This is a genomic window from Halomonas sp. BC1 (assembly GCF_002078135.1).
GTDB classification, from domain to species: domain Bacteria; phylum Pseudomonadota; class Gammaproteobacteria; order Pseudomonadales; family Halomonadaceae; genus Vreelandella; species Vreelandella stevensii.
Map to the genome: position 1 here is coordinate 93,226 of NZ_LFGS01000019.1, position 43,078 is coordinate 136,303.

The following is a 43,078-nucleotide window of genomic DNA, read 5'->3' on the forward strand; positions in this document are numbered from 1 at the left end:
GGCCAATCAGCAGCGAGAGCAACACCGCCACCACGGCCAGGCTCAAGGAGTGGCCCAACTGGTGGGAAAGCTCTTCCAGCACGGGCCGCCCGCTCACCAGCGAGCGGCCCAGATCGAACTGGACGAGATCCCAGAGCCAGCCCAGGTAGGCGCCCAGGCCCGACTGGTCCAGCGCCAGCTCGGCCCGCACGGCCTCGGCGGCGGCGCCATCCACCATGTCATGCCCATAGCGACCGGCGGCAATGCGGTAGGCCATATCGCCTGGCAGAGTGCGGGTAATGATGAACGTCAGCGTGCCCACCAGCCAGGCCACCAGCCCTGCCTGCAACAGCCGCGACCACAGTAGTCGGCCCAATCCATGGTTCCAGCGTGATATCACTCTGCCCACCCCATTTGGTCGATGCGGTAACTGCGCTCCAGCGGATCGATGGAGAACCCTTCCAGGGCGCTGTTGACCGCTGCGGTTTGTTGATACCAGGCCACGGGAATCAGCGGCATCTGCTGGTGAAGGCGCTCTGCGACCAGCGGTGCCAGGTCATCGAGGGTCTGCTCGTCGGTGGCTTGACGCAGCGCGTCCAGCCACTGAGCCACCTCTTCGTCACGCCAGTTCATGGTGCCCCAGTCGCCGCCCATCGAGTTGGCGTCACTGCCGATATCGTCCATCAGCGAGCCCAGCGGGTTGGGCACCAGACCGTAGTTGCGGCCTACCAGGCCGACTTCCAGGCTGTTGTCGTGGTGGCCGGAAGGGATCTCGCTGGCGTTACCCATGGCGACTTCCAGCGCGACACCAATATCGCGCCACTGATCCTGCAGGGCAGTGGCCACGACCGGAAGCTCGGGGCGATCCGCATAGGTGCGCAGGGTCAAGGCAAACGGCTGGCCATCGCGCTCCAGCATGCCATCACGCCCTGCTTCCCAGCCCAGTTCGTCCAGCAGCGCTTTGGCGGCCTCGATATCCTGGGCATCCGCAGGGTCAAGCCCCAGGTGCCAGGGGCCAAGGCTATCCGGGAAGAGCTCGGCGGCCGCGGCTTCCGGGGTGCGCAGCAGGCCCGCCGCAATGCCCTGCCGGTCGATGGCCATGCTCAGCGCCTGACGAGCGCGCGTATCTTCCAGCAGCGCATGGCCTGCATTCAGTTTCAACATGATGGTGCGTGGCAGCGGCTCGGCGTGCAGCGCCAGCCGTGCGTTACGCGCCAGGCGTGCCTGGCTGGCAGGGTCCAGGGTGTACACGATATCGGCGTCACCGCTTTCGGCCATCAGGGCGCGGGTTTCGCCTCGGCTAACGGCCAGGTAGCTGGCGCTGGCAATGTTGGCGGGCTCCCCCCAGTAATCCTCGAACCGCGTGACGGTCATGCGCTGCGGGGGCGAGAGCGCCTCCACCTGATAAGGGCCGCTACCGATCATCGCCACGACGTCGCCATTATCGGCAAACGCCGCATCGGCAAGAATCAGCGCGGTGGAGTGTGCCAACAGGGCCGGCAGGGGCGAGAAGGGGCTTTCCAGCTCGATGACCACGGCACCCTGGTCGGCCCGCATCTGCTGAATCGGGGCGCTGTCGAGTATGCCCGGTTTGGCACGGGCGACTTCCAGGCTGTGGAGCGCTGCCTCGGCGGTCACGGCGCTGCCGTCATGAAAGGTGGCCCCCTCCCGCAGCGTGAAACGCCATGTCAGACCGTCTTCGGAGACCTCCCAGGCGCTGGCGAGTCCTGGGGCAAGCTGCCCGTTCGAGTCGGTGTCCACCAGGGTCTCGGCCACGCGCATGCGGCCAAATACATAGCCCGAGATGGCCGGGTCTGGCCCCTTGATTTCCCACGGGGCGACGATATCCAGGCGCTGTTCGTTCGCCCATGCAGCAGGCGTTACGGGTAAAGCCAGTAGGAGGGTGACTCCCGCAGCAAAGGCGTGCTTCATAAGAAACTCCTGATGGAATAAAAGGGTTATTTTATAACATATCAGGTTAGGTATGAAAGTCATTCTCGTCTGTGCAACGGATGACATTCACCTCTGTAGCCGCGACAATAGCCCGCCGGGCATATCGCCACCCGGGTCGTCGTTTCATGCCGTTAGTAGGGAATTCCATGCCGCCACTCAACATCCTCTATCAGGATGAGCATCTCGTTGCCGTGCATAAGCCTTCCGGGCTGCTGGTGCACCGCTCCGCCCTGGCGCGGGGAGAAACCGAATTTCTGCTCCAGCGCCTGCGCGACCAGTTGGGCAAGCGGGTATATCCCGTGCATCGGCTGGACCGCCCCACCTCCGGGGTCATGGTGCTGGGGCTCTCGTCGGAAGCGGCGGCGCTGCTGGCCGAAGCGTTCAGCGAACGCCAGGTGGAGAAGCGTTACCTGGCCGTGGTGCGCGGCAAGGCACCTGAGCAGGAGCGGCTGGACTACCCGCTCAGGGAGGAGGACGGCACCCGACCCAAGGCGGAAATGCCCGCCATGCCCGCGATGACCGACATTCGCCGCCTGGACAGCGTCGAGCTACCCGTACAGGTAGACCGCTACCCGGTGGCGCGTTACTCGCTGGTGGAGGCACGCCCCCTGACCGGGCGACGCCACCAGATACGCCGCCATTTGTCCCGTCGCGGCTACCCGATCATCGGCGACGCCAAGCACGGCAAGAGTGTCCACAACCGCTTTTTTGCCGAACAGCTGGCAGCGCCACGCCTGCTGCTGGCAGCGACTTACCTGGCCTTCGATCACCCGCTGCTGGATAAGCGCATTCAGCTTGGCTGTGCCGTGGACGACACCATGAAGCACCTGTTCGAGCAGTTTGGCTGGCAGGGGCATTTACCCCTGGATAGCGTGCGAACCCCGCCCATTGCCAAGCCTTCTGTCCTGCAAGCCCTGTGAGTCAGCCCATGTCATTGAATGAATCCACGCCCTCTTCCAGCGATTATGACTTCCGCTTTGGCGGTATTCGGCGCCTTTACGGCCAGCGTGCGGCGCAGGCATTTCGCCGTGCCCACGTGGTGGTCGTCGGGGTTGGTGGTGTGGGCAGCTGGACGGTCGAGGCGCTAGCCCGCTCAGGCATCGGCAAGCTCACGCTGATCGATCTGGACGACGTATGTGTCTCCAACGTCAACCGCCAGCTTCACGCGCTGGATGGCACGATTGGCCAGCCCAAAGTAGACGTTTTGGCCCAGCGCTGCCGCCTGATTGCCCCCGAGATCGAAATCATCGCGGATACCGCCTTCGTCACGCCCACCAATCTGGCCGAACGCATTCCCGACGACGCCGACCACGTGGTGGATGCCATCGACAGCGTCATCGCCAAGGCCGCGCTGATTGCCTGGTGCAAGCGGCGCAAAATCCCGATTACCGTCACCGGTGCGGCAGGCGGGCAAACCGACCCCACGCGCATTCAAGTGGCGGATTTGACCCGCACCGAGCACGACCCGCTGCTTTCCAAAGTGCGCTCCCGGCTGCGCCGCGACTACGGCTTCTCCCGCAACCCCAAGCGGCGTTTTTCGGTGGAGTGCGTCTACTCCGACGAGCAGCTGATCTACCCCGGCGCCGACGGCGAAGTGTGCCTGCAAAAGCCCGGCAGCGGCGATGCCACACGCCTGGACTGCGCTTCCGGCTTTGGCGCGGCGACCTTTCTCACCGGCACCTTTGGCTTCGTGGCCGCTTCAAAGGTGCTTGAGCGCCTCGCCAAAAAAGCCAATCAGCCTACCGTCACTCAAGCCATCCAAGAGGAAAGCGAATGACCACCCCGACCCCTGGCATTTACCGCCACTACAAAGGCAACCTTTACGAAGTGATGGGCACCGCCCAGCACAGCGAAAGCGAAGAACCGCTGGTGGTCTACCGCGCCCTCTACGGCGACTACGGCCTCTGGGTGCGCCCGCTGGCGATGTTCATGGAGAGCGTGACGAAAGAGGGCAGCACCCAGCCGCGCTTTGCATTGGAGAAGGCGTTTTAGGCGCTGACTCAGATAACACACCATCGCACAATGAGTGAGTGATGGTGTATCTGATCGTTTACAAGCCTGCTAAAGATGCCAAAACACCAAAAATAGCGCAGCTAGCCAGCACTGTGAGCATGCCTACGTTGAAACGAAAAATTGCGATCATGGCGCTTGCCGACAGCAATAGTGCCAGCAGGTCCAGAGTGGCTACGTCAGGTATCAGCAAACGAGCGCCCATGATGTGCCATTCGCCTACGTCAGCGAAGATGACGTGAAGCCCGAACCAGATGGCCAGGTTGAGAATTACCCCGACGACTGCAGCGGTAATGGCGGACAGCGCAGCGCTCAGGGCGCGATTGTCGCGTAGGCGCTCTACATAGGGAGCGCCCAGAAATATCCAGAGAAAACAGGGAACGAACGTTACCCAAGTGGTCAGCAATGCCGCCAGCGTTGCCGCTACCATGGGGTCAAGGCCTGTGGCCTCACGAAAAGCGCCCATAAATCCGACAAACTGCACGACTTGAATCAGTGGGCCTGGGGTGGTTTCCGCCATGCCCAGGCCATCCAGCATTTCACCCGGCGCTAACCACCCGTAATGTTGCACCGCTTCTTGAGTGACGTAGCCCAGTACCGCGTAAGCGCCGCCAAACGTCACTACCGCCATTTGACTGAAGAAGAGCGCAATCTGGCTGAATACATTGTCGCTACCGAATAGAGCCAAGAGCAGTACTACGGGGGTCAGCCATAACAGGAGCAACGTACCTGACATGCGCAGAGACCACTGGCGACTGGGGCGTGCATGGGCAGGCAGCCCTTCGCCAAGTAGAGAATCCCGGTCGCTCAGTACCGAGGCGTCGGCATTGCCATGGCCGCCTCCTGCTTGAAAGGCCGCGATGCCATGTTTTCCTCCCCAATAACCGAGTAGAGCGGCGCTCAGAATGATCAGTGGGAATGCCACTTCGAAAAAGAAGATGGCAATAAACGCGGCCGCAGCAAGGCTGAGCATGACCCGGTTTTTCAAGGCTCGCTTACCGATGCGAACGACGGCATTGAGTACGACGGCCAGCACGGCGGCCTTGAGCCCAAAGAAGAGCCCTTCAACGGCACCCACGTTGCCCAAGGTGGCATAGAGGTAGCTCAAGGCAAGAATAGCGATGAAGCCAGGCAACACAAAAAGACTGCCCGCGACCAAGCCGCCTTTGGTGCGATGCATCAGCCACCCGATATAAATAGCCAGCTGTTGCGCTTCTGGTCCCGGAAGCATCATGCAATAGTTCAGTGCGTGAAGAAAACGGCGCTCTCCAATCCATTTTTTTTCTTCAACAAGAATGCGATGCATCACCGCTATTTGCCCTGCGGGGCCACCAAAGCTCAATAGCGCTATTCTCAACCATACTTTGACGGCCTCGCGAAATGGGACGTGATGGGGCGACTCATTGATGGGATGCATGGAACACTCTTTGGTGAAGTGAGAGGTTTTTTGTAAAATGTATAACAAGTTAGTCATACGTACAACGAAGGAGCCGGTATGGCTGATCATGCACAGCATTGGTTAATACTGATCATGCGTCTTGCGGGACGGGCGGGTACCCCACGGATGAGGATTTGGCGGGCACTGCGTGGTTTGGGTGCTGCGGTGCTCAGAGATGGCGTGTATCTGCTGCCTGCCAGCCACTCGCGTAGGAAAGCGCTGGAGGAGCAAATGGTCGCTGTTCGGGAATTGAAAGGAAACGCACTGCTGATCGAAGTAGCCGAATCCGCCATCGATAGTGCTGATGTGCTGGCTTCACTTTTTGATCGCACATCAGATTTTCAAGCGTTGCAGGCGGATGTACTCGTCTGGCAGCAAGCATGTTCTCAATTGGAGGCGCGAGAAGCACAGCGCCAACTGACCCAGTTGCAACGTCGTTTACATAGTATTGTGGAGATCGACTTTTTTCCTGGACCAGAAGGCGAACAAACTGTCCAGGAATTGGCAAACGCTGAGACCCTCTTCAATCGCTGTTTTGTACCAGACGAGCCACGGTCAATTCAGGCTGACATCCCTCGGCTTGAGCGTGCCAAATTTTGCGCCAAAGTGTGGGCAACGCGTCGTCGCCCTTGGGTGGATAGGCTCGCTTCTGCCTGGCTGATACGGCGTTTCATCGATCCAGAGGCCCACTTTGTCTGGCTTGCACATCCAAGCCAATGCCCAGTCGGTGCGCTTGGGTTTGACTTTGATGGCGCAGATTTCACTCATGTTGGTGAAAAGGTGACCTTTGAAGTACTGATCGCAAGCTTTGGCCTTGAGCAAGATATGGGTTTGCAAAGGATGGCAGCGCTTGTTCACTACTTGGATGTAGGTGGCACACCTGTCGCAGAGGCTGTGGGATTAAAGCTTATGCTAGCCGGGGCCAGGGAGCGCTGTGACAACGATGATGTCTTGCTGCAGCACACAGATAGCTTGTTTGACGACCTCTATCAGGGGTATTTGGCGGGGAGTACAGGTTAAATTAACGTTGGCTGCCCAATGGCAATGGGTGTGCCTTTTGCTGGATATTGCGAGTGGATTAAGCACACCACCTGACCATTGGGTGGTGTGCTACCAATCCATGAATATCAAGGAAGCGCGGCGGAGCTGAGCTTCAAGTGCAGCAGCTCGGCGGCACTTTTGCCTGCTACCGCGCCCAGCACCACGGCGCTCAACAGCCCGTTGCCGGAAAGATAGCCGCTGTCGTTGGAGCCCGACACCCCGCGCGCCGCGCCGCCTGCGGCAAACAGGTTGGGCAGTGCCTGGCCCTGGGTATCGAGCACGCGGGCCTTGCGGTTCACTTCCAGGCCGCCCTGGGTATGGAACAGCGCCCCGGTGACGCGAATGGCGTAGTAGGGGGCTTTCAGCAGGTTGGCGGGTTCGAAGCGGCGGCCAAATGCATCCGTGGTTTGCTGCAAGGCGTGCTGCTGCATCTGAGTGAAGGTGGCTTGCAGTGCGCCCAGGGGGAGCTTCAGGCCCGTGGCCATCTCTTCCAGGTTTGAGAAACTGCGTACCGCGCCGCTCTCCTCGGCATTACGATAATCTTCGAACGCCTGCGCAGACTCATGAATGCGCGCATCATACAGGTTCCAGGCCACTTGCTCCGGCTGCGCCAGCACCTTGGCGGCCTGTTCGGAGTAGCCGCCATGCTCATTGGAAAAGCGCTCGCCCTTGATATTGACCTGAATACCCCCTTGCATCATCAGCGCCCAACTGATCAGCGTTTGGTGCGGCGTGGCGAGGGAGCCATGGCCCTGGCAGGCGCCCAGATCCTTGGTGCTCGCGCCCATTGCCTGGCCCCACAGCAAGGCATCGCCCTGGTTGCCTTCGTGGCCGTAATAGAGTGCGTGTTTCAGCGTGGGCAGGTAGCGCTCGACCAGCTCAGGGTTACCGCCATAGCCGTTGCAGGCTAGAATCAGCGCGTCGCAACCAATGCTTTCGCGGCTGCCGTCTGGGCGCTCCAGGGTGACGCCACGCACGCGCTGGGAGCTGTCCACGTGCAGATCCACTACCCGGGCCTGGGTCAGGATGTCGATGCCTGCGGCTTCGGCGGCGTTGAGCAGCGCGCCCATCAACTCTTCCCCAGTGCGCCGAGGCGTGGCGTGCATGCGCAGGTGGCGGTGGCCAGGGTAGAGAAAGCCTTCCACCAGTTCGAAAGGCACACCGTGCCGGTCTGCCAGCCACTCGATGGTGGGGCCGGATTGGTTGGCCAGCAGGTCGACGATGGCCGGGTCCGCCTCGAAGCCGTTCTTCTTTTGAATATCCTCTGCCATGGCCTCGGCAGAGTCCGTGACGCCTAGCTCATGCTGAAAGCGCGTATTGGCGGCAGGAATAAACCCCGACGACATCGCTGTGCTGCCACGGGGCAGAGCATCGCGCTCCAGCACCGCAAGCTCGATACCCGCTTCCTGTGCTGCCAGGGCGGCCACCAGCCCGCAGGCACCCGCACCGATGATCAGCAGCGGCAGGTGGGCATCGAAACCACCGGGTGAATAAGGAAGTATCGCCATTATGCTTGCTCCGCCGCTTGGTGGAAGGCGTCCAGAATCTCGCCCGCCGGGGCTTGCCATACGTCGGCATGCCCGCTGATGTGTGCCAGCACCTCTTCCAGGCAGGCAATACGGTGAGGCTGGCCCACCAGCCATGGGTGTAGGTTCAGCGCAAACAGCCGCCCACCCTGTTCCCGGGACTCTTCCAGCAGAAAATCGAACGCGTCTTTTACCTGCGTCACCCATGAGTCTTCCGAATGCAGGTTTTGGCTCATCACGAACTGATCTTCGATCTCGGTGGCCAGCGGCATCATGATTAATTTGCCCGTGTTGGTGTTACACGCGTAAGGCAAATCGTCGTTGACCCAGTCGGCGCAGTACTCGATGCCGTTGTCTGCTAGCAGGTCCAGGGTGTTGAAGCTCTGGTGCTTGGCGGGGCTGAGCCAGCCGCGTACCGGTTGGCCGGTCACTTGCCGCAGGGTATTCACGGAGCGCTGGACCAGCTCGGCCTCTTCTTCGAGGGGCTGGCCGCCGTAGTGCAGGTGGTCCATGTTCCAGCCGTGGGCAATGAACTCGCCGCCGTGCTCTTTCAAGCGCTGCACCAGATAGGGGGTCTGCTCGGCAAGCTGGGCGTTGATCGCAAACGTAGGCGTGATGTTGTGCGCGGCCAGCGCTTTCAGCACGCGATAGATACCCACGCGGTTGCCGTAATCCCGCAGCGAGAAGTGGCGCAGGTCCGGGTAGGGCATGGTCATGCCGTTGGGTACCTTGAACGGTACGCCGCGCTGGTCGAGCGGGTAGAACTGCAGCGATATGTTGATCCACACCGCCAATGTCTTGCCGCCGGGCCAGGTAATGGGGGCGCGCTCGCCCAGCATCGACCATGCATAGCGGTCGTGGTCGTAGCCGTGGCGACGCAAGGGGTAATCGAGATAGTCGTCGTTGAGCGCCATGTCGTTGGATGCCATAGGATTAGCCCTCCCTGCGTGCGGTGGCGGCCTGGGCCTGGATGCTGTCGAGGGCGGCATCGTAATGGTGGGCCAGGTAGTAATCGGCAATCTCGCGGCCCGTGGCGACCCACACATCCGGGTGGCCGGTGATGTACTCCAGCGCTTCTTCGAATGCCTTGATGCGGTGGGGGCAGCTCACCTGATAGTTGTGGGTGGGAATGCACATCACCGTGCCGGACTCTGCGCCCTCCAGGTACAGGCGGTCAAAGTGGCGCTTGAGCATGGTGGCGTACTGGCGCGGCTCGACCTTGTTCACCGCGTAGACGATGGTGTCGTTCATCTCCAGCGAGTAGGGCATCGAGATGAACCGCTTGCCGGAACGCACGCTGACCGGCGTGGGTTGGTCATCGTGGAACAGGTCGCAGGTGTAAACACCGCCTTGCTCGCCGAATAGCTCCTCGCCCACTTCGGCAAACAGGTCCAGGGTGCGCTCCGAATGGGAGAGCGCAGGCGCCAGATACCCGGCGCAGGCCTGGCCGGTGTGGCGATGGATGGTCTCCATGCTGTCGCGGATCATCGCCCGCTCCTGGGCTTCGCTCAGCCCATAGGTGTAGCGGGTGTTGTAGATGCCGTGGCTGAAGAACTCCCAGTCGCGCTCTTTGCACATCTGGATGATTTCTGGGTGGTGCTCGCAGAGCGCCACGGAAAGCGATACCGAACCACGAACTCCGTACTTATCCAGCAGGGCCATTTGGCGTTGGTGGCCCACCCGGTTGCCGTAGTCGCGAATGCTGTAGCCGGGCACCGACGGGTGGGGGTGCGGCCACGGCTTGCGGCTCGGGTTCTGCGGCGGGTCGATCTCGTAATACTCGATATTGGGGGCCACCCAGAAGGCTACCTTCGCGCCGCCGGGCCAGGTGATTTTCGGGCGCTGGTCGTAGGCCCAGTAGTCGTAAACGCCAAGTGACTCTTTCATCGTGGGCTCCTCGCCTTATGCATCGCCCTCGAGCCACGCCAGCACGTCAGCCACGGGCATGACATCGGCGTACTTGAGGTGCAGGTCGGTCAGGTTGGCGTAGTGGTAGCTCTCGTGCTTGTCGGCCACGCACTCCATGGGCACGATGGTGCGGTAGCCGCGGGACAGGCTCTCCACGGCAGTGGCGCGGATGCAGCCCGACGTGGAGCCACCGGTGATGATCACCGTGTCGACCTGGTGCCATACCAGCAGTGACTGCAGCGGCGTTTCAAAAAATGCCGAGGGCATGCGCTTGGTGTAGATTACGTCGCGGCTGCGGTCGATCTCGCAGCGCTCGTCGAACTCGGCACGCTCGGAGCCGTACTTGATGTTTTGCAGCGAGTCGGGGGTGTCGGTACGGGTGCCCCACACGCCTGCATCTTCGGCGGAGTCCAGGAAGGCGACATGGGTCCAGACCACCGGCCAGCCCTTCTCCCGAAAGCCACGCGCCAACTGGTTCGTATACTCCAGCTGTTTGGGGTCGGTTTCGTAGGCGGTCTTGAAGAGGTCGGTGCGGGTGTAGGCCTTTTGCGGGTCCACATTGACTAGCACCGCTTTCTTGCCAAAGCCGAAGGGCACTCGCTGCGGGTTGGCCATCACCTCGTGAAAGATCTCTTTTGCCGTTTTGTCGGTGGTCTGCATCATCGTCTCCTGAATCGTTATTGGTTGGCGGCACGGGTCACTAATCGCAACGTACCGATGAACGAGCGCTAGCGATTGTCGTACTGTTCGCCCAGCTCCAGCATCGCCTGGGTGCCCAGGTAGTCGTTGAGCTGTTTGAAATCGAGCATCTGCCCGCGAAACGCATCGGTGGTGCCATCCTCTTTCAGCGTGGCAAAAAAGCGGCTGGCCATGTGGGTGATGGCCCGGACCAGCGCACCTGGGAAAATCACCATCGAAAAGCCCAGCGCTTCCAGGGCTTTGGCATTTTTCAGCGGGGTGTCGCCGCCTTCCACCATGTTGGCCATGATGGGCACCTTGCCTTTGAACTGTGCCATGATCTTGCCGATATCTTCGTCGCTGCGAATGCCTTCGATGAACAGCATATCGACGCCCGCTTCATAGTAGGCCTGGGCGCGCTCGATGGCGCTGTCGGTGCCTTCGACACCCAGTGCGTCGGTACGGCCGATGATCAGCGTACTGTCGCTTTCCCGAGCGTCCAATGCGGCATGCAATTTGCCGACCATTTCACCTTTGGAGACCAGCGTTTTGCCACGCAGGTGGCCGCAGCGTTTAGGATAGGTCTGGTCTTCCAGCTGAATGGCATTGGCGCCCGCGCGCTCCAGCAAACGTACGCTGCGCATGACGTTCATGGCGTTGCCGAAGCCGGTATCGCAGTCCACCACCACCGAAAGCTGCGTGCGCTCGCGAATGTGCGACATGGCGGTGCAAATTTCGGTAATACTGAGCAGGCCAATGTCTGGGCGGCCCAACTGGGTGTAGGCCAGGCTGGCACCTGACAGGTAGACGGTGTCGAAGCCTGCTTGCTCGGCAAGCGATGCGCCGAGGGCATCGAAGACGCCGGGGGCCACGACGATCCTGCTGTCGTTCAAGTGCTGCTTCAGTTGGGCTGGCTGGTGCGCCAGGGGAGAGGAAGCCTGGTGGGAAGCCTGATGGGAAACATTGTGTTGGCGTGTCATAGCGGTCTCGTCATGTGGGGGGCGGGTTGCGCCAGCGCCAGGTCGTTCCAGACATCCTGGCGGGTAATCAGTCCATCGGTTAATTCGAAGCGGTCAATGAAGCGCACGCTGGCGCTGGTGCTGCCGTCCAACCACTCGACGGCCAGCTCGCCGTGGCACACGACGATGCTCTGGCGAGGTGTCAAACAGTGGTTCACGGCATGAAAGGTTTTACTGACGCGGCGATAACGGTGTCGGGCCCACGCCACCACGTCGTCGAGATGATGCATGGCGGGCGCCCCCGGAAACTGCATGACGACATGCTCGGCCAGACAGCGCTGGGCAAGCGGTAGATCGCGTGCTTCCATGGCGTCCAGAAACGTCAGCACCTGCTGCACGTCATGGGGGTGAACATCGAGGCATTGCGTATTCTTCACGGCGCATTACTCTTGTTGATATGGCAAATGCGGTATGCTGATACGGTGTTTTATATGTATTATATTTAATACATTTTTATGTCTATTGTTGTTCTCGCGTCAAGCCCGATGTGAATATTTTTTGAAGCATACCCTGGAGGGGCGTGAATGAGTGATGCACAGTCCTCGGCGGTGGGTGGGACTAAATCGCACCGGATATACCTGCTGCTGAAAGATGCCATTCTCAGCGGCAGGCTGCCCGCCGACAGCAAGCTGCCGGGCGAAAACAAGCTGGCCGAGCAGCACGGCGTTTCCCGCGTGACCGTTCGGCGCGCCATGGAGGCGCTGCAGTCTGCCGGGCTGGTCGATCGCAGGGCGGGGGTGGGCACCGTGGTGCTGGAGCAGCCGCTGGATGCCACGGTGATGACGGCCAGCGTCTCCAACCTGATGCCCAACATGGTCAAGATGAGCCAGGCGTCCCAGGTGCGCCTGCTGGAGTTTGCCTACATTCCGCCCCCGGAGATGATTCGCGAGCGGCTGGGCATGGCCAAGGGCGGCAAGGTGCAGCGTTCGGTGCGGGTGCGGATGGTCGATGGCAAGCCGTTTTCGCATCTGATTACCCACGTGCCGGAAGCCATCGCGCTGCACTACAACGAGATGGATCTGGCCAATACGCCGCTGTTCGTGCTGCTGGAGCGCAGCGGCGTGAAGGTGGACCACGCGTCGCAATCCATTTCGGCCACCCTGGCGAGCCATGACGTGGCCCAGGCGCTGGATGTCACCGTGGGCTCGCCGCTGATCTCCCTGACCCGCGTGGTGTTCGATGAGCAGGGGCGAGGAGTGGAGCATCTGGAGGCGCTGTATCGGCCTGATCGCTATCGTTTTCAGATCGATCTGGAGCGCAACGGCAATGGCGATGCGCGGTACTGGGAGCCCCGTGTGGGCGGTGGGCCCACCCAAGGCGAGGGGTAAGTAGGCATTTTTGCTCTGCTTTTAATGTATTAAATTTAATACAGATTTAAAATTTTAAAAAATACATTTGACCTGTGCTGGATAACTGCGCTAGTTGTATTGGGGTAACAATGACAAGCCTGGCAAGGCGCACTGAGGCCGCGAGTGACGACAATGAGTTCCCCCAAGACGCTATTCGACAAGGTATGGCAAACCCACGAAGTGCATCGCAGCGAAAGCGGCCAAAGCCTGCTGTGGGTAGATCGTCACTTTGTCCATGAAGGGTCGTTCCACGCCTTCAACAAGTTGAGCGAAAGGCAGCTGCCCGTCGCCCGACCAGACCTGACCTTTGGTATTGCCGACCACTATGTGCCCACCCAGGCACGCGACCTTGCCGACGTGGCAGACGCCAAGGTGCGCTCGATGATCGAGCAGCTCAGCCATAACACGCAACAGCACGGGGTGACGCTGTTTGGTCTGGAAGACCCTCGCCAGGGGATCGTGCATGTTTTGGGCCCCGAGCAGGGGCTTACTCAACCCGGTATGGTGATGGTGTGCGGCGACAGCCATACCGCCACCCACGGGGCGTTCGGCAGTATTGCTTTCGGGATTGGCGCGTCAGAAGTGGCCCATGTGTTGGCCACCCAAACCTTGTGGCAGAGCAAGCCCAAAGTGATGCGTATTACGGTGGATGGCCAACTGGCGGAAGGTATCACCGCCAAGGATATCGCCCTGACCTGGATTGCCAAGCTGGGGGCCGACGGCGCTCGCGGCTATGCCATCGAGTATGCGGGCGAGGCGATTCGGGCGCTCTCCATGGAAGCGCGGCTGACGCTATGCAACCTCTCCATCGAAGGGGGCGGGCGCTGCGGCATGATCGCCCCGGATCAAACGACGTTCGACTACCTGCGTGGACGCCCCTGGTGCCCGAAGGGTGAGGCGTTCGAGCAGGCCTGTGCGCACTGGGCGACGCTATGCAGCGACCCTGATGCGGAGTTCGATCTGGAAGTGGTGCTGAATGCCGACGAAATCGCCCCCACGGTGACCTGGGGCGTCTCGCCTGAAGAAGCGCTGCCCATTGATCAGCACGTGCCCGATCCTGCGCAATTGGATGACCCTGCCAAAGCGCGCCAGGCCCGGGAGAGCCTGGCCTACATGGGATTGACGGCAGGGCAAAAGCTTACCGATATCACCATCGACCGCGTCTTCATCGGTTCCTGCACCAATGCCCGGATCGAAGACTTGCGTGCCGCCGCCGCCGTGCTGGCAGGCCATGAAAGCCGCGTGCCGGGCATGGTGTCTCCGGGCTCGACCCTGGTAAAAGCCCAGGCCGAAGCCGAGGGGCTTGACCGTGTTTTCAAGGCCGCAGGACTGGAGTGGCGCCACTCCGGCTGTTCCATGTGTGTGGGCATGAACGGGGACCTGGTGGCCAGCGGCGAGCGCTGTGCGTCCACCACCAACCGTAACTTCAAAGGGCGCCAAGGCCCGGGAGCGCGTACCCATTTGATGTCGCCCGCCATGGTGGCCGCTGCGGCCATCAACGGGCGGCTGACCGACGTGCGCCAGCTCGCTTCCTCCTCACCCCGCGCCTCGGGAGAGCCGTCATGAAACCCATCACCATCCTGGACACTCTGGGGGTGGCGTTACCCGCCGCGAACGTCGATACCGACCAGCTGATTCCTGCCCGCTTCATGAAGGAGCCACGCAGCGTGGGGTACGGGCAGTTTCTGCTGCATGACGTGCGCCATGACGAACAGGGCCAGCGGGTGCCGAACGTCATGCTCAATCATCCCATGGCGAGCCAGGCGGAAGTCATGGTCAGTAGACGCAACTTTGGCGCTGGCTCTTCCCGCGAGGCGGCTGTCTATGCGCTGGTGGACGATGGCTTCCGCTGCGTCGTGGCGCCGAGCTTTGGCGATATCTTCGCCTCCAACGCCGTCAACAATGGCTTGCTGCCCGCCGTGGTGACGGAGGAGGCCGCAGAACAGCTGCTGCAGGCGCTGTCCGAGGCCCCTGCGCCTATCGTGGTGGACCTGGAAGCGCAGCATATTCGCGTCGGCGAGCTGTGCGTATCCTTTAGCGTCTCGGCCGTGTGGCGCACCAAGCTGCTGAACGGTTGGGACGATATCGATATGACCCGGCAGCATCTTGAAGAGATCGATACTTTCGCCGCGCACTACGAACAGCAGTTTCCATGGGTGGTGCCCGTGCCGCCCAGTGCCGCGATCATCAGCAAAGGATAAAGCGGCCCGGGCCAGGCGGCCGTCAGAGCAGCCACCCCGCGCCGTACATGACGGACCGATAACAACACGATGCACGCTTGCAACAATGGTTTTAGGCAGTAGATCAACACAATAACCGCTACAAAAGATCACCTTGTGCAGGAGACACACATGAAAAAAGTAACCCTTACGTTGGGCATGCTCACGGCGCTGGCGTCTACTCATGCCTTGGCGGTGGATCAAATCACCGCCGTCCATGCTTTTCCTCCTTCGCTGATCTACACCCAGAGCTTTCTGGAGTTCGTCGACAAGGTCAACGAGCGCGGTGAGGGCGTGGTGCAGATCAACGTGCGCGGCGGCCCTGAGGTCATCGGTCTTTCCGAGCAACCCGACGCGGTGCGCAACGGCGTGGTGGACATGGCCTACACCGCCGCCAGCTTCTATGCAGGCACGGTGCCTGAGCGTGATGCCATGGTGGCGTCCAATACCAACGCTATCTTTGCCCGTGAAAATGGCGGTATCGATCTGCTCAACGAGATCCATCAAGCGAAGATGGGCACCTATTATCTGGGCTGGTTCGATAGTGGCGTGAGCTACAACCTCTACACCATCAACGAGCCTACCATCGATGCAGAGGGCAACCTCAGTGTCTCGGGGCTGCGCCTGCGCAGCAACCCTGTCTATGATGCGTTCTTCCAGGACTATCTGGGCGCCCAGCCCATCAGCTTGCCGACCACCGATGTTTACGCGGCCCTCGAGCGTAGCGTGGTCAATGCCACCGGCTGGACGCAAATCGGCCTGAAAGACCTCAACTGGGATCGCTTCCTCAACTACCGGGTAGATCCCGCGTTCTTTTCCACGGACATGGGCGTGATCGTCAACCTCGACAAGTGGAATCAGCTCAGCCCCGAGGCCCAGGAAATCCTTCAGGAAGTGGCCATCGAGCACGAGCGTGACAGCGCCGAGAAGCTGGCAGCCCTTTCCGAAGAGCAGCAGGCCGCTCTGGAGGCCGATGGCATGCAGGTGATCACCCTGGAGGGTGAGGCCGGCGAGCGTTATGCCGAAGCTGCCCGTGAAGCCACTTGGGAACGTATGCGTCGCCAAATGGAGCGCCATCCCATGGGGCTGGAGCACTACGACACGCTGCTTGAGAAGTTCAACGACTTATAAGTAAGCGACCCTGGTGGGCGCTGCCCTGCTTGGGCAGCGCCCGCCGGTTTCCAAGCGACTTCCAGGACTTCCTATGCGTTACGCACAACGTGGCTATTTGCTGCTGCTCAACGGCATGGCGCTACTGGCAGCCATCATGCTGGTATGGCTGATGGTGGCCGTGGTGCTCTCGGTCGTGATTCGTAATTTGGGGCTGCAACCTTCGGCGTGGTTCTTTCTCTCCACCGAGTACGCCATGTTCTATCTCACCCTGCTGGGCGCGCCCTGGCTGGTGCGTCAGAAAGGGCATGTGCACATCGAGCTGTTGACCTCCATCCTGCCGCTGCCCGCGCTGAATATTCTCAGCCGGGGTGTCTCGCTGCTGTGTGTGGTGGTGTGTGCCGTGCTGGCGTGGAAAGGGCTGGATCTGGTGATGCTGAATATCGAACGCAGCGACTATGACGTACGCGCGTTCTTCGTTCCCAAATGGCTATTGACCATCGTATTTCCCATCAGCTTTACGCTGATGGCCATCGAGTTTGCTCGCTTTGTGGTGGGCCATGAACTCCTTCACAGCGGCGAAGCGGGGATTAAAGAATAATGGAATGGTACTTTGCGCTCGCTTTTCTACTGTCGCTGATCCTCATCTTCATGGCGATCGGTACGCCGATTGCACTGGCCTTCCTGGCAGCCAACGTGATTGGGGCCTGGCACTTCATGGGCGGGCAGGCAGGCATCATGCAGATGCTGAACAATGGCTTTGGCGCGCTCTCAAGCTTCAACCTGGTGCCCATCCCGCTGTTTCTGCTGATGGGTGAACTCTTCTTCCGCACCGGGCTGGGCATGAAAATGTTCAACGCGGTCGATCAGCTGCTGGGCAAGGTGCCGGGGCGCTTGTCCTACGTCACCGTGGTAGGTGGCACGGCTTTCTCCACGTTAAGCGGCTCCTCCATGGGCTCTACGGCATTGATGGGGTCGTTGCTGGTGCCCGAGATGGAGCGCCGAGGCTACAAGAAGAAGATGGCCATTGGCCCCATTCTGGGAACCGGTGGTCTGGCGATCATCATTCCTCCGTCAGCGCTGGCGGTGCTGCTGGCGACGCTGGCAAAAGTGGATATTGGCGCACTGCTGATTGCCGGTATTCTGCCTGGCCTGACGTTGGCGGGTTTTTATATCGTGACCATCTTCATCCAGACCCGGCTGGATCCGCAGGCGGCGCCCGCCTATGAACTGGAGCCCGTGCCGCTGAGGGCCAAACTCAAGCTGATCGTGACCGATATTCTGCCCATGCTGAGCGTCATGATTATCATCGTGGGCATGATGTTGATGGGCTTTGCCACGCCCTCCGAGGCGGCTGCCTTCGGGGCCCTGGGCGTCATCATTCTGGCGTTCATTTTCCGCTGCATGACCTGGGAGTCTTTTAAACTCTCGGTCACGGGGGCGCTGAAAGTGACGCTGATGGCTTACCTGATCGTGTTCGGCTCTGCCACGTTCAGCCAGCTGCTGGGCTTTTCCGGAGCGTCAGGCGGCTTGATTGGCTGGGCCACCAGCTTTGAGCTATCACCGATCTTCATGCTGCTGGCCATGTTTGCCGTACTGCTGGTGCTGGGTACCTTCATGGAGCAGATTTCCATCATGATGCTGACCGTGCCGATTTTCTTCCCGTTGGCGCAGGCGCTGGGATTCGACCTGATATGGTTTGGTATCGTGGTGCTGCTGGCGCTGGAGATCAGCTTCTCGACACCGCCGCTTGGGCTGTTGCTGTTCGTGATGAAAGGCGTGGCGCCAGCGGGGACGACCATGCGTGAAATCTACTCGGCGGCAATCCCTTATATTCTCTGTTCGATGCTGCTGGTTGCCGTGCTGATCGTGTTTCCGGGGCTGGCGACCTGGCTACCCAGCATGTTGCAGTGAACGATATTAGGGGCGCGTAAGAACATCGCAAAAGAGAGGCAGCTGCCTCTCTTTTGCTTGGGATGACGTTGGGTGGGCGGCGTGTGCTTATTCCCAGGCAGGGAAGGGGTCCGGGAGTTGCTTCCACGCTTCCATGCCTTCCAGCAACTCTGCTTCGCTCAGCAGGCACTCATCCAGCGCAGCACGCATGCGGGATTGATCCATGTTCTGGCCAATGAACACCAGCTCCTGGCGCATGTCGCCAAACGGCTCTTGCCATTTCTCCAGGATGAACTGGCGGTATTCCGGGTCTTCCGGCCAGTTGGCTTCCGGGATAGTCTTCCAGAACACCCCGGCGGGGCCATGATGGGCTATGCCGCCTGCCTGGCTCCACTGGCCCGCGTAGCGGGGGCGAGTGGCCAGCCAGAAAAAGCCTTTGGAGCGCAGCAGGCCCTTGCCGAACCACTCGGCATGCAGCAGGTCGTGAATTTTTTGCGGGTGGAAGGGGCGGCGGGCGTGGTAGGCGAAGCTGCCAATGCCGTACTCTTCGGTTTCCGGCACGTGCTCTCCGCGCATCTCCTTGAGCCAGCCGGGCGCCTGCTGGGCGCGCTCGAAATCGAACTTGCCGGTATCCAGCACCTTGTCCAGCGGGACACCGCCCGGGGTGATGGGCACCAGCTCGGCCTCCGGGTTGAGCGAGCGCAGGATTGCTTTCAATGATGCCAGTTCGGTGTCACTGATCAGGTCGGTTTTGCTGATTAGCAGCACATCGCAAAACTCGATCTGGTCCACCAGCAGGTCGGCGACGTTGCGCTCATCGTCTTCGCCCAGGCTCTCTCCCGCCTCGGCCAGGCTCTGCGCTTCCTGGTACTGAGCCAGGAAGTTGGCGCCATCGACCACGGTGACCAGCGTGTCCAGTCTGGCGACCTGGGAAAGACTCTGGCCGCTTTCGTCTTCGAAGGTAAAGGTTTCCGCCACGGGCAGCGGCTCGGAGATGCCGGTGGACTCGATGACCAGGTAATCGAACTTGCCCTCGCGAGCCAGTTGGCTCACCTCTACCAGCAGATCTTCGCGTAGCGTGCAGCAGATGCAGCCGTTGCTCATTTCGACCAGCCGCTCTTCCGAACGATTCAGCGCGACGTCACTATCCAGTGTCGGCTCGCCGGGGCCGCCGCGTACCAGCGCACCATCGATATTGACCTCGCTCATGTCGTTGACGATCACCGCAACGCGACGACCCTCGCGGTTGGCGAGAATATGATTGAGCACGGTGGTTTTTCCCGCGCCCAGAAAGCCGGAAAGCACGGTCACGGGTAAAGGAGCAAACGCAGACATTGCCAGTACCTCTAAACGGGTTTATGTTATGTGATAATATAACAATTAAATGCCCGTGAAAACGATATCCTCGATACTGGCTGAGGAGGAGGAGAGGTCACCGCTTGTATTGGGTGGGGCAGTAACCGCGCAGAACCTCTGGGGCGCGCAGTGCCGCATGCTTGGTGGTTCTACCCGATACCCGTTGGCGCCACAGGCGAAAAGAGTTCGGTTTGAGCTGGTAACGCATGATGGCGATCACCTCAGGCTCGCCCAGCCCGAACAGTGATGCAATGGCTTCGAAAGGCGTGCGATCCTCCCAGGCCATCTCGATGATGCGAGACTGCTCGTCGAGTGGCAAACGATGAAAGCGTTTTACGGCAGCGTGGGGCATGGCTTGTCCAACGGTAGGAAGTGATATTGTTATTGTACGCTACTGAAGTTTTGTGTTGATACTGTCGGGGTTTTCCTTGGCTGCCAGCAGAGCGCGAAAAAGCCCGTTCATCAAGACTGGCTGGTCATGACGAACCCGAAAACCAGCCTGTGTCAGCAGGGGAGTAGCCTGACGAGTGATGTCGGTCGCGATGAGCGAGGTCAGCATGTTCAGCGCGCGTCGCCCCTTTCCCGCTGGGTGAGTGTCGGGCTGAAACTTGTCCATGACGCACAGCTGCCCGCCGGGCTTCAAAACCCGATAGGCTTCTGCCAGGCCTTGCTCGGGTTGGGGCATGACTGCCAGGATTAAGTGCATGATCACCACATCGAAATGCCCGTCGGCATACTCCAGCGCCGCAGCATCCATGACCTTGCAGAATACGTCGCGCTGGTGGCGGCTGGCCTTGGCATCGGCGCGCTTCAACATGGCGGGCGTTACATCGGTCAGGTGCACTTCCAGCTCGCGGGGGAGAAAGGGAAGATCGAGCCCCGTCCCGGCTCCCACCACCAATACGCGCATGCCCGGCTCCCAATCCACGTGGCTCAGCGCCACCTGGCGCGGTTTGCGCAGAGCTCGTGAGACCAGAATGTCATAGACAGGCGAATACAGACTGTAGCGCAGGCGATTCCAGGCAGTGGTATTCAGCATGAGCGTGACCTTTTGATGCGCATTGAATAGACGAACGTGTTGGCGCGGAAGGCATAGACACCTATAGCATGAATATCGCATGGCTACCAAGCCGTACGATTGAATTTCGGACACGGTTTGGATTTATTTTGTTACCAATGGATACACTTTGCGGTGATTTTACGTGGTGCGGCGGGGGACGATCACTCACCCAAAGAAGCCTGTTGCTGTAAGCGGTGGGCAAGACTTTCGGTAATGTCCAGGATCAGCTGTCGATCTTGTTGCTTTAATGGCGCTAATAAGAGTTTGATTCGTTGCGTCTGGTCATCAATATGTACACTGGCTTCTCCGAGTAATTCTGCGGCTTCACAATTGAATATCTCGGCTAATTCAAGTAAGCGTACAATGTTGGGTATGACCCGGCCTCTCTCGATGCGAGATACTGCTTCGTTGCCTACACCCAACCGCTCGGCAACCTCCTCCTGAGTGAGTTGACAACGTACTCGCTGTTTGGCGATGGCGCGACCAATATTGCCAGCTAGCCGTTCCTGTTCAAGTTTATTCACACTTTCCTCCATATAGCCCTGAATGGTTGGGGAACGGCCTATTGACATGAAGGACTGTTTGGGTTGAATATCATCCTAATAGGTTGAGTTGAGATAAAGCCTGGAGTGTTTTTTTACGTTCCAGCCAAGGGGTAGCGTTCAGAGGGTTAACTTTTTTAAATTGTTCATTTAATTTAAATGTGGATGTGAGTGAGGGAGTGTGAAGTGAGTTTCATTAGGTTTTAATGCTCCGTTATAAAGTGTGTTTGAGATGTTTTGATAAGAGTGTTGTTGGGTGTATTAAGCCAAATAAGGCATAGGCAACGATTGAGCCGCATCAGGAATCGAAACAAGGTAGCGAACTCGTTAAGTGGTTCGCTGTTCATACCACCACTGTATGGCTTAGGGATGATCACACAGCGGTCAATAGGGCTTATTAAAAAAGCATCTGGCTTGCCATCGTGGCTGACCTATAGAACCCGAAGGCGCTAAATATCATGGCTTCCACGACGGCTCCAGAAATTTTTCAGCAACTTGCCGCCAGCTTGATGCGTATCAGCCAGGGTGAGTTTTTTGGTCATGTCGCAGAATCCCTGGCCGAACTACTCGATATCGATCATGTCATGATTGTGCGTATCGACCCTGGTAAGAAACGCGCCTTGCCGTTGGCGACATGGTCCATCAGCGGCTTTGTCGATGCGCCGAGTTACGACTTGAAGCACACCCCCTGTGCGAAGGTGTCATCAAATAGCTGTTTTCACATGCCATCGCGGGTAGCGGACCACTTTCCTCATGACCCAAAGCTGGCAGGTTATGAGGCCGAAGGTTATCTTGGCGTGCCCATGTCGGATGCCTCTGGCCAGTGCCGGGGGATTATCGCCATGATGCATTCTGCTCCGCTTGAGCTGCCTGCCTATGCGACAGAGGTGCTGCGTATCGTGGCTTCCCTGTCCGGGTTCGAGCTGGCCCGCCGTCGGATGGGAGAGAGAGCCGATGAGCAGATCGCCAATAAGCAGCGCATTCTACGCCTGCTGAACCGGGTCAACGAAGCGCGCTTTCACGCAACGGACGAGCAGGCGTTGCTCAAGGCAGCCTGCCGAGCCATGGTCGAGGTAGGCGGTTACAGCGCTGCCTGGGTGCATGGCCGCCCGCCTGCTTTTCGCAAACGTGAACTGGGGCCTGTGCAGGCCAGTGCCGATGTGGAGAGTGGCGATCTGGCGTGGCTGAGCCCCAGGCAGCTGATGGTCGAAGGCGCCTGTCACGCTCTGGCGCTCACGGCGCTGGAAACCCAGCAAGCCGTCACCTGGTCCTCTTCTACGGTGATTGACGACACTGCACGGACACCCATGTTGCACGAGCTGGGTGTCAATGTCTTCATGGCGTTGCCGTTGATCTATCGGGGGCAGTCGCTGGGCGTGCTTTGCCTCTCCCGGACGGAAGAAGCATCGATAACCACGCGCGAGCTGCGTTTGCTGAGCGAACTGGCAGATGATGTTGCTTTTGGGGTCGATAACTTTTTGCATCGGCAATCCGAAGCGCGTATTCAACACGCTGTAGCGCAGGTGGCGACAGCCGTCTCGGCCCAGCATGGACAAGCCTTCCTGACACAATTGACGGATCACATGGCCAATGCGCTGGCGGCCGAAGTGGGCTTCATTGCCACGCTCGATGAACGTGACCCCAATCGCGCCAACGTCTTGTCGCTGTTTGTGAACGGTCAGCCGCAGGCACCTTTCAGTTACCATCTAGCCGGGGTGCCGTGTCAGGATGTCCTTGTCGAGCAGGAGTGCGTCGTGCTGGAAGGTGCAGGCATCCGCCTGCCCACGGAAGCCAACGGGGCATTGGAGTGGGTCAATGCATACGTGGGTAGGCGACTGGACGATATCGAGGGCCGACCGGTCGGTATCATCGGGGTCATGTTCAAGGCTCCTCTGGAGGATGCGCATATCGTGCGTACCGTACTGCAAATCTTTGCGGCGCGTGCGGCCTCGGAGTTGGGGCGGCAAAAAGATGAAGCGCGCATTCGACAGCTGGCATTCTGCGATGCCGATACCCAGCTCCCCAATCGGGCAGACTTCATTCAGCACCTTGAAGAGCGCGTGATTCGCAAGACGGACTCTCGATTTGCATTGCTGCTCCTGGATCTCAACCACTTTAAGGAGATCAATGACACTGCCGGACATGACATCGGCGACCTGGTGTTGAAGGAAGTCGCCCAACGCTTTCGTCAAGCATTGCCTGCCGGCGAGTATCTGGCGAGGCTGGGCGGAGATGAGTTTGTCGTGGTGTGCGACAACGCCAACGACAAAGGTCGTGCCTTGATCACCGCCGAGCGGTTATGCAACAGTTTAGAGACTCCCGTTGTTATAGAGCAGCACTCTTGCGAGCTGTCGGTTAGCGCAGGGATTTCGCTCTATCCGGTACATGGGCAAACAGCGCAGGCACTATTAAAGCATGCGGATATCGCCATGTACCAAGCGAAGCGTCACAAGCTCCCCGCGCGCACCTTCGAACACTGGATGGGCCGCGCCGTGGCCGATCAGCTACGTATTGCCAAGCGTCTGGCAGTGGCGTTGTCCAACCACTCTCTTTACCTGCACTTTCAGCCTCAGGTCGACATGCGTACCGGCGAACTGATCGGTGCCGAGGCGCTTTGTCGCTGGTGGGACGATGAGCTGGGAGAGGTGTCGCCCAGTCAGTTCGTGCCCATTGCGGAAGACAGAGGCATGATCGTGGCGCTAGGCAACTGTGTCATCGAACAGGCGTGCCAGCAGTTGGCTGCCTGGCAGCGTCAAGGATGCCAACTAAGCGGCCAGCTCTCCATCAACATCGCCGCAGACCAGTTTGAAGATAGCGACCTGGTGGGCACCTTACTGAATAGTTGCCGGGCCCACAGCATCGCTCCCGACCAACTGAGTGTCGAAATCACCGAAAGTGGCATCATGACTCACCCCGACGTTGCCATTGCAACCACCGAGATCTTGAAGAGTCATGGTCTGGGCTTATCCATCGACGATTTTGGTACGGGCTATTCGTCGTTGGCTTACCTGAAACGGTTTGCCGCCGACCGCATCAAGATCGATATTTCGTTCATCCGGGACATGCTGGTCAGTGACAGTGATCGCACCATCGTGGCGACGATCATTGCCATGGCCGATACATTGGGGCTGCAAACCATTGCCGAGGGGATCGAGTGTCAGGCCCAGGTAGATGCGCTGCTGGAAATGGGCTGTTATCAGGCGCAAGGCTATTTTTATGATCGGCCGCTCGACCCGCAGCAGTTTGCCGAACGCTGGCTCAAGTGATGCGACCTGCCAAGGGAGTACGCAGCGTATCCGATGGGCACTCGCCAAATTGACGCCGATAGTCGTGGGCAAACTGCCCCAGATGGCAAAACCCCCAGTACGTGGCGATCTCGGTGACCGTCTGGGGCGGCTCGGCGGCGCGCAGGGCACGGCGCACATGGTTCAACCGCGATAAGCGCAAGAATTGCAGGGGGCTGATCCCCAGAATGGAGGTAAAGCTGTATTGCAGCGTGCGTCGGCTGACATGGGCCAGATCGCATAGCGCTTCCATGGTCACGGGGCCTTCGAGATGCGCTTCCACGTAGCGTTTGACGCTGTCTACCACCGCTTTCCGATGCGCGTAGCTGGGGGGCAGTTCTTCATTGGGTTGCCAGGTGCCCAACAGCTCCAACAGGCCCATCATGACGATGTCCTGGTGCAGCCGTTCGGCAACGGGGGCACCTTGTTCTCCCAGTAGCCGCTCCAGAACGAACATCAAGGCGTGCCGTGTCGATGGGTGAACCATGCGTCTTGGTTCCCGCCGCCAGCGTTCATCCAAAGCAATACCCTGCTGCTGAGCGGCGGCGTAGAGTGCAGGCAGTCGCACGACCAGCCCGTAGATATCGAAGTGGCCAGGGGTCACCAGCTCGAAGGCCTGGCCACCCGGGCGGCACATGATCTGGTTGCCTGCCAAGGATTGACCGTTGATGCGTGAGCCTTGGGGGCGAACGGGGATTCCCAGCCACAGCGAATCCTCCCACACCTGGCAATCCTGGCGCAGCGCCTGCTCGGTATGCTCCTTGAAGAGCTGGACGGCGGGCAGCGCGATTTCATCCAGCCGCCCGTAAAAGCGGCCTGGGCTGAGCTGGTCGTACTGCTGCTGCCAGTGCGTCAGGTTCTGGGCGTGTTCGTCGGCATCGCAGGCTTTTCGTGTGCACTTTTGTGGTGCGTTATTCGACAACGTCATTTCCATGACCTGCTCCTGAAGGTGTCGCCATGTGGCTGTTCTGCGATGGGACTTCGGGCAAGGCTTTGTTTTCGTTTGTTTTTCGAGCCTTTCAGGTGGTTTGCCAAAACTCGATACTCCCCGTTAAGTGATAGCGCTATTGTGACAACAAGCAAGTTTTGTTCCGTTTGTAAGCATGAAACAGCACCGCCCAATACGAGGCAGGGCAGGAGAGGCCTATGGCGCACTATCACTCGACGGTGGGCAGCCGCCATTATCGATTCAAGGGGCTGGCCGAACTGATGGCCAAAGCTACGCCGCCGCGTTCGGGAGATCGACTGGCCGGCGTCATGGCAGACACTGCCGAAGAGCGGGTGGTGGCCCAGATGGTACTGGCGGAGCTGCCGCTCACGACCTTCTTGAACGAAGCGCTGATTCCCTACGAGCAGGATGAAATCACTCGCCTGATCATCGATGACCACGATGCCCAGGCCTTTGCACCGCTGCAGCATCTCACCGTGGGCGACTTCCGCAACTGGCTGCTCTCTGATCACGCCACCAGCGAGGCCCTGGCCGCTGCCCGCCCCGGCATCACACCGGAAATGGCCGCAGCAGTGAGTAAGCTGATGCGCAACCAGGACCTGATGCTGGTGGCGAAGAAGTGTCAGGTTACCACGGCGTTTCGTAACACCATCGGCCTGCCGGGGCGGCTTTCCACTCGCCTGCAGCCCAATCACCCCACCGATGACGTGACCGGTATCGCGGCCAGCATTCTCGATGGCCTGCTGTATGGCAGTGGCGACGCGGTGATCGGCATCAACCCCGCCACCGATAACGTCGCCCAAAGCATCAAGCTGATGCGCCTGATGGATGAGGTGATTCAGAAATACGAGATTCCCACCCAATCCTGCGTGCTCACTCACGTCACCAATACCCTGGAAGCCATCGAGCAGGGCGCGCCGGTGGATCTGGTGTTTCAATCCATCGGCGGCACCGAAGCCACCAACCGCAGCTTCGGGTTCGATTTGAGCACCCTGGCCGAAGCCGAAGCCGCCGCACAAACGCTGAACAGAGGCAGCGTAGGTCGCAACGTGATGTATTTCGAAACCGGCCAGGGCAGCTCGCTCTCGGCCGACGCCCATCACGGGCTGGACCAGCAAACCTGCGAAGCCCGCGCCTACGCCGTGGCGCGCAAGTTCAACCCGCTGCTGGTCAATACGGTGGTCGGGTTCATCGGCCCTGAGTATCTGTACGACGGCAAGGAGATCACCCGTGCGGGGCTCGAGGATCACTTCTGCGGCAAGCTGTTGGGCGTGCCGATGGGGTGTGACGTGTGCTACACCAACCACGCCAACGCCGATCAGAACGATATGGATAACCTGCTGACGCTGCTGGGCGTGGCGGGCTGCAATTTCGTGATGGGTATCCCCGGCTCCGACGACATCATGCTCAACTATCAAACCACCTCGTTTCACGACGCACTCTATGCCCGCCGGGTGCTGGGGCTGAAAGCCGCGCCGGAGTTCGAACAGTGGCTGGCCAGGATGCAGATCTTCCAGGATGTGAGCACCCATCGCCTGAACGACCAGCTTCCCGCTGCCTTTGCCAACAGCCTGCGTCACTTGCCGAAAGGGAGCGACTAAGATGCCGAAGCCATCCTCGCAGGACACCAGGGCGCCCATCGTCATCGAGAACCCCTGGGAGCGCCTGCGCGCTTTTACCGATGCGCGCATCGGGCTGGGGCGTGCCGGGGTGAGCCTGCCCACCCATCAGCTGCTTGCATTTCAACTGGCCCATGCCCAGGCCCAGGACGCAGTGCACTGCCCGCTCGCGTGCGAGGCACTGGCCGATGAACTCACCCGGCAACTGGCGTTGGGCTACGCGCCGCTGGTGGTACACAGTCGCGCCGAACACCGGGCAATGTACCTGCAGCGCCCCGACTACGGCCGACGGCTCGACGAACCATCCCGGCAGGCACTGCAGCAAGCGGCGGCGAGCGGCCAGCGCTATGACCTGGCGGTGGTGGTGGTGGATGGCCTCTCGGCCTTGGCGGTGCAGCAGAACAGCGCGCCGTTTCTGGCCGCCCTTTACGACGCACTGCAGCGCGACCACCACGACTGGCAGCTGGCGCCGCTGACCCTCGTCGAGCAGGGGCGCGTGGCCATTGGCGATGAAGTGGGCGCGCTGCTCAATGCCGACGCCGTGCTGGTGATGATTGGTGAGCGCCCCGGCCTCAGCTCGCCGGATAGCCTGGGACTCTACATGACCTGGGCCCCCGAAGTGGGCTTGAAGGATGACCGACGCAACTGCATCTCCAACGTGCGCCCCGCTGGGCTGGCCTATGCAGAGGCGGCAAGGCGACTACTGCTGCTGTTGCGCGAAGCGCGGGAGCGCAAGCTCTCTGGCGTGAAGCTCAAGGACCGCAGCGAAGACAACGTGCTGGAGGGCAGCCACTCGACCCGGAATTTCCTCGTGGCCGATTGAAAATGCAGGCAGCGGTTCAATGCGCGAGATGACTTCTTCGCCCGCGCTCTGAACGGCCATTTCCACACAACAAGAACATCGCCAATCACAACGCAAACAACGCAGCACGCCGCTGACACCCATTGCGTTCCACACTGAAAAAGGGCGAGACCATGACACAACCAACGGTTGATCAGACGTACCTGGCGAAGCGCCAGCTGCGTAAGGGTACGGCAGGCTGGATGCTGCTGGCAGGACTTGGGGTTTCCTACGTTATTTCGGGGGATTTTGCGGGCTGGAACTTTGGCATTGCCGAAGCGGGCTGGGGGGGCTTTGCCATCGCCGCCTGCCTGATGGCCGTGATGTATCTGGCTCTGGTGCTCTCCTTGGCCGAAATGTCCGCAGCGATCCCGGCGGCAGGCGGGGGCTACAGCTTTGCCCGCCAAGCCATGGGGCCGGCGGGAGGCTACTTGACGGGGCTGGCGGTATTGATCGAATACGCGCTGGCGCCTGCAGCCATCGTGATCTTCATCGGTGCGGCGGTCGAGGCCTTGTTGGGTGTCAACGGCCCGCTGGTGTATCTGCTGTTTTATGCGGTGTTCATCGGCATTCACCTCGCCGGGGTGGGCGAAGCGCTGAAGGTGATGATGGTGATCAGCGGCTTGGCGGTCTTCGCGATTCTGGCCACCGCCGTGGCGCTGATCGGTGACTTCGATGCGGCCAACCTGTTCGATATTGCCCCCACCGAGGCGGCGGGGGCGAGTACCTTCATGCCCTTTGGCTGGTACGGTATCTGGGCGGCACTGCCCTTCGGCATGTGGCTGTTCCTGGCGGTAGAAGGCGTGCCGTTGGCGGCGGAAGAAGCCAAGGACCCCGCCCGCGACATGCCCAAGGGCATCATCGGTGCCATGCTGTTTTTGCTGTTCACGGCACTGCTGGTGGTCGTGCTGCTGGCGGGAGCCACCAGCGCCGAGATGATCGGCCAAAGCGGCGTGCCGCTGGTGGATGCCTTGAATGCTGCAGGCAACCCGACGCTGGCGACCCTCGTTAATGTGCTGGGTCTGGCGGGCTTGATTGCCTCGTTCTTCTCGATCATTTACGGCTACAGCCGCTTGGTGTTTGCGCTCTCCCGGGCGGGCTATCTGCCCAAACGGCTGTCTCTGACCAGCGAACGTAAAGTGCCTTACCTGGCGCTCATCGTGCCGGGGGTGTTTGGCTTCCTGGCCTCGCTGAGCGGGGAGGGTGACCTGATGCTGGGCATGGCCGTCGTGGGGGCGACCATCTCCTATGCGCTGATGGCGTTCAGCCATATCTGGCTGCGCCTCAAACAGCCCGAGCTGCTGCGCCCCTACAGAACGCCGGGTGGTATCGTCACCTCCTCGGTGGCCCTGGTACTGTCACTGGTGGCCATGACGGGTGTATACGCCTTCGACCCCCGCGCGTTCAACTACACCCTCCTGCTGTTTGTGGCGGGCGCGGCTTACTACTTCCTGTACAGCAAAAACCACCTGGTGGCGAAAACGGCCGAGGAGGAGTTCGCGCTGGTCACTGCGTCGCCAGAAGAGATCGAACCCCCTGCTGCGGGCGTCGCTGCGGCCAGGCTTTAATCAGCGCGGCGAATCACCTAGTCTGAAGCTCGGCAGCCCGCCTCTGGCCTTGGTGCCAAGGCGGGCTCATTGGCCAAGCGACAGAGGGAAACCGTGATGATGCTCGATTTTACCGACCCAGCCCTGGGCGATGCCGAACAGGCGCGCTGGTACGCCGTGGACGATGGTGTGATGGGCGGCGTGTCCCACAGTGGCTTTCGTGTGGAAGAGGGGCATGGCTGCTTTTATGGAGAGGTCTCGCTGGAAAATGGCGGCGGCTTTGCCTCGGTGCGCCGTGAGCCCGGCACGTTTGAGCCAAGCCTGGCCCAGGCCAAGGGCATCACGCTGCGGGTGCGCGGCGATGGCCGTCGCTATCAACTGCGCCTCAAAAGCCATGCGCTGGACGATGCGAGTGCCTACCGCGTGGCGTTCACGCCCAGCGCCCAGCAGTGGGAAACGCTGCATTCAGCTGGGCGCAGTTCGACGCCGTGCGCCGGGGGACGCTGCTGTCCAACGCGCCGCCGCTCGAGCCCGGCACCGTTCACCAGCTGGGCTTTCTGATTGCCGACCGCACCGCCGGGCCGTTTCAGCTGGAAATTGCCTTTATCGAGACGTATTCACAGGGCTGATTTACACAGGACGACTCTTCACAGGGCTTTTATCTTCACAGGACTAAGGTCGTCTCGTATGTAGTTTGCCGTTCGAGGAGTCTGGGAAGCCTTCTATCGACGTGAGCCAGTCTGATGAAACACTCTCCGGCCTACCGCCTGGCGGCGACGGTACTGCATGGGTTCGATGAGTACCGTGCACGCTTCCAGCAGATTACTCAGGACGCCAGCCGCCGCTTTCGCGATGCGGCCTGGCGCGAGGCGCAGCAAGCCTCGGCGGCACGGATCAATCTCTACGGCGAAAAAGTCCAGGACACGCTGGGGCGCCTGCAGCGTACGTTTCCCCAGGACGTGCTGGCCCACTGCGAGACCTGGCGCGAAGCCCGCGGGCACTATGCCAATTTGATCGGCCAGCGGTTGGATTACGAGCTGGCCGAGACCTTTTTCAATTCGCTGTTCTGTTCGGTGTTTGAGCATCGCCATATCCGCAACGACTGGATGTTCGTCTACAGCTCCCGTGAAGATGCCGCGCACCGTTCGGGCATCGAGCTGTGCCGCCGTCATGCGGTCAACGGCGACTGGGCCGGGGCACTGGCCTGGGCGCTGCAAGAGGCACCGCTGGAGACGCCCTTTGCCCATCTGGAGCGCGATAGCCAGTTGGGGGCGGGCTTGCTGGAAGCCCAGCTGCCCGCCCGCCTCTGGCAGGCGGCGGATGCACGGGTGGAGCTGCTCAACAGCGTTTTCTACCGCAACAAAGGGGCCTACCTGGTGGGGCGTATACTCGGCGGCGGTGAGCAGGTGCCGCTGGTGCTGCCGATTCTGCATGGCGAAGGGTACGGCGAGCAGCAGGGCGGTGACCCCCGCCTGCATCTGGATACCGTGCTCACCGAAACCGATGAAGTGTCGATCATCTTCTCGTTCACCCGCGCTTACTTTCAGGTCGATGTGCCGGTTCCCGGGGAGTTCGTGGGCTACCTGAAACAGCTCATGCCCCACAAGCCGGAAGGCGAGCTGTACGCTGCCATCGGCTTTTTCAAACACGGTAAAACCGAGTTTTTTCGCGCCCTGAACCAGCAGGTGGCCAAGCGCGAAGAGCGCTTCATCATCGCCCCGGGGGTGCGGGGCATGGTGATGGCGGTGTTCGTGCTGCCCAGCTTTCGCACCGTGTTCAAGATCATCAAGGACAAGTTCGACCCCGCCAAGGAGGTCACGCCAGCCATCGTGCGAGAAAAGTATCGGCTGGTGAAGCGTCACGACCGGGTAGGGCGCATGGCCGATACCCAGGAGTTTTCCAACTTTATCGTGCGTCAGGATCACTTCGCGCCGGAGTGTCTGGCCCATTTGCTGGAAGTCGCCCCTTCCACGGTATCACTGAAAGGCGACAAGGTGATCATCAAGCACTGCTACACCGAGCGGATGATGACGCCGTTGAACCTCTATCTGGAGCAGTGCAGCGCCGATGAGCGAGTGATGGTGCTGAAGGATTACGGCAATGCCATCAAACAGATGGCAGCCGCCAATATCTTTCCGGGCGATATGTTGCTGAAGAATTTTGGCGTTACCCGTCACGGGCGGGTGATTTTTTACGACTACGACGAAGTGAGCTACCTTACGGAGTGTCGCTTTCGCCACATGCCCAAAGCCCAGCAAGGCGATAGCTACATGGATGGCGGCGCTAGCCTCTCCATCGGCCCCCACGATATCTTCCCCGAGGAGTTCGGCCCGTTCATGTTTGCCAACCCCGAACTTCGCGCGCTGTTCATGGCGCAGCACCCGGAGCTGTTCGACCCGGACTATTGGCTAGGGTTGCAGCAGGCCATTCGCAATGGGCGGGTGATCGATGTCTACCCTTACCGCAACAAGCAACGGTTCTCTGGAACCATCGGCCAACTGGTACATTAGTCATGACTCAACCTCCTCACCTGGTGGTATTGACCGGATCGGGTATTAGCGCCGAAAGCGGCATCAAGACGTTTCGGGCCAGCGACGGCCTTTGGGAAGATCACCCTGTGGAGGACGTCGCCACGCCCGAGGGCTGGCGGCGCAACCCCGAACGGGTGCTGGCCTTCTACGACCAGCGCCGTGAGCAGATCCGCCGGGCCAAACCCAATGCCGCCCACAAGGCGCTGGCCGCACTGGAGCAGGAAGGCTTTCGAGTCAGCGTGGTGACGCAGAATATCGACGACCTGCACGAGCGTGCCGGTTCGCGCCACGTGATGCACCTGCACGGCGAGATTCTCAAGGCGCGCTCATCCGTCGATGCCCGGCTGCGCTATCCGCTGCCCAAGGGAGGAATCCGCCTGGGGGAGGTGTGCGACAAGGGCAGCCAGCTGCGCCCGGACGTGGTGTGGTTCGGTGAAGCCGTGCCGCTCTTCGAAGAGGCCTGCGAGCTGGTCAGCCAGGCCGATTTCCTGCTGGTGGTGGGCACCTCGCTGGCGGTGATGCCCGCCGCGTCGCTGCTGACCTACATCGACTACGATACCCCCTGTGCACTGATAGACCCCGACGCCGATGCGCTCAGCCCGCCTGGCGTGCTGGCGATCAACACCACGGCGGGGGAAGGCGTGCCAGCGCTGGTTCACCAGTGGCGCAAACAGGGCAACTTGATCTTGCCTTGAGTCAATGACGGGGCGGGGTGAGCGAACCGATGGATGGCAGATTACCGGCACGCTTCCAGAAACCACGCTTTCATGACTCCGGTAATCTGGGTGAGCTCGGCGTCCGTCGCGATGTAGGCGGGCATGGTGTAGAGCCAGCGGCCAATGGGGCGCAGCCACACGCCCCGTGCTCTGGCAAACGCGGCCACACCCGCCAGCGCCTCGCTGCCATGGGTCTCGATCACCGCTGTCGCACCCAGCACCCGGACATCCGCCACCGCCGGGTGCGCGCGCAGCGCCGCGTCTTCCAGCAGCTCGCGCTGTAGCACTTGGCTGAGCGCGGCGATTTTCTCCAGGTAATGCTCCTCTTCGAACACCCGCAGGCTCTCCAGCGCCACGCGGCAGGCCAGTGGGTTGCCCATGAAGGTGGGGCCGTGCATGAAGGCGTGGTGCTGACTGTCGCCAATGAACGCCTCGTGCACCCGGTCTGTGGCCAGCGTGGCCGCATGGCCCAGATACCCGCCGGTCAGCCCCTTGGAGAGCACCATGATATCCGGCGTGACGCCCGCGTGGTCGGCGGCAAACAGCCTGCCGGTGCGGCCAAAGCCGGTGGCCACTTCATCGAAAATCAGCAGCACGCCAAACTCGTCGCACAGCGCGCGGGCGCCGCGCAGGTAGTGCGGCGAGGTCATGTTCAGCCCGCCCGCCGCTTGCAGCAGCGGCTCCATCAGTAGTGCGGCGATCTCCTGGTGGTGGCGCGACAGCACCTCACGTAGCGCAGCGAGGTCATGCTCTACCTGGGCTGGCGTGGCATCGAAGGGTGCCGTGGGGGCCGGGGCGAAGTGGTGCTGAGGCAGCAGGCTGGCGAACAGGCCGTGCATGCCCTCTTCGGGGTCGCATACCGCCATGCAGCCGGTGGTGTCGCCATGGTACGCCTTCATCAGCGAGAGCATCTTGCGCTTGCCGGGTTGGCCGATGAGCACCTGATACTGCAGCGCCATCTTCATGGCCACCTCCATGCCCACCGAACCGCTGTCGGAGAAGAACACGTGGTTCAGCCCCGGCGGGGTAATGCGCACCAGCGCCCGTGCCAGCTGGTCGGCGGGGCCGTGGGTCAGGCCGCCCAGCATCACATGGCACAGCTCGCCGGCCTGTTCGCGGATGGCGGCCACCAGGCGCGGGTGGCCGTAGCCGTGAATCATGCACCACCAGGAGCAGGTGGCATCCAGCAGGCGTTCACCGCTTTCCAGCGTAAAGTGGCTGCCGCTACCGCCGACCACTTTGGGGGCCGGTGTCTGGGTCTTGAGATGGGCGTAGGGGTGCCACACGGGAGAGTTCATGGCGTAGCCTCCTGGGCCGTGGGAGTGAGCAGTGTATCCAGGAAGATAAAGCGCTGCGCGGTAGCGGCATCTGCCTGTACCAAATAGGGAATGAGCCCTAAACAGGGCGCAGGTAGGGCGCGTTCGAGCAGCGCCACATTGGCCGCAAAGCGTGCGCTATCGCTGGCAAAGGCCGGGTCCACCACGCTGCCCACCCAGCCCGCCAGCGTCACGCCATCGGCGGCGATGGCCTCGGCGGTGAGCCGCGCATGGTTGAGGCAGCCGAGTTTCAGCCCAACGACCAGAATCACCGGCAGGCCCAGTGCACGGGGCAGGTCGGAAAAATCCTCCTCCTCATTGAGCGGCACTCGCCAGCCGCCGGCGCCTTCGATCAGCGTCAGGTCGCGTGGCGTTTGGCTCAAGGTAGCGCGTAGCGCTTGAGTCACGCTGGCCACGCGCAGCACCATGCCCGCTTCCAGAGCCGCCAAATGGGGCGCAATGGCGGGGGCAAAGGCCCAGGGGTTGACCGTCGAGTAATCCACCGGCGGGAGGCTTTGTGCCTGTAGCGCCAGAGCATCGCGGTTGCGTAGGCCGCTGAGCGTGGCCTCGCTGCCGGAGGCAATCGGTTTCAACCCCAGCGTGGTGTACTGGCGCTGACGGGCAGCACACAGCAGCGCGCTGGCGGCCAGGGTCTTGCCCGCATCGGTGTCGGTACCGGTGATGAAATAGGTGTTGTTCATTTCGCGCTTTCCAGGCATAGCGTCAGGCAGTGGTAGCTCACCGGCAGCCCCCGCGGCGTGCGCAGTGCTTCATAGCGCAACCGGGCATCGCTCAGTGCCTGGCGGGTGAGCTGCGCGTGGGGTCTTGCCACCTGAGCGCCCACGCCCTTGATGGAGGCCATGACGGCATTCAGGTCGGGGTAGAAAAAGCGCCGCTGCTCGCGCACGTGGTGGGTAAGCCGCAAGCCGCTTCGCGCAATCGCCCGTCGCACGGTGCTGGCGTCCGGCGTTTGCAGCAGGGCCTCGGGCCGCTGCCAGGCGGTGGCCACCTCATGAAGCGTGCCGGGCAGCAGGGTGGTGATGCGCGCCTGCCCGCCAGGGGCAAGCACCCGCGCCAGCTCCTGCATGACATCCTCGATGCTTGGGCACCACTGAATCGCCAGATTGGAGAACACCAGCTCAACGCTGGCATCGTTTTGCGGCAGCGCGGCGGCGTCCCCCAGCTGCCAGCGGATAGCCTCGCCATAGGTTGCCTGGGCGTAGGCGAGCATGCCCGGGGCCAGGTCGAGCCCGGTGATGGTGGCCTCCGGGTAATGGGTGGCCAGCCGCTGGGTCCAGTAGCCGGTGCCGCAGCCCAGGTCGAGCACCTGCTGGGCGCTCTTCGGCAGCGTTTGCCAGAGCGCTTCGCCGATATCGCGCTGGGCGCTGGCGAGCGCGTCATAGCGCGGCGCCGCTCGGGAGAAGGCTCGGGCTACGCGGGTCTGCCAGTGGGAGGCGGGGGTAGAGAGCAACGGTGAGTTCATCGCGGCACCTGTGTCGCCTGCTCGGCCAGCCGAGCGGCGAGCTGGGCCGGGCGTGACAGCATCGGACAGTGCCCGGCGTCTTCCAGCCGCGAGGCCTGTTGGCGGGTGCGGTTTGGCAGCAGCGGGTCCTGGGTGCCTGCGAGCAGGTGGATAGGACAGGGCGGTGCCGCGAAGTGCGCGCGGTTGTCCAGCGTGGCCAGCCATGTCAGGCCTTGGGCCAGGGTGGCAGAGTCCGCGCAGGGCGCGTCGCCCAGCAGCCCACTGAGTTGGCGGTGAGCCTCGCGAGCGTTGGGTTCGCCCTGACACTGCCAGCGTAGAAAGTGCCGCCACGTGGCAACCGGATCACGATGGAAGGCGCGCTGAAAGCTGGCCAGCTCCTCGTACGTCACACCGCCATCCTCCCCGTCACTGCAAAAACGGCTGCCTGCACCCAGTAGCAGCAGGGCGTTGGGCGGCGGCAAGTAGTCGAGCAGCGCTGTGGCCAGCAACCCACCCAGCGACCAGCCGACCCAAACGGCATCGCTGGGTAGCTCGGGTGCCATCCGCTCGGCCAGTGCATCAAGGCCCGTCGAGGTAGGTAGCGCAGGAGATTCGCCGTAGCCAGGCCACTCTACCGCGCTGGGCTCGACAGGGCTGGGCCAGTGCGCTTCCAGGGGCTGCCAGATACGGCTATCGATGCCCCAGCCAGAGAGCAGGACAAGCTTCATCGCGGCTCCTTGTGCAGGCAGGTCGCGGCCACGTCCAACAGCCGGTCGATATCGCGCTGGGTATGGCGGGCGCTTAACGTGATACGCAGTCGCGCCTCGCCGTTGGGCACCGTGGGCGGGCGTATCGCGCCTACTTGAATATCGTGTTTATCGAAACGGGTGGCCCAGGCCATGGTGCGCCGCTCGCTGCCCAGCAGCAGCGGCTGAATCGGCGTGTGGGAGTGGCCCAAAGGAAGCCCCAGGGCCGTGGCCTGCTGGCGGAAGTAGTCGATGTGGCGCGCCAGCCGCTGGCGGTGCTCTGGTTCCCGCTGGACGATGGTGAGCGCTTCCAGAGTAGCGGCGGCAATGCCGGGCGGTTGGGCGGTGGTGTACACATAGCTGCGGGAAAACTGAATCAAGTGCTCGATCAGTGCCGCATCCCCCGCCACGAAAGCGCCCGCGGTGCCCAGCGCTTTGCCCAGGGTGCCGACCAGAATCGGCACCTGCTGGCTATTGAAGCCTGCCACGCAGCCTGCGCCGTTTTCGCCGAGCACGCCAAGCCCGTGGGCATCGTCGATCATCAGCCAGGCGCCGTGTTGCTGGCTGAGGTGGGCGAGCTGTTCGATGTCGGCGATATCACCGTCCATGCTGAACACGCCGTCGCTCACCACCAGCTGATGGGTGGCCCGGCTGCGCGCCAGTAGACGCGCCAGGTCCTGGCCATCGCGGTGGTGGTAGCGTCGGGAGCGGGCGCCGCTCAGCGCGGCCCCGTCGAGTAGCGAGGCGTGATTGAGGCGGTCCTGAAAAATCGCGGTGTGGGAATCCGCCAGCGCTTGCAACACGCCCAGGTTCGCCATATAGCCGGTGGAGAACAGCAGCGCCCACTCGCGCCCGGTCCACTCGGCTAGCGCAGCTTCCAGGGCGTCGTGAATGCCCAGGTGGCCGCTGACCAGATGCGACGCCCCGGCCCCGGCGCCAAAGCGCTTGGCGCCTTCTGCCTGGGCGGCTTGCACCCGTGGGTCCTGGGCAAGGCCCAGGTAGTCGTTGCCGGCAAAGTCCAGCGCATCGTGGGAGGCGACTCGGCGGGAGCGCCAGCGCTGCAGGCGCTCCCGCTCGTTACGAGCGGTTGCCAAGCGCTGCTGCCACGCCTCAGACACTGGCATCCACCGCCAGCGCCGCAGCGCGTTCGGCCTGGGCATTGCGCTGAGCCTGCTGGGCCAGCCGCTCGCTATGCTGCGTGTCGTCTTCGCAGGTGTCGCGGCGCTCGGGGTGCAGGCCCAGCTTGGCAAACAGCGCGCGGTCGCGCTCTGCCTGGGGGTTGCCGGTGGTCAACAGCTTGTCGCCGTAGAAGATCGAGTTGGCACCGGCCAGAAAGGCAAGCGCCTGGGTGGATTCGCTCATCTGCTCGCGGCCTGCCGAGAGGCGCACATGGCTCTGGGGCATCATGATGCGCGCCACGGCAATGGCGCGGATGAACGTCAGCGGGTCCAGGTCCTCCGCGTTTTCCAGCGGGGTGCCCGGTACCTTTACCAGCATGTTGATCGGCACCGACTCAGGATGCGGGGAGAGCCTGGCCAGCTGTTGCAGCAGCGCGCTGCGATCCTGGGCGCCTTCGCCCATGCCGAGAATACCGCCAGAACACACCTTCATACCGGCGTCGCGCACGGTGGCCAGAGTTTCCAGGCGGTCGCTGTAGGTGCGCGTGGTGATGATTTCGCCGTAGTAGTCGGGGGAGGTGTCGAGGTTGTGGTTGTAGTAGTCCAGCCCCGCGGCGGCCAGCCGGGTGGCCTGTTCACCATCGACCATGCCCAGCGTCATGCAGGTTTCGAGCCCCAGCGCTTTCACCTGGCGCACCATCTCTTCCACCGCCAGCAAATCCTTGTCTCGGGGGCTGCGCCAGGCCGCTCCCATGCAGAAGCGGCTGGCGCCTGCCTCTTTGGCGGCCTTGGCCTGGGCCACCACTTTCTCTATTTCCAGCAGCTTCTCTTTTTCCAGCTGAGTGTTGTAGTGACCCGATTGGGGGCAGTACTTGCAGTCTTCCGGGCAGGCCCCGGTCTTGATCGACAGCAGGGTAGACACCTGCACTGCGTTGGCATCGAAGTGTGCCCGATGCACCTGCTGGGCCTGAAACAGCAGGTCGTTGAAGGGCAACGCAAACAGCGCGTCGATTTCCTCGAGGGTCCAGTCATGGCGCGGAGCGGCGTCAGCCGAGTGAGAAGCCGTCGTGTGAGTGGTCACGGGTAAACCTTTTTCAATTTGAAAGTTGACAGGACTCTAGCGGTGAGATGTCAAGGGTGTCAACTTTTAATGATAGGTTGGTTTACTGGAGGGCGGGGGAAGGGAACATTCGTCACGATGCACGGCCTGCTTTATACTCTGCGCCCTTTGATCACCACTGGAGCGCAGATGCCTGACGCGACCTCGCTGCCCCCTGAACATGACGCCTTGACCGACCGCGACCCGGCCACGGGGCACCCGCGACCGCCGCGGCGCGAATTCAAAGCGCGCGGCAGCTTCGTCAAGCGCTGCGAAGGGTGCAATCTGCCCGAGCTGAACTGCCTGTGCCCTTATCAGGTCAAGGCAGAGAGTGACGCTCAGGTGTGGCTGCTGACCCACTCCATCGAGCACTTCAAGCCGACCAATACCGGCCGCCTGATTGGCGATGTGCTGACCAAAACTCGGGTATTTACCTGGTATCGCACGGCGCCGGATGAGAAGCTGGCCGCACTGCTGCAAGACCCGCGCTATGCGCCGTTCGTGATTTTTCCTGATGACCAGCCGGATTACGCGGAGCGGGTGGTGGGGTTGGAGGCCGTCCAGGCGGTCAAGCAGCAGTCGCGTATTCCGGTGTTCATCATTCTGGACGGCACCTGGCGACAGGCCCGGCGCATGTTCCGCAAGAGCCCTTACCTGGACACGCTGCCGGTATTGCCGCTGCGCACCGAGCGCGAAACCCGCTACCGGCTGCGCAAGCCCGCCTCGAAAGCCCACCTGTGCACCGCCGAGGTGGCCATCGAGCTGCTGCGTCAGAGCGGTGATGAAAATGCCGCCAGCGTGCTGGACGACTACTTCGATGTGTTCAACGACAGCTACGCCGAGAGCCGTTACTACCGCAAGATCGAGGAGCCGACGGCGGCCATGACTCGGCTGTTGGCCCGAAAGGCGGGGGATACTCCGCGCTGATCAAGGCCTGGCGCCGGGTAGCCAGCGCAACAGCACCTTGCGCACCCAGTACCAGCGGTTGATCAGCAGGGCCGTGAAAATCAGCGCGCAGCCGGTGAGCTGAAGCGCTGACATGATTTCGTTGAACCACCAGGCGGCCAGCAGCGCCGTCCAGACGGCCTCCAGCATCAGAATGACCGCGGCATGACTCGGTGTGGTCATGCCCTGCGCCTTGATTTGAAGAAAGAACCGCAGTGAGCTGGCCAGCAGCACGCTGGCCAGGAACCAGCCCAGAATTGGGGCATCGAGGGAGAGGGTCTGCTCTTCCACGACCCATGAAACAGCGGTCAACACGATGCCCACGGAAAGCAGCTGCAGCGTGGTCAACGACAGTGCAGGCACATTGCGCACCACCCGCGTATTGACGTTGATCAGCAGCGCGAAGCACAAGGCCGCGCAAAGCATCAGCAGCTGGCTGGCCTCTACCCGAAAACCGGCATTCAGCGATAACAGCGCAAAGCCTGTCAGCGCGACGGGCAGGGCTACCCAGGTGCTGGTGGCGGGACGGTCGCCAAACAGCAGGCGAGCCACCACTGGCACCAGCAGAATGCCCAGGCTGTTGATGAAAGCGCTTTCTCCCAGATGCTGGGAGTGATGCAACCCCAGCACCCAGAAGGCGATGGCCGCACTGAACAGTACGCCTACCAGCAGGCCGCGGCGAATACGCCGGGCCGGCAGATGGCGCAGCGTCGGCCAGGCGAAGCCCAGCAGAATGACCCCCGCGAGCAGAAAGCGGGTGCCGATGAACAGCAGCGGAGGCATGCCTGCCAGCGCTTCCTTGGAAAATATCCACCCGCCTGCTGCCAGGGTGGTCACCAGCAGCAGCAGGGCATCGGCCTGCCAGGGAGCTTGCCGAATGGTGCTATGGCTCACGCGGCGCCGCCAAACAGCGCCCCGGCAATTCTGAAGCCTGCCACCCAGGTGCCAATGGCCGAACCTACCGTGGCGAGAATGAACACCAGCAGCGTGCGTGACACGCGGTTTTTCCACCAGCCTTTCAGTTGCGTCACGTCATGGCGCAGGGTGGAGAAATCGCGCACCTTGGGTTTGCGCATGTACAGCTCGACCCCGGCGGCCACGAAACCGGCGCCAATGGTGGGGTTGAGCGACGTTAGCGGCGCAGCAAAGAAGGTCGCGATCACGGTGAGCGGATGCGCCAGGGCAATCAGGGTCGCTCCCCCGGATAGCAGGCCATTGATCAAGAACCACTCCATCACCAGCTGCCAGCCCAGCTCGGTATTACGCGAAAAACCCACCACAAAGCCGGTGAGCACCAGTGCGGTGACCAGCCAGGGCATGGCTTTCCATAGCTTGGAGGGCGGCGGAGTAGCTTCCAGCGATTCCCGCTCCTGGGTCGGGTTTTCCGGTAGCGGTGTTTCCAGGTGCTCGCCGGTGCCTTTCAGGTGGCCTGCGCCGAGCACGACCAGCACGTTCGAGTAGCGCCCGGGAGGTGCCTCTTCGGCCAGGCGTAGCGCCATGTAGCGGTCGCGTTCGCGGATCAGCGGGGTGTAGAGCGTTTCCGACTCCGCGGCGAATTCGCTGAAGGTGGCTTCCAGCATATCGCCTTCCTTGAGCTTTTCGATCTCCTCCTTGGAGACATCCTGGCGGGAGAGCACGCTGCCAATCAGTCCGGAAAACAGCGAGAAACGCTGCCACCAGGGCACGTTGCTGTAGATGCGCTTGAGCGTGATGCCCACGTCACGATCCACCAGCAGCAGCGGTAGTTGGCGAGTACGGCATTCGTCCACCGCGGCACGCATTTCGGCGCCCGGCTGGATGCCGGACTGCTCGGCGATACGCTGCTGGAAGGCCCCCAGCGCCAGGCTGGCGGCGACCATGCCGGCCTTGCCCTGCTTGAACACTTGAAACAGGTCCTGCTCGCCCATGGCATCGGGGTTGTCCATGCTGTGATGGCGGGCGTCACACAGCTCGATGGCCACCGCATCGAAATGGCCGGTAGCAATCAATTGGCGCACGTCGTCGGCGCTTTCGGCCGAGACATGGGCCGTGCCCAGCAGGGTGTAGCAGGTGTCGCCCACGGTCACGGTTTTCAGCGGGCCGCTAGTGGAGGGCAGGGGCGGCGTCGGTGGCCGCGTAGTGTCATCGTGGGTCATTCAACAGTCTCGATATATAAGTATAAAAAGGTGAAAACGTACACAAGCCGTCAGTACCGGGGCTCAGTGGTGTATCAACGCCGCCAGAAGGCCGGAGTAAAGAGCACCAGGACGGTGAAAATTTCCAGGCGCCCCATCAACATGGCCAGTACCAGAATCCATTTGGCCAGGCTGGGTAAGTCGCCATAGTGGCTGCTGGCCTCGCCCAGCGCGGGGCCCAGGTTGTTGAGCGCCGAGCCCACCGTCGACCAGGCGGTCACTTGATCCACGCCGGTGGCCATCACGCCCACCAGCATCAGGAAGAACAGCATGACATAGGCCGAAAAAAAGCCCCATACCGCCTGCGCGATGCTGTCGGGAACGCTGACCTTGCCGACCTTCACCGCAATGACCGCGTTGGGGTGAATCAGGCGCATGACTTCGCGCATGCCCTGCTTGAGAATCAGGATGATGCGGATAACTTTCATGCCGCCAGCGGTGGAGCCCGAGCAGCCCCCTACGAAGGCGGCAATGAACAGCAGAAACGGAATTGCCCCGGGCCAGCCGGAGAAATCGGCCACGGCGAACCCCGCCGTGGTAGCCACGGATACGACCTCGAACAGCGCATGCCGCAGGCCGGTGATGTCGTGGTAGGTGTTGGTCAGCCACAGGGTAATGACGGTAATCACGGTCAGCCCCGCCAGGAACAGCAGCAGAAACCGGGCTTCCGGGTCCTGAAAATAGTGGGTCAGGCGCTTCTCGCGCCAGGCCACGAAGTGGAGGCTGAAGCTCACCGCCGAAATCAGCATGAAACTGATGCAGATCAGCTCGATGGCGGCGCTATCGAAATAGCCGATGCTCAGGTCATGGGTCGAAAATCCGCCGATGGCGACCGTGGAAAAGCTGTGGCCCAGCGCATCGAACCAATCCATGCCCGCGATCATGTAAGCCACGAAGCAGGCAAAGGTCAAGGTGGCGTAGATATACCACAACGCCTTGGCGGTTTCGGTGATGCGCGGCGTCAGCTTGGAGTCTTTCAGCGGCCCCGGAATTTCCGTGCGGTACAGGGCCATGCCCCCGACCCCCAGGGTCGGCAGGATGGCCACCGCCAGTACCACGATGCCCATACCGCCCAGCCACTGCAGCTGCTGGCGGTAGTAGCGGATCGACTCGGGCAGGAAATCGATGCCGGTAATGACCGTGGCCCCGGTGGTGGTCAGGCCCGAAAAGGATTCGAAGACGGCATCGGTAATGCTCAGGGAGTCCTCGCCAAACAGCATCAGCGGCAGCGAGCCAAACAATGCCAGCACGGTCCAGAACATGGCCGCGATGATGAAACCGTCCCGAATGCGCAGCTCCTTGCGCGCCCGGCGGTTCGGCAGGTAGATCAGCAGGCCGGTGATGACGGAAATCGCAATGCCGCTCATGAACGCATGCCAAACGCCGTCGCGAAACCATAGCGACATCAGCATGGGAGGCAGCATGGTGAGGCTGAACAGCATCAACAGCAGCCCCAGGATACGTAGAATAATCCGCAGGCTCATGGCAGGGAGGGTCTCATTGCTGGCTGGTTCCTAGAAAAACGTCAATCCCACCTGGAAAAGCCGCTCGACGTCGCGGATACGCCGTTTGTCGATCACGAACAGAATCAGGTGATCACCGCTCTCCACGCGCACGTCGCCGTGGGCAATCATCACCTCCTTGCCGCGC

The 43,078-nt window shown here is 61.4% G+C and carries 39 protein-coding genes and 2 pseudogenes; 18 read left to right on the forward strand and 23 right to left on the reverse strand.

Features of this window, described 5'->3' with window-relative positions; translation table 11 throughout:
- Both B7L72_RS14475 and B7L72_RS14480 read right to left on the reverse strand, forming a co-directional pair.
- Positions 1–355: pseudogene (locus tag B7L72_RS14475) on the reverse strand (ABC transporter permease); the annotation flags it as partial.
- Positions 356–375: 20 nt separating this feature from the next.
- A complete protein-coding gene (locus B7L72_RS14480; protein ID WP_176212898.1) occupies positions 376–1,911 on the reverse strand; it encodes an ABC transporter substrate-binding protein in 1,536 nt (511 codons plus the stop codon).
- A 167-nt stretch (positions 1,912–2,078) separates the two neighbouring features.
- Between B7L72_RS14480 and B7L72_RS14485 the strand changes: the two genes are divergently transcribed.
- Genes B7L72_RS14485 through B7L72_RS14495 form a run of 3 tightly spaced genes read left to right on the forward strand, consistent with a single transcriptional unit; the run spans position 2,079 to position 3,924 of the window.
- Entirely contained in the window at positions 2,079–2,852 is a 774-nt protein-coding gene (locus B7L72_RS14485) for a pseudouridine synthase (protein ID WP_016914986.1), read from the forward strand.
- Between the two features lie 8 nt (positions 2,853–2,860).
- Positions 2,861–3,709: a tRNA cyclic N6-threonylcarbamoyladenosine(37) synthase TcdA gene (gene tcdA, locus B7L72_RS14490; protein ID WP_081195176.1), complete on the forward strand. Its 849-nt coding sequence runs from the start codon at positions 2,861–2,863 to the stop codon at positions 3,707–3,709.
- Positions 3,706–3,924, forward strand: coding sequence for a DUF1653 domain-containing protein (locus B7L72_RS14495; protein WP_081195178.1), 219 nt, complete (start codon positions 3,706–3,708; stop codon positions 3,922–3,924). Before tcdA ends, B7L72_RS14495 begins: the two co-directional genes overlap by 4 nt.
- A 58-nt stretch (positions 3,925–3,982) precedes the next feature.
- On the opposite strand, the gene chrA is transcribed toward B7L72_RS14495, so the two are convergent.
- Positions 3,983–5,359 (reverse strand): chromate efflux transporter, encoded by a 1,377-nt coding sequence (gene chrA / locus B7L72_RS14500; RefSeq protein WP_081195180.1) that lies wholly within the window; start codon positions 5,357–5,359, stop codon positions 3,983–3,985.
- 78 nt (positions 5,360–5,437) lie between these two features.
- Between chrA and B7L72_RS14505 the strand changes: the two genes are divergently transcribed.
- A complete protein-coding gene (locus tag B7L72_RS14505) occupies positions 5,438–6,400 on the forward strand; it encodes a chromate resistance protein ChrB domain-containing protein (protein ID WP_016914982.1) in 963 nt (320 codons plus the stop codon).
- Between the two features lie 107 nt (positions 6,401–6,507).
- Here B7L72_RS14505 and B7L72_RS14510 read toward each other — a convergent pair whose 3' ends face one another.
- From B7L72_RS14510 to B7L72_RS14535, 6 genes are all read right to left on the reverse strand, one after another.
- Positions 6,508–7,929, reverse strand: coding sequence for an FAD-dependent oxidoreductase (locus B7L72_RS14510; RefSeq protein WP_016914981.1), 1,422 nt, complete (start codon positions 7,927–7,929; stop codon positions 6,508–6,510).
- Positions 7,929–8,876: a polysaccharide deacetylase family protein gene (locus B7L72_RS14515; RefSeq protein WP_016914980.1), complete on the reverse strand. Its 948-nt coding sequence runs from the start codon at positions 8,874–8,876 to the stop codon at positions 7,929–7,931. The genes B7L72_RS14510 and B7L72_RS14515 overlap by 1 nt, the downstream gene beginning before the upstream one ends.
- A 4-nt stretch (positions 8,877–8,880) precedes the next feature.
- Complete coding sequence (locus tag B7L72_RS14520; protein ID WP_081195182.1) at positions 8,881–9,834, reverse strand: polysaccharide deacetylase family protein; 954 nt, start codon at positions 9,832–9,834, stop codon at positions 8,881–8,883.
- Between the two features lie 15 nt (positions 9,835–9,849).
- Positions 9,850–10,515 carry an isochorismatase family protein gene (locus B7L72_RS14525; protein WP_039180438.1) on the reverse strand — a complete coding sequence of 222 codons (666 nt, stop codon included), beginning with the start codon at positions 10,513–10,515 and terminating at the stop codon, positions 9,850–9,852.
- A gap of 68 nt (positions 10,516–10,583) precedes the next feature.
- Positions 10,584–11,513, reverse strand: a complete 930-nt coding sequence (locus B7L72_RS14530; protein ID WP_081195184.1) for an isocitrate lyase/PEP mutase family protein — start codon at positions 11,511–11,513, stop codon at positions 10,584–10,586.
- Positions 11,510–11,929: a nuclear transport factor 2 family protein gene (locus B7L72_RS14535; RefSeq protein WP_016914976.1), complete on the reverse strand. Its 420-nt coding sequence runs from the start codon at positions 11,927–11,929 to the stop codon at positions 11,510–11,512. Before B7L72_RS14535 ends, B7L72_RS14530 begins: the two co-directional genes overlap by 4 nt.
- A 147-nt stretch (positions 11,930–12,076) precedes the next feature.
- On the opposite strand from B7L72_RS14535, the gene B7L72_RS14540 reads away from it, so the two are divergent.
- The 6 genes from B7L72_RS14540 to B7L72_RS14565 all read left to right on the forward strand — a co-directional run bounded on the left by B7L72_RS14540 (position 12,077) and on the right by B7L72_RS14565 (position 18,144).
- On the forward strand, positions 12,077–12,880 hold the full coding sequence (locus tag B7L72_RS14540; RefSeq protein WP_039180436.1) for a GntR family transcriptional regulator: 804 nt from the start codon (positions 12,077–12,079) through the stop codon (positions 12,878–12,880).
- A gap of 153 nt (positions 12,881–13,033) precedes the next feature.
- Positions 13,034–14,467 (forward strand): 3-isopropylmalate dehydratase large subunit, encoded by a 1,434-nt coding sequence (leuC, locus tag B7L72_RS14545; protein ID WP_081195186.1) that lies wholly within the window; start codon positions 13,034–13,036, stop codon positions 14,465–14,467.
- Positions 14,464–15,102, forward strand: coding sequence for a 3-isopropylmalate dehydratase small subunit (gene leuD, locus B7L72_RS14550; protein ID WP_081195188.1), 639 nt, complete (start codon positions 14,464–14,466; stop codon positions 15,100–15,102). Before leuC ends, leuD begins: the two co-directional genes overlap by 4 nt.
- A 150-nt stretch (positions 15,103–15,252) precedes the next feature.
- Entirely contained in the window at positions 15,253–16,251 is a 999-nt protein-coding gene (gene dctP, locus B7L72_RS14555; RefSeq protein ID WP_039180429.1) for a TRAP transporter substrate-binding protein DctP, read from the forward strand.
- Between the two features lie 73 nt (positions 16,252–16,324).
- Positions 16,325–16,831 (forward strand): TRAP transporter small permease, encoded by a 507-nt coding sequence (locus tag B7L72_RS14560; protein ID WP_016914971.1) that lies wholly within the window; start codon positions 16,325–16,327, stop codon positions 16,829–16,831.
- A complete protein-coding gene (locus B7L72_RS14565) occupies positions 16,831–18,144 on the forward strand; it encodes a TRAP transporter large permease (protein WP_081195190.1) in 1,314 nt (437 codons plus the stop codon). Before B7L72_RS14560 ends, B7L72_RS14565 begins: the two co-directional genes overlap by 1 nt.
- 87 nt (positions 18,145–18,231) lie before the next feature.
- On the opposite strand, the gene zigA is transcribed toward B7L72_RS14565, so the two are convergent.
- From zigA to B7L72_RS14585, 4 genes are all read right to left on the reverse strand, one after another.
- Positions 18,232–19,458 (reverse strand): zinc metallochaperone GTPase ZigA, encoded by a 1,227-nt coding sequence (zigA, locus tag B7L72_RS14570; RefSeq protein ID WP_081195192.1) that lies wholly within the window; start codon positions 19,456–19,458, stop codon positions 18,232–18,234.
- A gap of 97 nt (positions 19,459–19,555) precedes the next feature.
- Complete coding sequence (locus B7L72_RS14575; RefSeq protein ID WP_081136642.1) at positions 19,556–19,831, reverse strand: TIGR03643 family protein; 276 nt, start codon at positions 19,829–19,831, stop codon at positions 19,556–19,558.
- A gap of 39 nt (positions 19,832–19,870) precedes the next feature.
- Positions 19,871–20,518 (reverse strand): class I SAM-dependent methyltransferase, encoded by a 648-nt coding sequence (locus B7L72_RS14580; protein WP_081195194.1) that lies wholly within the window; start codon positions 20,516–20,518, stop codon positions 19,871–19,873.
- A 182-nt stretch (positions 20,519–20,700) separates the two neighbouring features.
- The gene (locus B7L72_RS14585; RefSeq protein WP_170919442.1) at positions 20,701–21,063 is read right to left on the reverse strand and encodes a helix-turn-helix domain-containing protein; all 363 of its coding nucleotides are present in this window, start codon (positions 21,061–21,063) and stop codon (positions 20,701–20,703) included.
- Positions 21,064–21,539: 476 nt separating this feature from the next.
- Between B7L72_RS14585 and B7L72_RS14590 the strand changes: the two genes are divergently transcribed.
- Positions 21,540–24,347, forward strand: a complete 2,808-nt coding sequence (locus B7L72_RS14590; protein ID WP_254893826.1) for an EAL domain-containing protein — start codon at positions 21,540–21,542, stop codon at positions 24,345–24,347.
- Here the strand turns inward: B7L72_RS14590 and B7L72_RS14595 are convergent.
- Positions 24,340–25,299: a helix-turn-helix domain-containing protein gene (locus tag B7L72_RS14595; RefSeq protein WP_081195196.1), complete on the reverse strand. Its 960-nt coding sequence runs from the start codon at positions 25,297–25,299 to the stop codon at positions 24,340–24,342. The two genes, B7L72_RS14590 and B7L72_RS14595, sit on opposite strands and share 8 nt — an antisense overlap.
- A 212-nt stretch (positions 25,300–25,511) precedes the next feature.
- Here B7L72_RS14595 and B7L72_RS14600 point away from each other — a divergent pair, with 212 nt between their 5' ends.
- The 6 genes and pseudogenes from B7L72_RS14600 (at position 25,512) to B7L72_RS14625 (ending at position 32,547) form a co-directional block, all read left to right on the forward strand.
- On the forward strand, positions 25,512–26,915 hold the full coding sequence (locus B7L72_RS14600) for an ethanolamine ammonia-lyase subunit EutB (RefSeq protein ID WP_016914958.1): 1,404 nt from the start codon (positions 25,512–25,514) through the stop codon (positions 26,913–26,915).
- Between the two features lies 1 nt (position 26,916).
- Entirely contained in the window at positions 26,917–27,756 is an 840-nt protein-coding gene (gene eutC / locus B7L72_RS14605) for an ethanolamine ammonia-lyase subunit EutC (RefSeq protein ID WP_081195198.1), read from the forward strand.
- A 152-nt stretch (positions 27,757–27,908) separates the two neighbouring features.
- Positions 27,909–29,342, forward strand: coding sequence for an ethanolamine permease (eat, locus tag B7L72_RS14610; protein WP_081195200.1), 1,434 nt, complete (start codon positions 27,909–27,911; stop codon positions 29,340–29,342).
- A gap of 99 nt (positions 29,343–29,441) precedes the next feature.
- Positions 29,442–29,950, forward strand: a pseudogene (locus B7L72_RS14615) (CIA30 family protein).
- A gap of 114 nt (positions 29,951–30,064) precedes the next feature.
- Complete coding sequence (aceK, locus tag B7L72_RS14620) at positions 30,065–31,831, forward strand: bifunctional isocitrate dehydrogenase kinase/phosphatase (RefSeq protein ID WP_081195202.1); 1,767 nt, start codon at positions 30,065–30,067, stop codon at positions 31,829–31,831.
- A 2-nt stretch (positions 31,832–31,833) separates the two neighbouring features.
- A complete protein-coding gene (locus tag B7L72_RS14625) occupies positions 31,834–32,547 on the forward strand; it encodes an SIR2 family NAD-dependent protein deacylase (protein ID WP_081136628.1) in 714 nt (237 codons plus the stop codon).
- Positions 32,548–32,588: 41 nt separating this feature from the next.
- On the opposite strand, the gene bioA is transcribed toward B7L72_RS14625, so the two are convergent.
- From bioA to bioB, 6 genes are read right to left on the reverse strand one after another with little or no spacing between them, the layout of a single operon-like run.
- Entirely contained in the window at positions 32,589–33,866 is a 1,278-nt protein-coding gene (gene bioA / locus B7L72_RS14630) for an adenosylmethionine--8-amino-7-oxononanoate transaminase (protein WP_081195204.1), read from the reverse strand.
- Positions 33,863–34,585 carry a dethiobiotin synthase gene (bioD, locus tag B7L72_RS14635; protein ID WP_081195206.1) on the reverse strand — a complete coding sequence of 241 codons (723 nt, stop codon included), beginning with the start codon at positions 34,583–34,585 and terminating at the stop codon, positions 33,863–33,865. Before bioD ends, bioA begins: the two co-directional genes overlap by 4 nt.
- Positions 34,582–35,367: a methyltransferase domain-containing protein gene (locus B7L72_RS14640; protein WP_081136622.1), complete on the reverse strand. Its 786-nt coding sequence runs from the start codon at positions 35,365–35,367 to the stop codon at positions 34,582–34,584. Before B7L72_RS14640 ends, bioD begins: the two co-directional genes overlap by 4 nt.
- A complete protein-coding gene (locus tag B7L72_RS14645) occupies positions 35,364–36,074 on the reverse strand; it encodes an alpha/beta fold hydrolase (protein ID WP_081136620.1) in 711 nt (236 codons plus the stop codon). Before B7L72_RS14645 ends, B7L72_RS14640 begins: the two co-directional genes overlap by 4 nt.
- A complete protein-coding gene (gene bioF / locus B7L72_RS14650) occupies positions 36,071–37,216 on the reverse strand; it encodes an 8-amino-7-oxononanoate synthase (protein ID WP_081195208.1) in 1,146 nt (381 codons plus the stop codon). The genes B7L72_RS14645 and bioF overlap by 4 nt, the downstream gene beginning before the upstream one ends.
- Positions 37,203–38,291, reverse strand: a complete 1,089-nt coding sequence (gene bioB, locus B7L72_RS14655) for a biotin synthase BioB (protein ID WP_016914946.1) — start codon at positions 38,289–38,291, stop codon at positions 37,203–37,205. The genes bioF and bioB overlap by 14 nt, the downstream gene beginning before the upstream one ends.
- A 168-nt stretch (positions 38,292–38,459) precedes the next feature.
- Here bioB and B7L72_RS14660 point away from each other — a divergent pair, with 168 nt between their 5' ends.
- The gene (locus B7L72_RS14660) at positions 38,460–39,236 is read left to right on the forward strand and encodes a tRNA-uridine aminocarboxypropyltransferase (RefSeq protein ID WP_081195722.1); all 777 of its coding nucleotides are present in this window, start codon (positions 38,460–38,462) and stop codon (positions 39,234–39,236) included.
- Here the strand turns inward: B7L72_RS14660 and B7L72_RS14665 are convergent, their stop codons facing one another.
- The 3 genes from B7L72_RS14665 to B7L72_RS14675 form a co-directional block, all read right to left on the reverse strand.
- Positions 39,237–40,148 carry a DMT family transporter gene (locus B7L72_RS14665; protein WP_081195210.1) on the reverse strand — a complete coding sequence of 304 codons (912 nt, stop codon included), beginning with the start codon at positions 40,146–40,148 and terminating at the stop codon, positions 39,237–39,239.
- On the reverse strand, positions 40,145–41,389 hold the full coding sequence (locus tag B7L72_RS14670) for a TraB/GumN family protein (protein ID WP_081195212.1): 1,245 nt from the start codon (positions 41,387–41,389) through the stop codon (positions 40,145–40,147). Before B7L72_RS14670 ends, B7L72_RS14665 begins: the two co-directional genes overlap by 4 nt.
- A 74-nt stretch (positions 41,390–41,463) precedes the next feature.
- Entirely contained in the window at positions 41,464–42,912 is a 1,449-nt protein-coding gene (locus B7L72_RS14675; protein ID WP_081195214.1) for a TrkH family potassium uptake protein, read from the reverse strand.
- Positions 42,913–43,078: the final 166 nt, after the last annotated feature.

What these genes read in the sequence shown, in the direction of transcription:
- B7L72_RS14480 (WP_176212898.1), bottom strand. Translation starts at nt 1,911, where the DNA reads ATGAAGCACGCCTTTGCTGCGGGAGTCACCCTCCTACTGGCTTTACCC.
- B7L72_RS14485 (WP_016914986.1), top strand. Translation starts at nt 2,079, where the DNA reads ATGCCGCCACTCAACATCCTCTATCAGGATGAGCATCTCGTTGCCGTG.
- tcdA (WP_081195176.1), top strand. Translation starts at nt 2,861, where the DNA reads ATGTCATTGAATGAATCCACGCCCTCTTCCAGCGATTATGACTTCCGC.
- B7L72_RS14495 (WP_081195178.1), top strand. Translation starts at nt 3,706, where the DNA reads ATGACCACCCCGACCCCTGGCATTTACCGCCACTACAAAGGCAACCTT.
- chrA (WP_081195180.1), bottom strand. Translation starts at nt 5,359, where the DNA reads ATGCATCCCATCAATGAGTCGCCCCATCACGTCCCATTTCGCGAGGCC.
- B7L72_RS14505 (WP_016914982.1), top strand. Translation starts at nt 5,438, where the DNA reads ATGGCTGATCATGCACAGCATTGGTTAATACTGATCATGCGTCTTGCG.
- B7L72_RS14510 (WP_016914981.1), bottom strand. Translation starts at nt 7,929, where the DNA reads ATGGCGATACTTCCTTATTCACCCGGTGGTTTCGATGCCCACCTGCCG.
- B7L72_RS14515 (WP_016914980.1), bottom strand. Translation starts at nt 8,876, where the DNA reads ATGGCATCCAACGACATGGCGCTCAACGACGACTATCTCGATTACCCC.
- B7L72_RS14520 (WP_081195182.1), bottom strand. Translation starts at nt 9,834, where the DNA reads ATGAAAGAGTCACTTGGCGTTTACGACTACTGGGCCTACGACCAGCGC.
- B7L72_RS14525 (WP_039180438.1), bottom strand. Translation starts at nt 10,515, where the DNA reads ATGCAGACCACCGACAAAACGGCAAAAGAGATCTTTCACGAGGTGATG.
- B7L72_RS14530 (WP_081195184.1), bottom strand. Translation starts at nt 11,513, where the DNA reads ATGACACGCCAACACAATGTTTCCCATCAGGCTTCCCACCAGGCTTCC.
- B7L72_RS14540 (WP_039180436.1), top strand. Translation starts at nt 12,077, where the DNA reads ATGAGTGATGCACAGTCCTCGGCGGTGGGTGGGACTAAATCGCACCGG.
- leuC (WP_081195186.1), top strand. Translation starts at nt 13,034, where the DNA reads ATGAGTTCCCCCAAGACGCTATTCGACAAGGTATGGCAAACCCACGAA.
- leuD (WP_081195188.1), top strand. Translation starts at nt 14,464, where the DNA reads ATGAAACCCATCACCATCCTGGACACTCTGGGGGTGGCGTTACCCGCC.
- dctP (WP_039180429.1), top strand. Translation starts at nt 15,253, where the DNA reads ATGAAAAAAGTAACCCTTACGTTGGGCATGCTCACGGCGCTGGCGTCT.
- B7L72_RS14560 (WP_016914971.1), top strand. Translation starts at nt 16,325, where the DNA reads ATGCGTTACGCACAACGTGGCTATTTGCTGCTGCTCAACGGCATGGCG.
- B7L72_RS14565 (WP_081195190.1), top strand. Translation starts at nt 16,831, where the DNA reads ATGGAATGGTACTTTGCGCTCGCTTTTCTACTGTCGCTGATCCTCATC.
- zigA (WP_081195192.1), bottom strand. Translation starts at nt 19,458, where the DNA reads ATGTCTGCGTTTGCTCCTTTACCCGTGACCGTGCTTTCCGGCTTTCTG.
- B7L72_RS14575 (WP_081136642.1), bottom strand. Translation starts at nt 19,831, where the DNA reads ATGCCCCACGCTGCCGTAAAACGCTTTCATCGTTTGCCACTCGACGAG.
- B7L72_RS14580 (WP_081195194.1), bottom strand. Translation starts at nt 20,518, where the DNA reads ATGCTGAATACCACTGCCTGGAATCGCCTGCGCTACAGTCTGTATTCG.
- B7L72_RS14590 (WP_254893826.1), top strand. Translation starts at nt 21,540, where the DNA reads ATGGCTTCCACGACGGCTCCAGAAATTTTTCAGCAACTTGCCGCCAGC.
- B7L72_RS14595 (WP_081195196.1), bottom strand. Translation starts at nt 25,299, where the DNA reads ATGGAAATGACGTTGTCGAATAACGCACCACAAAAGTGCACACGAAAA.
- B7L72_RS14600 (WP_016914958.1), top strand. Translation starts at nt 25,512, where the DNA reads ATGGCGCACTATCACTCGACGGTGGGCAGCCGCCATTATCGATTCAAG.
- eutC (WP_081195198.1), top strand. Translation starts at nt 26,917, where the DNA reads ATGCCGAAGCCATCCTCGCAGGACACCAGGGCGCCCATCGTCATCGAG.
- eat (WP_081195200.1), top strand. Translation starts at nt 27,909, where the DNA reads ATGACACAACCAACGGTTGATCAGACGTACCTGGCGAAGCGCCAGCTG.
- aceK (WP_081195202.1), top strand. Translation starts at nt 30,065, where the DNA reads ATGAAACACTCTCCGGCCTACCGCCTGGCGGCGACGGTACTGCATGGG.
- B7L72_RS14625 (WP_081136628.1), top strand. Translation starts at nt 31,834, where the DNA reads ATGACTCAACCTCCTCACCTGGTGGTATTGACCGGATCGGGTATTAGC.
- bioA (WP_081195204.1), bottom strand. Translation starts at nt 33,866, where the DNA reads ATGAACTCTCCCGTGTGGCACCCCTACGCCCATCTCAAGACCCAGACA.
- bioD (WP_081195206.1), bottom strand. Translation starts at nt 34,585, where the DNA reads ATGAACAACACCTATTTCATCACCGGTACCGACACCGATGCGGGCAAG.
- B7L72_RS14640 (WP_081136622.1), bottom strand. Translation starts at nt 35,367, where the DNA reads ATGAACTCACCGTTGCTCTCTACCCCCGCCTCCCACTGGCAGACCCGC.
- B7L72_RS14645 (WP_081136620.1), bottom strand. Translation starts at nt 36,074, where the DNA reads ATGAAGCTTGTCCTGCTCTCTGGCTGGGGCATCGATAGCCGTATCTGG.
- bioF (WP_081195208.1), bottom strand. Translation starts at nt 37,216, where the DNA reads ATGCCAGTGTCTGAGGCGTGGCAGCAGCGCTTGGCAACCGCTCGTAAC.
- B7L72_RS14660 (WP_081195722.1), top strand. Translation starts at nt 38,460, where the DNA reads ATGCCTGACGCGACCTCGCTGCCCCCTGAACATGACGCCTTGACCGAC.
- B7L72_RS14670 (WP_081195212.1), bottom strand. Translation starts at nt 41,389, where the DNA reads ATGACCCACGATGACACTACGCGGCCACCGACGCCGCCCCTGCCCTCC.
- B7L72_RS14675 (WP_081195214.1), bottom strand. Translation starts at nt 42,912, where the DNA reads ATGAGCCTGCGGATTATTCTACGTATCCTGGGGCTGCTGTTGATGCTG.